Source organism: Sphingobium sp. (assembly GCF_032153725.1).
Taxonomy (GTDB): domain Bacteria; phylum Pseudomonadota; class Alphaproteobacteria; order Sphingomonadales; family Sphingomonadaceae; genus Sphingobium.
Window position 1 is genome coordinate 115,344 of record NZ_JALDYQ010000003.1, and the last position, 50,103, is coordinate 165,446.

A 50,103-nucleotide genomic window follows, 5' to 3' on the forward strand; every position below is an offset into this window, starting at 1 on the left:
CGATCGGGTGCAGGACTATATCGGCGGGCTGAGCCATAGCCTGGGCAGCCATGAAGCGGCGCTGCGGATGCTGTCCGGCACGATCCAGCGGGAGGCGCTGGTAATGACCTATAACGACATTTTCACGATGCTGGCGGTCGGCATCCTTGCCGTGCTGCCGCTGGTCCTGTTCCTGCGCCCCTTGCCGCACGGGCAAGCCATCGCAATGCATTAAGGCTGGTTTCCATGCGTTTCCCACTGACCGCGCCTTCCCTTCCCGCCTTGGCCTTCCCCGCATTGGCCCTTCTTGTGCTGCCCGCCTGCACCGCCGGGCCGGATTATCACGGGCCGGGCGCAGCCAGTGCCGTCACCCCGCCCGCATCCTTCGCCCGCGCGCCGGACGACGCCAGGACAGACGCGCCCGCAGCCGCCGACTGGTGGACCGCACTGGGCGATCCCGTGCTCGACGCGCTGGAAACCCGTGCGCTCGCGGCCAATCCCGGCATCGCGGCCGCTCAGGCACGCGTGCGGCAGGCCCGCGCTTCGCTGCGGGGGGAAAAGGCCAATGCGCTGCCCAGCACCAATGCCTCCGCCATCTATGTTCATGCGACCGTGCCGGGGCTGGACCTTGGCAGTTCCGATGAAGGGGAGGAGTCCGGCGACGGCAGCCAGTCGCTCAACCTCTATAATCTGGGCTTCGACGCCAGCTGGGAAGCCGATCTGTGGGGCGGCAGGCGGCGCGGGGTCGAGGCGGCACGAGCGCAATCGGGCGCCGCGCAGGCCGATGTCGCGGACGCGCAGGTCAGCCTGACCGCCGAAATCGCGAAGGCGTATGTCAATCTGCGCGACCGGCAGCAGCGCATCGCGCTGGCACGGGACAATGCCGCCCGGCAGCGCGAGAGGCTGCGCCTCACCGAACAACGCCAGCATCAGGGCACCGCTTCCGCGCTGGAACTGGAGCAGCAGCGCGACCTGCTCGAGCAGGCCGAAGCCGCCATCCTGCCGCTGAATGCCGATCGCGATGCCTATCTGAACGCGCTGGCGACGCTGGCCGGGGAAGCGCCGGGCACGCTCGACGCGATGCTGGGGTCGCCCGCCGCCGTGCCGCTGCCGCCTGCGCAAGTCCCCGTCGGCGATCCCGCCGCGCTGCTGAAGCGGCGCCCCGATATCCGCGCGGCGGAGCGCCGATACGCCGCCGCCACCGCGACGATCGGCGTCGCGGAAGCAGCCCGTTTCCCCAGCCTCAGCTTCATGGGCCTGATCGGCCTTGGCGGCACCAGTCCCGGCGATCTGGTCGATTTCGACAAGCTGGCCACCATCGCCATGCCGCGCCTCAGCTGGAGCTTTCTCGACTTCGGCCGCAATGCCGCCCGCATCGATCAGGCCGAGGGCGCGCGCGACGAAGCCGCCGCCCAATATCGCCAGGCGGTCCTGAACGCCCTGCGCGACGGCGAGGACGCCCTCGCCCGCTTCGGTGCGCGACGGCTGAGCGTCGCCAGCGCGGCGCGGTCCAGGGCGTCGGCCGACCGCGTAGCCGCGCTGATGCGCCAACGCTTCGCGGCAGGCACCGCGACCCGCATCCAGTTGCTGGACGCGGAAAGGCAGAGCCTGTCGGCGGCGCAGGCGCTGACGCAGGCAACGGCGTCGATGACGGCGGATTACATCGCCCTGCAAAAGGCGCTTGGCCTTGGCTGGCGGTAGGGACTTAACCTTTCCGCAAGGCTTTGGGAGCGAAATGCGGCGATAAGATCGGGGCCGCGCAATGTTGAAAAGAATCCGAACCCAGGATGTCGAACTGGGCATGTTTCTCCACAAGCTGGAAGGATCGTGGTTTTCCCACCCCTTCTGGAAAAGCAGGATATTGCTGGACGACCCTGACCAGTTGGCGACGCTGAAGGCCAGCAAGGTCGAGTGGGTCCAGATCGACATAAGGCGTGGCGCCGACCTGAAGCCAAGGGAAGCGCCACCGCCCGCCCGCGGCCTGCTGGACCCGCGCGACCGTTCCTTCGGCCGCGCTGGCGCCACCATCGCCCGCCGCGCCGTGCCCGCGGCTGCCGCCCGCCCCTTCGACCCGCTGTCGAAGGAGAAGCTGTCGACCAGGGCCGAAATGGTTCATGCCAATCGTCTGGCCCGCAAGTCCGTGCGCACGATGCAGAAGATTTTCGATGATTCCCGCCTGGGCAACGCGATCAGGATCAAGAAGCTGGAGCCGATGATCGATGAGATTTCCAGCTCCATCCAACGCAATCCCCATGCCTTCATGGCGATGACGCGGCTGAAGAACACGAGCGAATATCTCTACCTCCACGCGCTTTCCGTCTGCGCGCTGATGATCGGCCTGGCCCAGCAATTGCGGCTATCCCCCGGGGAGGTGCAGCAGGCGGGGCTTGCCGGATTGCTGATGGATGTCGGCATGGGCCATGTGCCGCAGGAAAGCTGGGACAAGGACAGCCCGCTTACCCCGCAGGAATGGGAGGTGGTGAAGAGCCACACCACGCTGGCGCATGAATTTCTGGCCTTGGGCGGCGAAATGCCCGAATCGGTGCTGGATGTCTGCCTGCATCATCATGAACGGCTCGACGGCAGCGGCTATCCCCATGGGCTGAAGGGGGAGGAGATCGGCCTGTTCGCCCGCATGGCGGCGATCTGCGACACCTATGACGCGATGACGTCCAACCGCATCCACCGCCATGGCGAGGACCCGTCCCGCGCGCTGCTGATGCTGAATGAAGCGCAGACGCTCTATGATCCGGAGATTTTTCAGGCTTTCCAACGGGCGGTGGGCATTTATCCCATCGGGTCGCTGGTGCGGCTGCGTTCCCATCGGCTGGCGATCGTCGTCGACCAGAATCCCGACGACCTGACCCTGCCCAGGGTCCGCCCCTTCTACTCGCTCAACGACCGCAGCTTCGTGAAGGCGGAGGATATCGACCTGGCCCATTGTTTCGGCGCGGACCAGATCATGACCCGCGAAACGCCCGAGGGGTGGGACATGGCCGAATGGCCCGCGCTGAGCGCCCGGTTGCTCGCGGCAGCTGGCTGAAAGCCGACGGGCTTGCCGAGGGGCGCGGGCGGGTGGATAAGACCCGCATGATCGTGCCGAAGCTGCCCTCGACCGTGGCAGGCGTCGCTGCCCATTATGACGAGCTGGACCTCGCCTATCGGCGGATCTGGGGCGAACATGTGCATCATGGCTATTGGCGGACGGGCGGCGAAAGCCCGGCGGAGGCGGCCGACGCGCTGGCGGAACTGGTGGAGGAACGGCTGGCGCTGAAACCGGGCCAGATGCTGTGCGACATCGGCTGCGGCTATGGCGCCACCGCCGCGCGTATAGCGGCGCGCCATGATGTCGGGATCATCGGCCTCACCCTCTCCGCCGCGCAGGAGAAAGTCGCCAATGCCCGTCCTTCGCCCCGCTTCACCTGCCTGCTGCGCGACTGGCTGCACAATGACCTGCCCGACGCCAGCTTCGACCGGGCCTATGCGATCGAAAGTTCCGAACATATGGTCGACAAGGCCCGCTTCTTCACGCAGGCGGCGCGAGTACTGCGGCCCGGCGGACGGCTGGTGGTCTGCGCCTGGCTGGCGGGGGAGGATGCCCGCCCCTGGGAAATCCGCCATCTGCTGGAACCGATCTGCCGCGAGGGACAGCTTCCCGGCATGGGCAGCCGGACGGATTATGAAGCGCTCGCCGCCAATGCCGGTTTCGCCTTGCGCGACTATGAGGATGCCAGCGCCCGCGTCCGCCGCACCTGGACGATCTGCCTGCGCCGCTTCGCCGGGCGCATGGTGACCGATCCCGCCCTGCGCCGCCTCGCGCTCAGCCGGAAAACGCGGAACCGCAGCTTCATCCTCAGCCTGCCGCGCCTGATCCTGGCGCTCCGTACCGGTGCGATGCGCTATGGGATTTTTGTCTGGGAGAAAGGGGAAGCGTTGTCTTGTCCGACGTGAATCGCCTCACCGCATCCGCGTCCAGCGGCGCGACTGGCAGATGAACAGCACGCACCCCGTCACCTTGAGCGATCCGTCGGGATTCAGCCTCAAGCTTGCCCGATAGCTCCGCCCCGACTTGGGATCATAGGCACGCCCGTCCTTCCAGACTGCGCCATCCCGGCTGAAACCCGATAAAGTGACCAGCCCCAGGATCGGCTGTCCGCGCAGCTTGGGATCGGGATTGTTGATATCGCTCGCCGGCACGCCCGGCCCTTTGTCCAGCACCCGCGCGATCCGCCCGCACATATGCGCGCCGCAGGGGGCGATCTGCACCACGCCCTTCCCGTCGTCGGTCAGCCAGTTGCCTTCGACGCCGGGCGGCGATGTCCCCGCGGCCAGCAGCAGCAACATGGAAAAATATCCCATGACCTCACCTCTTTGCGCTAAAATGGCCAGCAGCAGAATGGAGCGCATCATGGCCGACCTTTCGATCCGATCGCGCCAGGAAGAACAGATGGACGCGCCGGACCTCGACCCCGCCGTCTACGAGCGCGTGCTGCACGATCTGGCGCGGGTCAACCGCTGGACCTTCACCGCCTGGCCGACCATCGCCTTCCTGAACCGCGCCATCGGATCGGCGCGGCATTTCCGCCTGCTCGACGTCGGCTTCGGCGACGGCGACATATTGCGCGCCGTCGCCCGCTGGGCCAGAAAGCGTGGAATCGGGGCCGAACTGATCGGCGTCGACCTCAATGAGAAAAGCCTGCACGCCGCCCGCAGCGCGACTCCGGCCGACCTGCGCATCGACTATCGCGCGGGGGACTATCTCAACCAGCCGGAGCGGTTCGACTTCATCATCTCCAGTCAGGTCACGCATCATATGACCGACGCGCAGCTGATGACCTTTCTGCGCCATATGGAGGCGCATGCCCGGATGGGCTGGCTGATCTGCGACCTGCATCGTCATGGCTTTGCCCATTGGGGCTTTCCCCTGCTCGCCCGGCTGCTGCGCGTCCACCGCATCGTGCGGGAGGACGGCCAACTATCGATCGCCCGCGCCTTCCGCCGAAGAGACTGGGCGGAATTGCTGCCGCAGGCCGGCATCAGTCCGGACCAGGTGCGGATCGTGCGCCGCTTCGCCTTTCGCCTGTGCGTCGAGCGGATACGCGGGTAAGCAACGCCGCCTGCGCGCCAAGCCCCGGCATCCAGCGCAGCAATCGCATCAGTAAGGCCCGGCCGACCGGCCCGGCCGCGCCACGGCGCAGGGCTTCGGCAATGCCGATCGGGCGGCGGCTGCGACGATGCCACTGCGCCTGCCAGCGTTCCGCTGCCTCGGGCCCGCCGCCTGCGAAGGTCTGCGCCGCGCTCATCCCGCTGCCGAGCGCGATGGCGATGCCGTCCCCCGCCAGCGAGGCAATCACCGCGCCCTGATCGCCGATGCGGAAGATGCCGGGCGCGGTCGCCGCGACGCGCCAGCCATAGGGCACGCCGGCAATGGCTTCGAAATGCGCGGGCATTTTGCCGTCCATCCGCGCCGCCAACCGTGGCGCCTCCGCCATGATCTCCGCCATCAGCGCGGCCACGCCGCCCGCCAGCCGTTCTCGCGCGACCGAAAGGCAGAGATTGGCCGATCCGTCCTCCTGCAACAGCAGCCCGGCATAGCCCCGGTCGAACAGGTGCATCTCGATCACCCCTGCCAGCGTGGGGCAGCCCGGCAGCACCGCGCGAAGTCCGGCGCAGGGCGCTTCCCTACGCTGCCCAAGATCGCGCGCCAGTCCCCTCAGCTCATGCTTGCCGGTCGCGAGGAACAGCGCCCCACCCGCCAGTTCCTCCCCATCATCGAAGCGGATCGAGCGGCCTGCCGGATCAGCCGCGCGCACCGCCCGCCCGCGAAGGACCGTCGCGCCCACCGCCCGCGCCCGCCCGATCAGCGCCTCATCCAGCACCCGCCGCGACAGCCCCGCCGCCGCATGAGGCAAGGCCAGTTCGACGCAGCGTTCTCCCGACAGCAGCCGCAACCGTCCGATCGGCCGCGCGCCCAGCGCCAGCGCATCCACGCCCAGATCGCGCAGCGCCGCCAGCGCATCCCAGCCCAGAAAGCCGCCACACACGCTCTCATGCGGCCCGGCATGGCGATCGATCAGATGCGCCGCCACGCCCGCGCGCGCCAGCATGATCGCGGCCGCCGCGCCCGCTGGCCCGCCGCCGACGATCAACGCCGGAACGGGACGCATCAGGCGACCCCTTCGAACCGGAACCCCTCGGCCGCCAGCCCCGGCCCGAAAGCCAGAGCGACGCCGCGCCGCGCCTGGCTCAGCATATCGCCCAGAATGAACATCAGCGTGGAGGAGGACATGTTGCCGAACCGCGCCAGCACGCTGCGCGACGGCGCGAGCGCATCTTCTTCCAGCCCCAATCCATGTTCCACCGCGTCGAGGATGGAGCGCCCGCCCGCATGCACGGCCCAATGGTCGATCTGGCCCGGATCATCGCTGCCCCACATGCGGCGGCGGATCGCCGGATCGTCCAGCGCCGCCTGAATGCGGCCCGGCACTTCGCCGGACAGATGCATGACAAAGCCGCTATCGCCGATATCCCAGCGGATCAGTTCCGCCGAATCCGCCAGATTCACCGAAAAGGGACGGTCGATCGCCACCCCCTGGGCCTCCCCCGTCACCAGCGCCGCCGCCGCGCCATCGGCGAACTGGAGCATCATCAGCAGCCGCCCGATCTGCCGTTCCGGCTGGAAATGGAGCGAGGACAGCTCGACCGTCACCACCAGCACCCGCGCATCGGGCTCCGAACGGACGATATGCCGCGCCGTGCGCAAGGCCGCGACCGCGGCATAGCAGCCCATGAAGCCCACCAGCGTTCGTTCCACGCCCTCCAACCCCAGCCGCCCGGCAATGATCTGGTCGATGCCCGGCGCGACGAAGCCGGTGCAGCTCGCCACCACCAGATGCGTGATGCGGTCGAGCGCCACCTGTTCCTTCAGCCGGGATATCGCCTCCAGCGCCAGCGCCGGGGCATAGTCCGCATAGCGTCGCATCCTGAGGGAAGTCGGCGGCATCTCTCCGGCATAGAAACCGCCCGGATCGACCGGCGACCCGCCCTGAGCCGTCGGCGGCAGCACGCACCAGCGATGGTCGATGCCCGACCGTTCGGCCATGCGCAGGAAAAGCTGCCGTTCGCGCGGGTCATCGAGCTGCCGGCTCGCCCATTGGATGAAGGAAGCATGCATGTCCTGCGCGGGCACGGCGCAGCCGATGGCATTGATGCGGGCACGCGTCATCGGGTCGTTCTGTCTCCTGCCTCTCGCGAAACGTCCGATCGTGGGAAAGGATCAGTTTCAGTGCCTTGGCAAGCGCAAATGGTTCAAGGGGGCATGGAAAAAGGCTGATCCCGGCCATTTGCAGCCCATCACGGGCTGAAGCCCCACACACCCTAAACCACGACATCCTTCGCCACCCGCCCTGCGCCGCCAAAGACCCTCAAATAGCGCGCGATCTCCTCCGGCGCGCCGGTCGCCTTCGCCGGATTGTCGGACAGCTTCACCGCCGGCCGGCCATTGGCCTCCACCACCTTGCACACCAGCGAGATCGGATCGAGCCCGTCCGCCTCGAACGGCGCGCAGCCGCGAAAATCATTGGTCAGGTTCGTTCCCCAGCCAAAGCTCATCCTTACCCGCCCGGCGAAATGGCGATAGGTCGTCTCGATCGTGTCGACATCCATGCCGTCGGAGAAGATCAGCAGCCTGGAACGCGGATCGCGGCCCTTTTCCTGCCACCATCGGATGATCTGTTCGCCCCCGTCGATCGGCGGCGCGCTGTCGGGGCGGAAGCCGGTCCAGTCCGCGACCCAATCCGGCGCATTCTTCAGGAACGCCGTGGTCCCGAACGCGTCCGGCAGCGCGACCAGCAGATTGCCGCCATAATGGTTGCGCCAATCCTCCAGCACGCGATAGGGCACGGCGGCAAGCGCATCATCCCCTTCGGCCAGCGCCGCCAGCACCATGGGCAGTTCATGCGCATTGGTGCCGATCGCCTCCAGATCCGCATCCATCGCCAGCAGCACGTTGGATGAGCCGATGAAACGCTCGCCCAGCCCCTCCTTCAACGCCTCCACGCACCAGCGCTGCCAAAGGAAGCCATGGCGCCGCCGCGTGCCGAAGTCGGAAATGACGAGGTCGGGCAATTGCGCCAGCCGCTCCACCTTCTCCCACAGCTTCGCCTTGGCGCGGGCATAGAGCACGTCCAGCTCGAACCGCCCACGCTCCTTCATCGCCGCGCGGGAACGCAGTTCATTGATGATCGTCAGCGCCGGGATTTCCCACATGCTGCTATGCGTCCAGGCGCCGTGGAAGCGCAATTCATATTGGCCGTCGACCTTGCGCAGTTCATAATCGGGCAGCTGGAAATCGGCGAGCCAGGCGATGAAATCGGGCGCGAACATCTGCGCCTTGCCGTAGAAGCTGTTGCCTGCCAGCCAGATCAGTTCTTTCTTGCCGAAGCGGACGGAGCGGGCATGATCGAGTTGCGCGCGCAGTTCATCTTCATCGATGACATCGGCCAGCCGTACCGATCCGGTCCGATTGATCAGCTTGAAGGTCGCCTGCACGTCCGGATAGAGATGCCGGATCATCTGCAACATCAACAGCTTGTAGAAATCCGTGTCGAGCAGGCTGCGCACGATCGGATCGAGCCGCCAGTTGTGATTGTAGGTGCGCGTGGCGATATCGGTATGGACCATGGAAATCCCGTTCAGCCTGTGACCAGCGTCAGCTTATGCGCGGCGGGCGCGACTGTCAGCAGTCGTCCCCAGTCGAAATGGATATGGTCCTGCTCCATGCCGTCCGCAAAGATGGTGCCGCCCTCGTTCATGCGCGAGACGACCGCCAGGGCAGGCCCGGCCAGCTTGCCGCCGCGCAGGCTGGTGCCGGTGGCGATGCTGGGGAAAGGTTCCCGCACGAACCAGCCGACCGCCTGCTCCTCCGGCGTCAGCGCAACGCGCAGTCCGGTCGCCTCCATGATCGAGCGCGCCCAGCCGGTCGCCCCGGTGCCCGACGCGACGATAAGGCCGCTGGAGCTATGCTCCTCCTCCACGCCCTCGACGGTCAGGCGATAGCGCGCCGACTGGTGGCTGCGATGGCCGACGAAGATCTCGTTGAGCGCCAGCAGCCGCTCGCCCCCGTCCAGCACCGCCTGGACCATGGTACGATGCTCGACGGCGCCGTCGCCATGGGCAGCGGCGCGGAGCAGGCGGCCGATTCGATCGGGCGCGATCCGCACCAGCACGCCGTCATAGCGGTCCGGCGCTGGATTGACGCCCAGCACCGGCTGGCCCTCCAGATATTTGGCGACATTGGCGACAAGGCCATCTTGCCCGACCGCGACGATCACATCCTCCGGCCCGAACAGGAACCGGTCGAAATCGGCACGCCGCACCAACGCCTGCCGCCAATCCGCCGGCACCGATGCGCGGGCGGTCTTCAACGCCTCGGCAAAGCCGATGTGCATCGCCTCGACCGCATCGATCCGTTGCCCCCGGCTTTGCAAAAAAAAGCGCGCCTGCTCGCGCGTCGCATGGCGCGCGAGCAGCAGTTCATAGTCGGTTTCGCGCGTGACGAAGACGGCGCGGGGCGGGTTGGTGGGCATGGCGGTTCACCCCTGCGCCAGCGGCAGCACGCCGCCCCGCAACTCGCGCATCAATCCGGCGAGCAGGTCGGGCGTCACATTGACATGCTCGATCGTCTCAAGCTTGCCCGCCAGATCGCGCGCCGCCAGGCCCATCAGCACGGCGGGCGCCAGATCGCGATACACCGCCATATGGGCCAGCTCCGCTTCGGCCTTCGCGCTTTCGATCGCCCGGATGCGCGCAGCCTCCGCCTCTGCCTCGATCCGTTGCGCTTCCGCTTCGCCGGTGGCGCGGTTGCTGGCATTTTCCGCCTCCTGCGCGATCAGCAGCGTTTCGCGCCGGGCCAGCTCGGTCTTGTTGGCAAGTTCGTTTTCGGCGATTGCCCGCTCCTTCTCCACCGCCAGCGCGCGGCGTTCGAAGGTCGCTTCGTCCGCCTTCTGCTGCAACGCCTCGAAGGTCGGGGTCTGCAAGGCGCGTTCCAGTTCGCTGCTGGGCGCCAGATTGGCGAGCCGCACCGCGACCACGGCAATGCCGATCTCGGTCAGGCCGGGCGCGTTCGCCAGCGCCGTCTCGATCCGTACGCGCAAAGGCTCGATCCCGGCGTCGAGCAGGGCACGCACCGGCGCCTCCGCCAGATATTCCAGCGCCGCCTGATTGACGAGGCCGGTCAGCCGCGTCTCTATCCGCTCCAGCGGCTCGGCCTGCGGACGGCCCGTATTCAGGGCAAGGCTGAAATCGATGCGGCTCGCCAGCAATTCCGGGTCGACCACATGCCATGTCAGCATGCCCTGCACCGCGACCTGCTGGAAATCCTGACTGCGGCCCTTGACGAACAGGGTCGTTTCCCGATCATCCATGGGCAATTCGGCGATGCTGGCGGTTTCCGGACGGAACCAGAAGACAAGGCCCCGGCCGCTCTGCCGGACGCGGCCATTGCGATAGCGGATGACATGGCTGCTGGCGTCGCTGCGCAACTGCGCCAGGAAACCAAGGTTGCGGATCTGGGCCATGATGAACCTCCCTTCATGCGGTTCGGGGTTTGAAACGGAAAAGCTCGGCGGGGCGGAAGGACGAACCCGTCTCCCGCTCGCCCGTCGCCTCCAGCCAACCCTTGTCGAGCATGCGGCGGCGAAAGGCGGGCTTGTTGAGCGGAACGCCCAGGATCGCCTCATGCACATCCTGCAAGGCGCGCAGGGTGAAGCGATCGGGCAACAATGCGAAACCGACGGGCGAATAGTCGATCTTGCCGCGCAGCCGCAGCATGGCGAGGCCCAGTATATCGCCGTGATCGAAGGCGAGCGGCAACGGCCCATCCTCACCCATCGCGGCGACCGGCCCGCCGGTTTCGCCCGGCCAGTCAACCGCAATGCGCGTCAGCGTCAGGCCGCGATCCGCCTTCAGCGCGGCGGCAAAGCGATCGGCGGGCAACAGCGCGAAATAAGCGACCGAGATCACCCGCATGCGCGGATCGCGGTCGACGGCGCCGAAGCTGTAAAGCTGCTCGACATAGGCGTCGCCCATATGGGCTTTCTGGCCCAGGATACGGCGGGCCGCGTCATCCAGCGCCTCGTCGATCCGGACGAAGCCGCCCGGCAGCGCCCAGCGTCCGGCATGGGGATGCTCGTCCCTGCGCACCAGCAGCGCGGCGGGCGCGCCGTCGATCACCGACATCAGCACCAGATCGACCGCGACCGATGGCCGCTCATAGGCGGAAGGATCATAATCCTTGAGAAACAGGGCTTCGTCCTGAGTCATTGCCGCACCTTATATTCAAGATGCGCTTTACTTATGTTCGATTCGAATATATGTCAATCCCGGCTGGAAAGAGGAGGCGTGCAATGACCGGCTTCGTGATTGTCGTGGATATGCAGCGGGACTTTGTGATGCCCACCGGCGCCCTGCCCGTGCCGGATGCGGCGGCGTTGGTCGTACCGATGGAGCGCTGGCTCGCGGCACTCGACCCGCGCGAGGTGACGGGCGTGCTGATGACCTTCGACACGCATGTGCCCGATGTCTACGCCGGATCGCCCGAAGCGAAGCAATTCCCCGTCCATTGCGTGCGAGGCACGCCGGGCTGGGAGGGTGTGCTGCGTTTTGAGGCGCCCGTTCCGGTTTACACGCTGGAAAAGGGCGTTTTCGATATGTGGGCGGAACCGGGGTTGATGGTCCACGGGGCCGATGGACAGTCCTTCGACCGCGACGCCTTTTTCGAAGGGCTGGCGAAGAGCGCCGTGGATCGGGTGACGGTGGCAGGCGTCGCCACCGATTATTGCGTGCGCTGGGCGATAGAGGGGCTGCTGGCGCGCGGCTTCCGGGTGGAACTGCCAGCTTCGCTGACGCGCGGGATCGCCAAGGCAGCGGAAGAAGTGGCAGCGGAGATTGGCGGCGACCTGCTGTTGTTGAACTGACGCAAAATCCCCAATTTAAACGCAAACACTATGCCTTATCCTTCCCCCATGTCTCGAATTCAAACGCGCCTTTGCCTTAATTGAGCCCGGCAGACGATTCAGGTCCCGCATCCCGCGCGACATCTTCGCTGTGGGAGTTTTTGCATGCAGGACATCTTCTGGATCGGCCTGATCCTTCTCCTGTTGGCGGGCAGCCTCGGCTATGCCGCGCTCTGCGACCGGGCGTGAAGGGGAAGGCATATGACCATCGACCTGTGGCTCGCCGCGCTGACGGCTCTTGGCCTTCTCTTTTATCTGGTCGCGGTCCTCGCGCGGCCTGAACGCTTCTAGGAGGGGCATCCCATGACCTTTCAGGGATGGCTGCTGATTGCGGCTTTCACCGGCCTGCTGATCGCCCTTGCCAAGCCGGTCGGCCTTTGGCTGTTCGCGCTCTATGAAGGGCGTCGCACCCCGCTTCATGCCGTACTCGGTCCGGTCGAGCGCGGCTTCTATCGCCTCTCCGGCATCGATCCGGCGCAGGAGCAGGGCTGGCGCCGCTACGCCGTGCATATGCTGATCTTCAACGCGGCGCTGCTGCTGCTCACCTATGCCCTGTTGCGGATGCAGGACCTGCTGCCGCTCAACCCGCGGGGGTTCGGCGCCATCAGCGAACCCCTGGCCTTCAACACCGCGATCAGCTTCGCCACCAATAGCAATTGGCAGAGCTATGCCGGGGAATCGACGATGTCGAACCTCAGCCAGATGCTGGCGCTGACGATCCATAATTTCCTCTCCGCTGCGACGGGCATCGCATTGGCCTTCGCGCTGTTTCGCGGCTTTGGCAGGCGGGGCGCCGCCACGATCGGCAATTTCTGGGCCGATATCGTGCGCGTGACGCTCTATCTTCTGTTGCCGCTCTGTGTCGTCATCGCGTTCTTCGATATCGCGAGCGGCGTACCACAGACTCTGGCCGGATCAGTCGACGTCACCACATTGGAAGGCGTCAAGCAGACGCTCGCCCTCGGCCCCGTCGCCAGTCAGGAAGCGATCAAGATACTGGGCACCAATGGTGGCGGCTTCTTCAACGCCAACAGCGCCCATCCGTTCGAGAACCCGACCGCGCTCACCAATTTCGTGCAGATGCTGTTGATCTTCGCCATCGGCGCGGGCCTGACCTACGCCTTCGGCAAGGCAGTGGGGAATGTCCGTCAGGGCCGGGCGATCCTGGCCGCGATGATGATCCTATTCCTCGCCGGCGCCGCCATCGCTTACTGGCAGGAAGCCGCGGGCAATCCCATCCTCCATCATCTGGGCGTGCCCGGCGGCAATATGGAGGGCAAGGAAGTCCGCTTCGGCATCGCCGCGTCGGCGCTCTTCTCGATCGTCACCACGGCGGCGAGCTGCGGCGCGGTCAACGCCATGCATGACAGCTTCACCGCAATCGGCGGCCTCATACCATTGTTCAACATGCAGCTGGGCGAAGTGGTGATCGGCGGCGTGGGCGCGGGCATATACGGCTTCCTGCTGTTCGCCATCCTCGCCGTGTTCGTCGCGGGGCTGATGGTGGGCCGCACGCCCGAATATGTGGGCAAGAAGATCGAGAGCCGTGAGGTGAAGCTGGCAGTTCTGGCGATCGCCGTGCTGCCGCTGGTGATATTGGGCTTCACGGCGCTGGCGAGCGTGCTGCCGGCCGGGCTTGCGGGTCCGCTCAACAAGGGACCGCATGGATTCAGCGAAATCCTGTACGCCTTCACCAGTGCCGTTGCGAACAATGGATCGGCCTTTGCGGGGCTGAACGCCAACACGCCCTTCTACAACGGATTGCTGGGCGTCGCGATGTGGATCGGGCGGTTCTTCATCATCATTCCGATGCTGGCCATTGCGGGCAGCCTCGCCGCGAAGAAATACACCCCCGAAACGGCGGGCAGCTTCCCCACCACCGGGCCGCTCTGGACGGGGCTGCTGGTCGGCATCGTGCTGATCGTCGGCGGCCTCACCTTCCTGCCCGGCATCGCCCTTGGTCCCATTGCCGATCATCTCGCGATGATCCGTGGCCAGCTTTTCTGATCGGAACATCGTCATGGCACGCACCGCGTCAAAATCGCTCTTCACCGCCGGGCTGATCGGTCCGGCCTGTCGAGACGCCGTCCGCAAACTCAATCCGAAGGAGCTGATCCGCAATCCGGTGATGTTCACGACCGCCGTGGTGGCGGTGCTGCTGACGATCCTGCTGGCCGTCGGGCAGGATCGCCTCGCCATTGGTTTCAAGGCGCAACTGGTGGTCTGGCTCTGGCTGACGGTGCTGGCCGGCACCTTTGCCGAGGCGCTGGCCGAAGGGCGCGGCAAGGCGCAGGCCGCCTCGCTCCGCGCCGCCAAGGCAGACCTCACCGCCAAACGGATGAAGGGCGACGCGCTGGAAACCGTCCCTGCCAGCGCCCTCAAGATGGGCGATGTCGTGCTGGTCGAAACCGGCGACCTGATCCCCTCCGACGGTGAAGTCGTCCTGGGCGTCGCATCTGTCAACGAAGCCGCGATCACCGGCGAATCCGCACCCGTGATCCGCGAGGCGGGCGGCGACCGTAGCGCCGTGACCGCGGGCACCCGCGTCATTTCCGACCAGATCCGGGTGCGCGTGACGGCCCATCCGGGGCAGGGCTTCCTCGACCGCATGATCGCGCTTGTCGAAGGCGCGGAACGGCAAAAGACGCCCAATGAGATCGCCCTGACCCTGCTGCTGGTCGGCCTCACCATCATCTTCCTGATCGCGGTGGCGACCATTCCGGGCTTTGCCAGCTATGCGGGCGGCAGCGTGCCGGTGGCGATCCTCGCCGCGCTGCTGATCACGCTGATCCCGACCACCATAGCGGCGCTGCTGTCGGCGATCGGCATTGCGGGCATGGATCGGCTGGTACGCTTCAACGTCCTGGCCAAATCGGGCCGCGCGGTCGAGGCGGCGGGCGATATAGACACGCTGCTGCTCGACAAAACGGGCACCATCACCGTGGGCGATCGGCAGGCGACCGAATTCCGTCCGGTGGGCGGCGCGTCGCAGGCAGAACTGGCCGAAGCGGCGTTGCTTGCCAGCCTGGCCGATGAGACGCCGGAGGGACGCTCGATCGCGTCACTGGCGCGGGAAAAGTTCGGCCAGACCGCAACCGCCCTGCCAGCCGGTGCAGAGGTGATCCCCTTCACCGCCCAGACCCGCATTTCCGGCGTGCGATGGAATGGCAGCATCATCCAGAAGGGCGCGGTGGACAGCATATTGCGCGCCAATCCCGACCTTGGCACGGAAGCGCCCGTACAGGAATTGCGCCGCATCACGGACGAGATCGCCCGCGCAGGCGGCACGCCGCTGGCGGTGGCGAAGGACGGCAGGCTGCTGGGCGCGATCTTCCTCAAGGATATCGTGAAAGCCGGCATTCGCGAGCGTTTCGGGGAGTTGCGGCAAATGGGCATCCGCACGGTGATGATCACCGGCGACAATCCCCTGACCGCCGCCTCCATCGCCGCCGAGGCCGGGGTGGACGATTTCCTGGCCCAGGCGACGCCCGAGGACAAGCTGGCCCTGATCCGCAAGGAACAGCAGGGCGGACGTCTGGTCGCCATGTGTGGCGACGGCACCAATGACGCGCCCGCTCTGGCACAGGCGGATGTGGGGGTGGCGATGAACACCGGTACGCAGGCAGCGCGCGAGGCGGGCAATATGGTCGATCTGGACAGCGATCCGACCAAGCTGATCGAGATTGTGGGTCTGGGAAAGCAACTGCTCATGACGCGCGGCGCGCTCACCACTTTCTCGGTGGCGAACGACGTCGCCAAATATTTCGCGATCATCCCGGCCATGTTCGTGGGGTTCTACCCGGGGCTGGCGGTGCTCAACATCATGGGACTCGCCAGTCCGCAAAGTGCGATCCTCTCCGCGATCATCTTCAACGCACTGGTCATTCCGTGCCTTGTGCCGCTGGCATTGAGGGGCGTGACCTATCGTCCGATCGGCGCGGGGCCGCTGCTGGCAAGGAACCTTGCCGTTTACGGGCTGGGCGGTCTGGTCGCGCCTTTTGCGGGGATCAAGCTGATCGACCTTGCCGTGAACGGGCTGGGCCTCGCCTGACGCCACGAAAACGGAGAAAGAAGCATGTTCACCGACCTCAAATCCTCGCTTCGCCCGGCGCTTGCGATGACGCTGCTCTTCGCGCTGCTGCTGGGCATCGCCTATCCACTGGCGCTCACCGGCATCGGCCAGACCCTCTTCCCGCACCAGGCCAATGGCAGCCGGATCGAACAGAATGGCAAAACCATCGGCTCGGCCCTTATCGGCCAGAGCTTCATCAGCCCTCGCTACTTCCATTCCCGTCCCTCGGCGGCGGGCAAGGGTTATGACGGCCTCGCTTCCTCCGGCTCGAACCTTGGCCCCGCCAGCAGGGCGCTGGCCGACCGGGTCGCGCGGGACGTCCAGACCCTGCATTCAGCCGGGCGCCCCATTCCGTCCGATCTGGTGACAGCCTCCGCATCGGGACTGGACCCCCATATCAGCCCCGATGCAGCCTTTTATCAGGTCGACCGGATCGCCAGAGCGCGCGGCCTGCCCTCCCATCAGGTCCGCGGGCTGGTCGAACAGAGCATCGAGCAACCGATCCTCGGTTTCCTGGGAGAAGCGCGCGTCAATGTCCTCGAAATCAATCGACGGCTGGACCGGATCGGCGCTAATCAGCATCCATGAACCACCCCGACCGCCGCGATCCCGAAGCCTTTCTGCGTCAGGCGGCGCAGGAAGGCCGCGGCCGTCTGAAAATCTTCCTCGGCGCGGCGCCGGGGGTCGGCAAGACCTATGAAATGCTGATCGACGGGATGCAACGCCTGAAAGCCGGCGTCGACGTGGTGGTGGGCGTGGTCGAAACCCATGGCCGCCGCGAAACCGAAGCATTGCTGTCCGGTCACGACGTCATCCCCCGTCAGGAGGTCGACCATCAGGGCCACCGCCTCGCGGAAATGGATATCGACGCCATATTGGCTCGCCACCCCCAGCTCGTGCTGGTCGACGAACTGGCCCATACGAACGCAACGGGCAGCCGCCATCCCAAACGCTATCAGGATATAGAGGAACTGCTGGAAGCAGGGATCGACGTCTATTCGACGGTCAACATCCAGCATGTCGAAAGCCTGAACGACATCGTCGCCTCCTTCACCCGCGTCCGGGTGCGCGAGACGGTGCCGGACTCCATCCTTGAAATGGCGGAGATCGAGGTGGTCGACATTCCACCCGACGAACTGATCGAGCGGTTGAAGGACGGCAAGGTTTATATTCCCGCCGAGGCCAGCCGGGCGCTCAATCATTTCTTCTCCAAATCCAACCTGACCGCGCTGCGGTAAATGGCGCTGCGCCGCGCGGCGCAGGCGGTCGATGCGCAGATGCTGGACTATGTCCGCGCCCATGCGCTGGCGGGCAGCTTCGCGGCGGGCGAGCGCATCGTCGTGGCGATCAGCGAACTGCCCAGCGCCCAGGGCCTGGTCCGCGCCGCCAAGCGGTTGGCCGATGCGCTGAAGGCTCCCTGGACGGCTGTGCATATCGAAACGCGGCGCAGCCTTCAGTTCACGGCGGAGGAGCGGGCGCATCTGGCCGACACCATGGCGCTCGCGTCGCGGCTGGGCGCCACCACCGCCACCATCCCCGCGCCCGGCGTGGTCGAGGGGCTGCGTCAATATGCGGCCGACGCCCGCGCCACCCAGATCGTGATCGGCAAGGCCGCCCGCAGCTGGTGGTTCGAACTGCGCCATGGATCGGTGGTTGACCGGCTGGTCAGGGACTCCGACGGCTTTGGGGGGGATGTCGCGATCCACGTGCTGCCGGGAGATGACGGCGCGCGCGTCCATGGCGCCGCTGCCGCGCATGCGGGACCCTGGGGCAAGCCCGCCGATTATATCTGGTCGACGCTGATGATCGCATTGATGACCGCGATCGGGCGCCTGGCCGTCGAAACCATCGCGCTGGGCAATATCGCGCTGCTCTATCTGGTGCCGGTGATGTTCGCCGCCGCCTCCTTCGGCCTGCGGGCGGGGCTGTTCGCGGGGCTATTGTCCAGCCTTGCCTATAATTTCTTCTTCCTGCCGCCAACCGGTACGCTGACCGTCGCCAATCCGGAAAACGTCATCAGCATCCTCATCCTGCTGGGCGTCGCCATCGTCACCAGCCAGTTCGCGGCCCGTGTCCGCGCTCAGGCCGACCTTGCCCATGGCAGCGCGCGCCAGAACGCCGCGCTTGCCGGTTTTTCCCGCCAGCTGACCGCCGCTGCCAGTCAGGATGAGCTGATGCACGCCATCTGCGGCGAAGTCGGCCGCCTGTTCGACGTGCGCACCGTCCTGCTGCTCCCTTCGCCCGATGGTCCGCAACTGCGCGCAGCCGTGCCGCCGGAGGACCGGCTGGAGCAGATCGAGAAAGCCGCCGCGCAATGGGCGATGGACAATGAGCAGCCCGCCGGGCGCGGTTCCTCCACCCTCACGGCGTCGGACTGGCTGTTCCACCCGCTGCGCACGACACGGGGTGTGCTGGGCGTGCTGGGGCTGGCGCGGGAGGATGCGGCCGAGCCGTTGCGGTCGGATCAGGTGCCGCTGCTGATGAGCCTGCTCGACCAGGCGTCCATCGCCTTCGACCGCCTGGCGTTGGAGGAGGAGATGCTGGACGCCCGCCAGATCCGCGAGCGCGACCGGCTGCGTTCCGCCCTGCTCTCCTCGGTCAGCCATGATTTGCGCACGCCGCTCACCACCATCATCTCCGCAGTGCATGAACTCAGGCGCCAGCACCCTTCCGACCTTGCCGACACGGTGGAGGCGGAGGCGCAACGGCTGGCCCGCTTCGTCGCCAATCTGCTCGACATGGTGCGGGTGGAGGCCGGCGCGCTGGCCCTGAAGGTCGAACCGATCGACCTGTTCGACGCGGTCGCGGGGGCCGTGCATGACACCCGCCAACCGCTGGCCGGGCATGAAGTGAGGGTCGATATATTGCCCGACATTCCGCTGGTGCGGGCCGATCCGACGCTGCTGCACCATATCCTCATCAACCTGCTGGACAATGCGGGGCGCTATGCCGATCCCGACACGCCCGTCACCATAAGAGGCCGGCGCTTGCCCGATGCGATCACCTTGTCCGTGATCGATGAAGGCCCGGGAATCCCGGCCGGAAGCGAAACCCGCGTCTTCGACACCTTCACCCGCATGGAGGGGTCCGACCGGGCCAAGCATGGCACCGGCCTTGGCCTTGCCATCGTCAAGGGTTTTGCCGAGGCGATGGGCCTTTCGGTATCCGCCGCCAACCATTCCGATCCGCTCGGCGCCTGCTTCATTTTGCGCTTTCCGCAAGCGCTGATCCTATCCCCCCTGCCTGACGAGGACTGACATGAGAGAACTGGGCATGACCACCCGTCACAAGGTTCTGATCATCGATGACGAATTGCAGATCCGCCGCCTGATCCATGCGGCGCTTGCCCGTGCCGACTATGCCACGGTGGAGGCCGGCAATGCGCGCGAGGCGCTGGCGAAACTGCGTGAGGAAAAGCCTGACATCAGCCTGCTCGACCTGGGCCTGCCCGACCGCGACGGGCTGGAGCTGGTGCCGCTGATCAAGCAGCATTCGGACACCTGCCTGATCGTCATATCGGCGCGCGATGCGACCGAGCAGAAGGTGGCGGCGCTTGACCTGGGCGCGGACGACTATCTGACCAAGCCCTTCGATACCGACGAACTGCTTGCCCGGGTGCGGGTCGCGCTGCGCAACCGGATGACCAGGGATGGCGGGGTTTCGGCGGTTCGCGCGGGGGATGTGACGATCGATCTGATGGCGCGGATCGTGACCAGGGGCGGGCAGGAGGTCCATCTGACGCCAAAGGAATATGGCGTGCTGGCGCAGCTCGCGAAATTTCCGGGGCGGGTGATCACGCACCAGCAGATCATGGCACAGGTCTGGCCGCATGAGCATGAACATCATGTCGAATATCTGCGGGTGCTGGTGCGGACTCTGCGGCAGAAGCTGGAGGATGATCCGCAGCAGCCGCGGATCATCGTGAATGAATTGGGGATCGGATATCGGTTGCGGGAAGGGGATGGTGGAGAAGGCGGGTCAAATCTCCACCTGCGATCCTAGCTCCACCACCCGGTTCGTCGGCAGCTTGAAGAAATCCATCGGCGTCACCGCATTGCGCATCATCCAGGCGAACAGCTTTTCCCGCCAGATCGCCATGCCCGGCTTTTCGGACGGGATCAGCGTCTGACGGCTGAGGAAATAGCTGGTCTGGCTGATATTGATCGGTCCCCCGCAGCCGTTCACCGCCTTCATCGCGGCGGGAATGTCGACTTCCTCCATGAAACCATGGCGCAGCACCACGCGGTAGAACCCCGCCCCCAGATCGCTCACCTCCGAACGCCCGGTCAGCGGCAGATTCGGCACTCCCTCCGTCCGCACCGTCAGGATGATGACGCGTTCGTGCAGCACCTTGTTATGCTTCACATTATGCAACAGCGCCGGCGGCACGCCCTCTACCCGGGAGTTCAAGAAGATCGCCGTTCCCGGCACGCGTTTCAGGGAACGGGAAACGGACTGGATGAACAGATCCACATCCATCGCGCCTTCCATCAGATAGAAATTCATGATCTTCCGGCCAGTGGACCAGGTGGTAAGGACGAGGAAGACCACCGCCGCCACCAGCAGCGGGAACCAGCCGCCATCGGAAATCTTGGTCGCGTTGGACAGGAAATAGACGCCGTCGACCGCCAGGAACAGCCCCGTCACCACGCCCCCCAGCATGCGGTTCCAGCGCCACACGCTGAAGGTCAGCACGCCCATCATGCAGGTGGTGATGACCATGGTGCCAGTGACGGCGATGCCATAGGCTGCCGCCAGATTGCTCGACGACTGGAAGCCCAGCACCAGCAGCACGACGAAAAACAGCAACGCCCAGTTGACCAGCGGCACATAGATTTGCCCCGCCGCCGAAGCGCTGGTATGAGCAATCTTGAGCCGGGGCAGGAAACCCAGTTGCACCGCCTGCTGCGTTACCGAAAAAGCGCCGGAAATCACCGCCTGACTGGCTATGACGGTGGCCAGCGTCGCCAATATCACCAGCGGCAGCCGCGCCCAGTCCGGCGCCAGCAGGAAGAAGGGATTTTCTGCGGCCGCAGGCAGGTCGAGCAGCAGCGCGCCCTGCCCCATATAGTTAAGCAACAAACAGGGAAAGGCGGCATAGAGCCATGCGATGCTGATCGCCTTGCGCCCGAAATGCCCCATGTCGGCATAAAGCGCCTCCGCCCCGGTCACTGCCAGCACCACGGAGCCGAGCGCCAGAAAGGCCAGCTTCGCATCGAGCATGAAGAAATGCACCGCCCACATCGGATTGATGATGCCGACGATCGCCGGATGCCGCGCGATGTTAAGGATGCCGAGCGCCGCCAGCACCAGGAAATAGACCGCCATGACCGGCCCGAACAGCGCCCCCACCCGCGCCGTGCCATGCGCCTGGATCAGGAACAGGCCGATCAGGATGACGATGGCGATGGGCAGGACGAAGGGCGCGAAACCGTCATTCACCACCTCCAGCCCCTCGACCGCCGACAGGACGGAAACGGCCGGCGTGATGATCGCGTCGCCATAGAAGAGCGCGGCCGCCAATACGCCCAATATGGCGATGGTCGGCGTCCAGCGCGTTTCCCCCAGCCTGCGGGAAATCAGCGCGAGAAGCGCCATGCTGCCGCCCTCGCCATGATTGTCGGCGCGCATGATGATGAAGACATATTTGACCGTGACGATCAGCGTCATCGTCCAGAAAACCAGCGAGAGAACGCCATGGATATGGGCCGGATCGACCGCCAGCGGATGATGGCCGACGAAGCTTTCCTTCAGCGCATAGAGCGGGGATGTGCCGATATCACCGAACACCACGCCGAGCGCACCCAATGCCAGCAGCGACAGCTTGCCCTGCGGATGGCCGTGGCCCGTCCCATCGTCCGATCGATCCGTCATGCCGCCATTACCCCGTTACCCGACCCGCCCTTCGCACAAAGCCGCATAGGTTTTCCAGCGGAGCTTTATGCGATCGGCATAGGATTCGCATAGGATCGACCGATCCTTCGACCGAATATTATGCAATTTCAATGGAAACAGCGCTCTCCCGCTCTCGATAAGCTATGCGATGATGGATAAATGAACCTCCTCCCCGGAAAGGAGGATGTCGCCATGACGCCCTGGCATGACCATATCACCGCGAAGATCGGCCTGCGCATCGCGGGCCTGATGCTGCTGGGTTCCGCCTGGCCCGAGGAAGGCCTGTTGCACCGGCTGGTCATGGCCCGTCCGGCAGCGGAGATGAGCGTCACGCAATTTCTGCTCGCCGCGCTTCTGTTTCTCAGCGCCACTGCCGGGGTCGCGCTGACGGCCATGGGACCCCGCCTGTGGAAACCGGCCAAGCTGTCCGCCCGCTGGTCCAGTTGCAGCCCGAAACAGGGCGCGGTCTTCCACCAGAAAAATGCCAGCTGCCCCATCAAGGGCAGCTAGCAGGAAGGGTGCTACAGCGGAAGGGAGGATCAGAAGCTGTAGCGGACCCCGAAATTGAATTGACGGCCGCTGTGGGTCAGCACGTTGAGGCGGTTCGTCTCATCCACGAACTGATCGTTCCTTTCATCGGTCAGGTTGATCGCCTCGATGCTGAGTTTCAGCTTTTCGGTGAGGTTGTAGCTGGCCTGGGCATCGACGTTCAGCGTGCTGTTGGTGCCATTATAGGCGTTGCCTTCCGTCCCCGGCACGGCGGTCAGATATTTGGAGCGATAGGCGACCGACCCGCGGACCTGGAACTTTTCCGTCTCGAAATAGAGCGTGGCATTGGCGGCCTGTTTGGAAAGGCCCACCAGCGGCGCGGTGACTGACGTGCCGCCGGTCGCGGAGGTCAGATATTCGATGTTGGATTTGACATAGGTATAGTTGGCCAACACCCCGAAATGCGACAGGAAACCCGGCAGGAAACTGAAGGGCTGCTGGATGTTGATCTCGAAGCCCTTTAATATGCCGCCGTCCGAATTGACCGGCTGGCTGACGATGAAGATGTCGCTGGGCGACGCGGTGGTGCCGGCCAGCAGCGAATCCGGCAGGCCAAGGCTGCTATAAGGCACGCCGACGCTCAGGGTCTGGGCAAAGCTGCCGATATCCTTGCGGAAGGCGGAAATGGCATAGATCGCGCCCTGCATCGGATACCATTCGATCGAGGCATCGAGATTCTTGGACGATGTAGGCTTCAGGTCAGGATTGCCGGAGCTGAAGCTGCGATTGCCGCCCGACACGTTGAGATTGCCGCCCGGCGTCAGAGAGGCGATGCCGGCGCGGGCCAGCGTCTTGGCGGCGGCGAAGCGGACTTGCAGATTGTCGGTGATGTTGCCGACCAGGTTCAGCGAAGGCAGCCAGCGATGATAGCTGCGGTCGGCGCTGACCAGATTGATTGACGACCCCTGGCTGGCATAGCCGGTCGAGAACTGGTCCGTCTTGACATAGCGCAGGCCGATATCGCCGCGAATGGGGACGCCGGCGGTGTCCCGAAGGTTGAACTGCGCCATGCCCCATGCGCCGGTGTCTTCCTCGGTCACGGTGATATAGGAACCGCGCGCCGTGGCGTTTTCAATGCCGCCGGTGGCGTAGAGCGGGTTGCCGTAAATGCCGCCCTGGCTGATGAAGGCGTCGAGGTTCGGCACGATCCAGGCAGTCGGCGTCCCCGACGGCACGTTCAACCCCTTGCCGAAACCGGAGAAGAGCGTCGTCATGCCTGCCAGCTGGGCCTGCGTGAGCGGCGCCACCACGGTTTCGCCCGACAGGCGGCGGCGCTCGGTGGAACCATATTCGAACTTGCGCCAGTCAAGACCCGCCTTCAGCGTCAGGCCGTCGATCGCCTCCCATTCGACATGGCCCTTGGCGGTGGTGAAGGCATTGCTGACGGTCTGGGGCCGGATGCGGACTTCGGACGTGCCGTTGATGAAGCTCCACGAAGCCGGATTGGCGACATCCACGCCCGGCTGGATATTCGGGAAGCGGGTCGAGAAATCATATTGGAAATTGCCGGTGTTGATCGCATCGATCGTCACCGTGGTCTGGATCGGGTTGGTGAATTCCGAACTGGCATAGCCGGCCATGGCCGAAACCTTCAGCCGGTCGGTGAACTGATGATCGACCGAGCCGGTGACCTGATAAAATTCCGTCTTCAGCACATCGTAGCGCGACTGGGAACGCAGATCGACATTGTCGAACCGGCCGCTGATGATGTTGTTGTCTTCATCCACCACGCCGTCGCGGATGATGGTCTGCGGCTTGCCAGTGCCCGAACGGCTGAAGCTGATCGCCTGCAACTGCGCTTCCTTGCGGCTGCCGTCCAGGCGCGAATAAAGACCGTCGAGCGAGATCAGCGTGCGGTCGGTCGGCTTGAACTGGATCGATCCGGCCGCGCCCAGGCGCTGCTGCGAAATATCATAGCTCACAAGGCCGGGGATGCGTGGATGGAACAGCGCCGTGTCCGGGTTCGCATTGTTGATCTGGGCAAGGGTGTAGCCCGGCAGGGTCGAGGCCGCGTTGAAGCCGCCATTGAAGCCGCCATAGGTCCAGCGCGTGATATTGGCGCCCTCTTCCTTGATCTTGCGCTCTTCATAGGCGACCGAGAGCAGCACGCCGAAGCGGCCATCGTCGCTTTGCGTCGCGACCAGGCCCGACAGGCGCGGCGTCGTCTTTTCACGAAGGTCATTATAACTGGCAGCGGCCGAGAGGACTGCCGTGGGCTTGCGATAATCAAGCGGGCGGGAGGTTTGCAGGTCGACCGTGCCGCCCAGCGACCCTTCCTCCACGTCCGCCGTCGCTGTCTTGCGCACCGACAAATTGCTGAACAGGTCGGAAGAGAAGATGTTGAAATCGAAACCGCGTCCCCGGTTCACGCCGCCCGAATTGTCGGTGCCGCCGGTGGTGCCGATCGCTTCCATGCCGTTGATGCGGACGCGGGTATATTCCGGGCCAAGGCCGCGCACGGAGATATTGCGCCCCTCGCCATTGACGCGGCTGATCGCGACGCCGGGAATGCGCTGGAGCGATTCCGCCAGGTTCAGGTCGGGAAATTCGGCAATGTCCTCCGCCTTGATCGCATCGACCGTGGCGGTTTCGTTGCGCTTGACGTTCAGCGCGCTGTTGAGGCTGGCGCGAAAGCCCGTGACGACGATATCGGTGACTTCGGCCGATGGCTGCTGCGGCGCGACCTGCTCCTGAGCGTGAATATGGGGAGCCAGGGCAATCGTCGCGATCGCGCTCGACAGGCTCAACATGGATTTCAGTCGACAGGCGCCGTTCATGGCCTTCTCACTCCCCTAATCGTCATTGCCCGGCCTTGGGACCGGATTGGCACCCTTTCGATAGACCGGGCGGAGTTGCGAATGCCAACCTCAATCTGGCATGAATCGATGCACAGCTTGCACAGATCGCTGACAGACACCGGTAAGCCATCCCCGATTATGCCAAGAACTGGCTGGATCATGCCGCATTTGGACTTGGACCGAAGCCGCCTACGCGTCTAGCGTGTCGGTCCTTGTCTTATTGACCGCCCCGGCAGACGGGCGGCGCCATCAGGAGAGCGTTTCTTGTCCGACGCAGCCGCCATTTCGACCCCGAAAACCTCTGCCAGCCAGCGTCCGACCTATGTGCGGCACAGGATCATCGTGCTGATCTTCCTGATCACCTCGATCAACTATGCGGATCGCGCAACCTTCTCTATCGCGGGCAATGCGGCGGGCGGCGAACTGGGCCTGTCGCCCGTGCAGACGGGGTTCATCCTGTCCGCTTTCGCATGGGCCTATGTGCTGGCGCAGATTCCCGGCGGCGCATTGCTGGACCGGTTCGGTACCAAGAAGATCTATGCCGGCGCCATCGCCATCTGGTCGATCTTCACGGCGATGCAGGGGATGGTTGGGCTGATCGCCGGACTGCCGGTGGTCGCGACCCTGTTCGCGTTGCGCTTTCTGGTGGGCGCGGCGGAGGCGCCCTCCTTCCCCGGCAATGCGCGGCTGGTGGCGGCCTGGTTTCCCGGCGCGGAACGGGGCACGGCTTCGGCCATCTTCAACAGCGCGCAATATTTCTCGCTGGTGGTATTCGCGCCGTTGATGGGTTGGCTGGTGCACAGCTTCGGCTGGCGCGCGGTGTTCTGGGTGATGGGGGCGCTGGGGCTGGCGGCGACGGCGATATTCCTGCGCTTCATCCATAGCCCTGCGCGGCATCCGTCGATCAACGCGGCGGAACTGGCCCATATCGAGGCGGGCGGTGGCCTCATCTCCATGGAGGATGCAAGCGCCCGCGCGGTACGGACACCCACCTTCACCTGGACAAATGTGCGGCAATTGCTGGCGAACCGGATGATGCTGGGCATCTATCTCGGCCAATATTGCATCAATGTACTGACCTATTTCTTCGTGACCTGGTTTCCGATCTATCTGGTGAAGGAGCGCGGCCTCAACATCATGGAGGCGGGCTTTGCCGCCGCTGCCCCGGCGCTTTGCGGTTTTGCGGGCGGGCTTGCGGGCGGCTATTTTTCGGACCTGATCCTCAAACGAACCGGCTCGCTCGACCTGGCACGCAAGGGGCCGCTGGTGGTCGGCATGGCGCTGGCGACGATGATCATCGCCTGCGTCTGGGTCGACGCGGAATGGCTGGCGGTGACGCTGATGGCGGTCGCCTTCTTCGGCAAGGGGATCGCTTCGCTCGGCTGGGCGGTGATGGCCGACGTCGCGCCCAGACAGCTGGCTGGATTGTCCGGCGGCGTATTCAACATGTTTGGCAATATCGCCGGAATCGTAACGCCGATCGTGGTCGGCTATATCGTCGCGGCGACCGGATCGTTCGATCTGGCGCTGGTTTTCGTGGGGGCGCATTGCCTGCTCACGATCTTCGCCTTCACCGTCATCGTGGGTCCGATCCGTCGGCTGGAGTTGGCGTGATGCGGGTGGATCGACGGACTTTCCTGTCCGGGACCATGGGAACCGCGGCAAAGCTGACCCTCCCCGCGCAGGCGCGAACGATTCCGACGGTCCTCGTCGCGGACAGGCCCATGGCGGCGCCCCAATGGGCGAAGATGCAACGCCGATTGCTGGACGCCAATGCAGCGGCCTGCGAGGCTTTTTACGCGAAATATGTCGATCATCGGGATCATCTGAAGGTGTTCGAACGCTGGGGCGCGAATGACGGTCCCGATGACGCGGCGGAGGCGACGAACGATTGGTTCCTGCTCCACGCACTGGGCGGCAGCGACCGGATCAGGACTCTCGCCAGCCGCTTCTGGGAAGGCCATTTGCGGCAATTCACCGCTGCGCGCACCGTCGACGTGCCGATCGCGCGACAGGGCATGTATTATCGGGAATTTCCCGCACAGATGGACTGGCAGCATAATGCCGAGGGGCTGACCAGCTTCAACGTCATGGGATTGTCCATTCCGCGCGACGCAAAGCTGCGGGCGCGAACGCGACGCTATGCGGATTTCTATACCGGGCGCGATCCGGAGGTCCGGAACTATGATCCCCGGCTGCGGATGATGCGCAGCCTGCTCAACGGCAGCCGGGGGCCGATGCTGCGGCAGGCGACGCCGCTGGATTGGGCCGGCGACCCTTTCGATCCCACGCCGTTCCATATGGAGCATGGCGAAAGGACCTACGGCCAGACATTGGATCATTATGCCGAATATGGGGCAGTGATCGGCGACAACCCGCTGAACCTGCAGGCAACGACGCTGGGTCTTAATGCCTATGCGTTGGGCGGCGGTGAGCGGTTCCGGCGCTGGGCGCTCGATTATCTGGACGCCTGGGCCGAGCGGGCAACGAAGAATGGCGATCTGTTTCCCAGCTTCGTGCGACCCGACGGCACCGTCGGCGATGATTGGTGGAAGGGCGTCTATGGCTGGGGCTTTTCTCCCATCGTGCCGATGACCGGCAAGCGGGAGGACCGCAACCGCGTGCCCCGCGCGATCACCGCGTTCATGGGCGCCGTGCTGATGAGTGGCGACCTTGCCTATATCGACCTGTGGCGGCGACAGATGGCGCGGCTGAACAATGCCGCGCGCAGGGTGGACGGGGTCCTGAGCGCTCCGACCATGTATGGCGCGGACGGCTGGTATGGCTGGATGCCGGGCCGCTATCGCACCAATGGCTTTGAGATTTGGTATATGTCGCAGCGGGCCGAGGACCGCGAGGCGGCTGGTGACGATCCATGGATCGCCTTTCTGGAAGGACGCAATGCCGGATATCCGGAACAGGCACTGGGCGCAGACCTGAAGCGCGTGGCCGACCGGGTCGCCGCGCGGGAGAAGGACAGTACCACGGCACGGACCCGGTTGGCGGACTGGCCGATCGACATCAACCCGGCGAGCGTCCGCAGTCTGGTGCAGTTGATGACCGGCGGGCTGCATATCGCGCGGCCGCCCTGGTCGAAGTCATCCCCGGCGCAGGGGGGCGTGCCCTTGCATTGCCGGTTGCGCTATTTCGATCCGGCGGCGCGACGCGCGGGGGTTCCGGCGGATGTCGGCGCTTTGGTGCATCGGCTGGATGATCGGGCGACGGACGTGACGTTGATCAATATCGGACGGGAAGTCCGGACGGTGACGGTGCAGGGCGGCGCCTATGCCGAACACCGGATCGACGCGGCGAGGATGGAAGGGCGGACCCTGCCCCTGGGGGGACGGGATTTCACGCTGCGGCTGGAACCGGGGTGCGGCGTTCGGCTGGAACTGGCGATGACGCGCTTTGCCCACCGGCCTACTCTGGCTTTTCCGTGGGATCGGTGAGCCTGGCAAAGCCGCGATGATTCGGCGGCCGAGTTCATCCATCGTGTCGATATTGTTTCATAATATGGGCAAAATTGTAACGATACTCAAAAAACAACCCTGTTTCCACGCGGTTTGAAACGGTTTTTCACCAAGGCACTGATAAAAGCGTTTCATGATCACATCCGATATGAAACGTCCCGATGGCGCAGCTGAAGATTGGATAATCCCGCAAAACTGGAGCGCTTACACGTCGCAGGAGCATGCGATGTGGGACAGGCTTTTCGATCGGCAGGCCAAAATGCTCCCCAATCGCGTGGTCAAGGAATTCATGGACGGCCTTGACGTCCTGCGCATGACCAAGCCGGGCATTCCCGATTTCGATGAACTGTCGGAACGCTTGATGAAGCTTACCGGCTGGCAGGTCGTTGCCGTGCCGGGCCTCGTTCCCGACCGGCTGTTCTTCGAGCACCTGGCGAACCGGCGCTTCGTCGCTGGCCGCTTCATCCGCACGCCGGAACAGCTTGACTATCTACAGGAGCCGGACATTTTCCATGATGTCTTCGGCCATGTTCCGCTGCTGGCCAATCCGGTTTTCGCCGATTACATGCAGGCCTATGGCGAAGGCGGCCTGCGCGCGGACGGTTTCGGGTCCATCGACAATCTCGCTCGCCTCTATTGGTACACTGTTGAATTCGGGCTGATACGACAGGACGACGCGCTGAAGCTCTATGGCGCGGGGATCGTGTCATCCTATGGAGAATCGATCTTCGCGCTGGACGATCCTTCGCCCAACCGTCTGGGGTTCGATCTCAAGCGGTTGATGCGCACCCAATATCGCATCGACGACTATCAGCAGACCTATTTCGTGATCGACAGTTTCGAAGATCTGCTGCGACAAACGATCGAAACGGACTTCGCTCCGCTGTATCGCGAACTCCAACACGAAACCGATCTGGAAGTCGCCACCGTTCTGCCGGAAGACAGGGTCCATGCCATGGGCACGCAGGCTTATGCCCGTGCAAGGGAAATCGCATGACAAATGCCATCGCAACCACTCGTCCGGAGGGTGATGAGGACATGTTCGCCGCCCTTGTCGCGCAACCGGCCGACGCGCTTCTGGGCCTGATTGCACTTTACCGGGACGACCAGCGAACAGCCAAAATCGATCTGGGCGTCGGCGTATTCCGCACGGATGACGGCCGAACCCCGGTGATGCGGGCAGTCAAGGCTGCCGAAAAGCGGCTGATCCATGAGCAGACCTCCAAATCCTATCTGGGCGCGGAGGGTGACGTCGCTTACACCGATCTGCTGGGCGAGGTCGTGCTGGGCCCGGAAATGGCCCGATCAGACCGGATCACGGGCGTCCAGACCCCCGGCGGCACCGGCGCGCTGCGCCTGGGCGCCGAACTGCTGAAGCGTGCGCGTCCCAACGCCACCGTCTGGATCGGCACCCCCACCTGGCCCAATCACGGGCCGATCTTCATTGAGGCGGGCATGGCGGTCCGGGCGCATCGCTTCTACGATGTGGCGAGCGCGACGATCGATTTCGACGCGATGCTGGAGGATCTGGAACGGGCGGCCGCGGGCGACATCGTCCTCTTCCATGGCTGTTGCCACAACCCGACAGGCGCAGCGCTGTCGATGCAACAGTGGCAGGCCATCGCGGATTTGTGCGCGGAACGGAACCTCCTTCCCTTGATCGACCTTGCCTATCAGGGTCTGGGCGATGACCTGGAGGGAGATGCGGCGGCGACCCGTTTCCTGTTCGCCAAACTGCCTTCGGCCATTCTGGCCTATAGTTGCGACAAGAATTTCGGCCTGTATCGCGAGCGCGTCGGCGCGCTCTGGGTCCAGGCCCCCTCGCCTGCCTCGATCGCGGTCGTTCGCGGCAACATGCTATCGCTGGCGCGCAGTTTATGGTCGATGCCGCCGGACCATGGCGCGGCGATCGTCCGCACCATATTGGGATCGCCGGTGCTTCGCGACGACTGGATGAGCGAGCTTGCCGAGATGCGCGGCCGGATCAACCTGTTGCGCAGCGCGCTGGCGGCGGCACATCCCGACCTTGCCTTCATCGGTGATCAGCGGGGCATGTTCGCCATGCTTCCCATCGGCGCGGACGCCGTCGTGGCGATGCGCCGGAACAGCGGCATCTACATGGCCGGGAACGGCCGCATCAACATCGCAGGCCTGACCGTCCAGAATATTCCCGCTTTTGTCGCTGGCCTCACGCCGCATCTCTGCAACCGGATGCCGATGCATGACGGATAGCGACAGCAGGGTTATCGTGACGCCCGCAGGCGTGAAACTCTGTCGGGCAAGCGAACTGCCGGAGGGCAAGGCGCGCAACTTCGTGCTTCAGATGCGCAGCGGCCGCTTTCACGGTTTCGTCGTGCGAACCGGCGATCAGGCCAGCGGCTATGTCGACCGCTGCCCGCATGTCGGGTTGCCGCTCGCGCAGAGGCTGGATGATTATCTGACGCCCGATGGCGGTCACATAGCCTGTAGCTGGCACGGCGCGCTTTTCGAGAAGCATGATGGCCATTGCGTGGGCGGCCCCTGCACCGGCCAGTCCCTTACCCCATGGAAGGTCGTGGTCGAGAACGGCTGGATAGTGACTGGATAGTCAGTCCTGCCGCCACTGATCAGCCCACAGTCCCGCGCCCTCAACGGCGTGGTTCTTTTCCTGACCAACAACGCCTGAGGCCATCATGACCCTGCCCTTATCAAAAGCACAATTGGACGCAGCCCTAGCAGAATTGGTGGACTGGACTTATGACAAGGAGCGCGGCGCGCTCTATCGTCAGATCAAATTCGGCGACTTCTCGCAAGCGATAGGCTTCATGATGCGCGTCGCTCTGGAGGCGGAACGGGCCGATCACCACCCCGAATGGAGCAATGTCTGCAACAAGGTCGATATTTGGCTCACGACGCATGATGCAGGGGACGTTTCGAGCCGGGACGTCGCGCTTGCCCATTTCATGAATCGCCTTGCGGGCAGCGGTTCATGAACACAGGAAAAGGCGCCCGTGCCGATCGGGCCGATGATCATCAGCCCGATCCCTTCATGAGTTGACCTGAACCAGGGGACTACCGACCTCGACCGGACGCGGCTGCCTGCAAACAGGACGCCTCCGCGCTATCGAAGGTATTCTTCAGAAGGCAGGCGATGGTCATGGGTCCGACCCCGCCCGGCACCGGTGTGATGGCCGATGCCACCTGCGCGACTTCGGCAAATCGGGCGTCCCCGACGATCCGGGGCTTTCCACTGGATTCGTCGATCACCCGGTTGATGCCCACATCAATGACGACCGCGCCCGGCTTGACCCATGAACCGCGGATCAGCCCCGGCGCGCCGGCCGCGACGACCAGAATGTCGGCCTGCACGACCAGTTCGGGTAGATTGCGGGTGTGGATATGCGCAATGCTCACCGTACAGCGCGCCTGCAACAGCAATTGCGCCATCGGCCGGCCGACGATGTGCGAACATCCCACCACGACGGCATGCAGGCCTTCCAGATTGCCGACATGATCGGACAGCAGCATCATGCATCCCATGGGGGTGCAGGGGACCAGCCCCGCCCGCCCCAGCGCAAGCTTGCCCGTATTCACGACATGAAAGCCGTCCACATCCTTCAGCGGACTGATCCGCTCCAGCACGCGAGTGGCGCCGATATGGCCCGGCAATGGAAGTTGTACCAATATTCCATGCACGGATGGATCAATATTCAGCCGGTCGATCAAATCCAGCAATTCCATCTCGTCGACTTCGGACGGAAGTTTGAAGCTCAGCGAGCGCATGCCGACTTCTTCCGTCTGCTCGATCTTGCGTCGTACATAAATTGCGCTGGCAGGATCATTGCCGATCAGAATGGTCGCAAGCGTGGGAACGATTCCATATGCGGCGGCGAGATTGCGGGTGTCCGTGGCGATATCTGCCCTGAGTCTTTCAGCGCGTGCTTTTCCATCGATGATGCTGGCGTTCATGAATGACTCCAGAATATGTTTGGGGTTGCCAGCCCCTACAATGTGAATTAGGCATACACAATACACAACTGTATCGTCAGAGGGCGCGAAGTGTCTATCCAGCATTATTCAGGATGGAATGTCATTCGATCGGGCTTTGGCGGCCCTGAACGATGGCGTCCTGCCTGGCGCAATCCAGAGCCGAAGTCCCGTTATGATGTCGTGATTATCGGCGGCGGCGGTCATGGACTGGCCACTGCCTATTATCTTTCAAGGACTTACGGAATTAAAAATATTGCCGTTCTTGAAAAAGGATGGATTGGCGGCGGCAATACGGGGAGGAATACGACCGTCATTCGTTCCAATTATTATTATCGCGAAAGCGCTGATTTATATGATTTCTCGATAAAACTATATGAAGGCCTGTCGAAAGAGCTGAACTATAATGTGATGTTCAGCCAGCGGGGCATGATCGCGCTTGCGCACAGCAAGCATGATCTGGATTCCATGCAGCGCTGGGTCGGGGCGATGGGCCTGAACGGCGTCGACACGGAAATCATCGGGCGGGAAGAGATTGCCCGGCGGGTCCCCATTCTGGATATGTCGGCGCATGCACGCTATCCCGTTCTGGGCGGTTTCATGCAGAAGCGCGCTGGCACGGCGCGGCATGACGCCGTCGCCTGGGGTTATGCCCGCGCGGCCGATTCCCTGGGCGTCGACATCATCCAGCAATGCGAGGTCACCGGTTTCCGCCGCGACGCCGATGGCAGCATCTCCGGGGTGGAAACCAGTCGCGGCTTCATCGGCAGCCGGAAGGTCGCGCTCGCGGTCGCGGGGCATTCGACCGAACTGGCCAACAAGGCCGGGTTCAGGCTGCCGGTGACGAGCTATGCGCTACAGGCCTTCGTCACCGAACCGCTGAAGCCTGTGCTGGACACCGTCGTCCTCTCCCTGGCGACGGGAGTTTATCTCAGCCAGTCGGACAAGGGCGGGCTGGTGATCGGCGGTTCGCTGGACCTCTACCCTTCCTATGCCCAGCGCGGAAACATCCCGACCGTCCGCTCGGTTCTGGGTGCCGTGGCGGAACAATATCCCTCGCTCGGGCGGGTGCGCTTCCTGCGCCAATGGGCCGGCATCGTCGATATCGTAACCGATTCCAGCCCGATCCTGGGGGCGACGCCCGTGCCCGGACTGCTCATCAATTGCGGCTGGGGCACCGGCGGTTTCAAGGCGATTCCGGCCGGCGGCACGTTGCTCGCCCACCATATCGCCACGGGCGAACCCCATCCCCTCGCCCGCCCCTTCTCGCTTGAACGCTTCTCGACCGGCGCATTGATCGATGAAGCCGCCGGTTCCGGCATCGCTCACTGAGGACAAGACCATGCTGCTGATATCCTGCCCCTGGTGCGGGCCGCGAGAGGAGCTTGAATTCCGCTGCGGCGGCGAAAGCCACATCCAGCGCCCGGGGCCCTGCGAAAGCGTGTCCGACGAGCGTTGGAGCGATTATCTGTTCACGCGCAAGAACCCCAAGGGGCTGCATTATGAACGCTGGCTCCACGCATTTGGCTGCCGCCGCTGGTTCAATGTCGCCCGCCACACGGCGACGCATCGCATAGAAGCGGTCTACGCAATGCATGAGCCGGCACCCATCCATCTCGAACAGGGGAATGTGCTGTGAGCCATGCCCCTTGCAGACTGGCCACCGGCGGCCGGATCGACCGGAAGAAGCCCATCACCTTCAGCTGGGAGGGCAAGACCTATTCAGGCTATGAGGGCGACACGCTGGCCTCCGCCCTGATCGCCAACGGCATCAGGCTCGTGGGGCGCTCATTCAAATATCATCGGCCGCGCGGCATCCTTGCCGCCGGGGTGGAGGAAAGCAACGCGCTGGTTCAACTTGGCGCCGGTGGACGCGACACGCCGAACATGCGCGCTACGGAGGTGAGGCTATATGACGGCCTGACAGCGAAGCCGGTCAATTGCTGGCCCAGCGCCCGTTTCGACGTCAGCAGCGTCAACAATCTGGTGTCCCGGTTCCTGCCGGCCGGCTTTTACTACAAGACGTTCATGTGGCCCGACTGGCATCTCTATGAAGGGATCATCCGGCGCGCGGCAGGCCTTGGCCGCGTCTCCAGCCACGCCGACCCCGACCGCTATGAAAGCCGGTTCGCCCATTGCGACGTCGCCGTGATCGGCGCGGGTGTCGCGGGTCTGGCTGCGGCGCGCGAAGCCGCGCGCAGCGGCGCCCGCGTCCTGCTCATCGAGCAGGATCAGGCGGTCGGCGGCAACCTTCTCTACGACCGGCGGATCATCGACGGGCTGGAAGGCGGCTTCTGGGCGGAAAAGGCCGCCCGGGAAATCGCCGACTGCCCCGATGCCGATATCCTCCTCAATACGGTTGCGGTCGGCTATCATGACCACAACAGCCTGACCCTTGTCGAGCAGGTCGGAAATGAGGCGGAATGCGCGCGCGATCCACGCATGCCGCGCTATCGCACATGGCTGGTCCGGGCGAAGAAGGTGATATTGGCGACCGGCGCGATCGAGCGGCCGCTGGTCTTTCCGGGCAATGACCGGCCGGGCGTCATGCTGGCCGGGGCGGTGCGCCACTATGCCTGGCGGTACGCGGCGCTGCCGGGCGAGAAGACCGTTCTGTTCACCAACAATGACGACGCGTACCGGACGGCCCTGACCCTGCACGATCTCGGCGCCACGGTGGTCGCGGTCGTCGATCTTCGCACGGAGGCACCCGCCGACCTCGCCGGGGAACTGGACTCACGTTCCATTCCCCTGCTGCCGGGCAGCGCGATCATCCAGACCAGAGGATCGAAATCCCTGAAGGCCGTGCAGGTGCGCACCGGCCAGAAGTCCCGCTGGATATCCTGCGACACGCTGGCGATGTCGGGGGGCTATAATCCTACGGTCCATCTCTTCAGCCAGTCGGGCGGGCAACTGCGTTTCGACGACCGGATCGCAAGCTATGTCCCCGATCGCTCCGTGCAGGATGAAATCTCGGTCGGTGCGGCGCGCGGCGCCTTCTCGACCGGCGAGTGCCTGGCGCAGGGATTCGAGGCGGGTGGCGCAAGCAGCGAAGCGATCGGCTTTCCGCGCGCGGCCGGCACCGCTCCGCAATCCGTCGACCGCGCGGAAAGTCCCATCCTCGCCTGCTGGCATATCGCGGGCGCGGGCGGCAAGGCCTTCGTCGATTTCCAGAATGACGTCAGCACCAGCGACATCGCCCTTTCCGCGCATGAAAGCTTTCGGTCGGTCGAGCATCTGAAGCGCTATACGACCCTTGGCATGGCGTCCGACCAGGGCAAGACGTCCAATGTCAACGCGCTGGCCATCATGGCCTCGCTCACCGGCCGCAGCGTCGGGGAAAGCGGCCATACGCGCTATCGCTTCCCCTATACGCCAATCGCGCTCGGCACGCTCGCGGGCCGGTATCGCGGCGAGATTTTCAGGCCATTGCGGCGCCTGCCGGCCCATGGCTGGCATGAAGAGGCCGGTGCGCTGTTCGAGGATTTCGGTGGATGGGCGCGTCCCGCCTGCTATCCCCGCGCGGGAGAGGCGCGCCACGACGCCGAACGACGCGAAGCGCTTGCCGTCCGCAATGGCGTGGGCCTGTTCGATGGCTCCCCCCTCGGCAAGATCGAGGTGAAGGGGCCGGACGCGGCCCGCTTTCTCGACCTCATCTATGCCAACACCATGTCGACGTTGAAGGTTGGCAAAGTCCGCTATGGGCTGATGCTGAACGAGCAGGGCGTCATCATCGACGATGGTGTCGCGACGCGCCTGGCGGACGACCATTTCCTCGTCGGCACGTCGAGCGGCGGCGCGGATCGCATCGCCGCCTGGATGGAGGAGTGGCTCCAGTGCGAATGGCTTGATTTCGACGTCATCGTTGCGCCCGTGACCACCGCATGGGGCGTGATCACGGTCACCGGCCCGCAGGCCAGGGCGCTTCTGGCGAAGACCGGCACGGACATCGACCTGAGCGCCCTCACTCACATGGGCTTTGCCATCGGACGGGTCGCGGACATCGAGGCACGCGTGTTCCGGGTCAGCTACACTGGCGAAGCCTCGTTCGAGATCAACGTCGCCGCCCGCGCGACGGAGGCGTTGTGGCGCATTCTGATGAACCAGGGAGAGGAATTCGGCGTCGCGCCCGTCGGCATCGACGCATGGGATCTGCTCCGCACGGAAAAAGGCTATCTGCACATCGGCGCCGACACGGACGGAACGACCACCGCCCTTGATGTGGGATGGGCGCACATCATGAAGAAGAAGAATGAGTTTGTCGGAAAACGCTCGCTCATGCGGCCCCAAGACCAGCGAACCGACCGCCCGAATTTCGTGGGGCTGGCCGCGGAAGATGGACGGACCCGCCTGCCAATCGGGGCCCATATCGTCGCGGAAGATGCCAGCGGCACGCTCCGCAGCGAAGGCTATGTGACCTCGTCGGTTTTCAGCCCGACACTCGAAACCCCCGTCGCGCTCGGCATGTTGCGCGGCGGCCGCGAACGGCTTGGCGAAAAGGTGCGGCTGCGTTCGGGCGACGCCATGTTCCACGCGGTCGTGGTCGACGCGACATTCTACGACAAGGAAGGAGCAAGGCTCAATGCCTGACGCCATTTGGTCCGGGCGTGCCGATGGGGTGGATGTTGCCCGCCTGCCCGCCCAGCCCCTGCATGTCCTGCGACTGCGCGCGCCCACGCCGGAGGCGATCGCCCATGTGGCCGCGCTGCTCGGCACGCCGCTGCCGACGACGCCGAACAGCGTGCGGCAGGGGCAGGCCCGCGCCCTCTGGCTCGCGCCGGGCGAATGGCTCGTCGTCGGATCGCAGGCAAGCGGCGCAGATGTGACATCGGCCGCAGAGACGCGCGCCGCACACTGGGCGGATATAAGCGACGGCCGAGCCGTCTACGAAATTTCCGGCCCGCGCGCCCGAGATCTTCTGGCCAAGGGATCGACGATCGATTTCCACCCGCGCGCCTTCGCCCGCGATGCCTGCGCCCAGTCCGCCTTCGCCCAGCTATTCTCGATCGTCGAGCGGACGGGCAAGGACAGTTTTCGCCTCTATGTCGACGTCAGCCTCGCCCATCATATGGAGCTGTGGCTTGGCGACGCGCTGGAAGAATTCCAGATAAGGAACCCTGACTGATGAAACCCCAATTTGTCCTGACCATATGCTGCCCGGACGTTCGCGGCGTCGTGGCGGCCACCACCACTTTCCTGGCGGAGGCGCGCTGTTCGATCGTCGAAGCGCATCAGCATCAGGATGGCGGCACCTTCTTCATGCGCCTCGCCTTCGATGGCGATGGCGGCGACGACGTCACTGCGACGGGCCTGAGCGAACGGTTCAGGGCGACGGCCGAGCGATTTGAAATGGACGCGAGCTTCGTCGACCGGTCCGTCAAGCCGCGGGTGCTGCTCATGGTATCGAAATTCGGCCATTGCCTGTTCGACCTGCTCAACCGCTGGCGCAACGGCCAGCTGGACGTCGAAGTGGTGGGCGTGGTGTCGAACCATGATGCCATGCGTTCCTTCGTCGAATGGAACGGGCTTCCTTATCATCATTTCCCGGTCACCAGCGACAGCAAGGCCGAACAGGAACAGAAGATCATCGATCTGGTCGATGAAGCCGGCGTCGATCTGGTCGTGCTGGCCCGCTACATGCAAATCCTCTCGCCGCGCCTGTGCGAGGCGCTGTCGGGCCGCTGCATCAACATCCACCACAGCTTCCTGCCCAGCTTCAAGGGCGCCAAGCCTTATCATCAGGCGCATGCCCGCGGCGTGAAAGTCATCGGCGCAACCGCCCATTATGTGACCACCGACCTCGACGAGGGACCGATCATCGAACAGGATACGCGCCGGGTCAGCCATGCGCGCAGCGCCGACGATCTGGTCATCATCGGTCAGGAGGTCGAATGTTCGGTCCTGGGCCGCGCCGTGAGTTGGCATATCGACCAAAGGGTGCTGATGAACGGTCATCAGACGATCGTCTTCGAATAAGATGGGCGTCCCATGCTGAAAGCTTCGACCATGATGAAAGGCCGGGAGTGATGAACGCAAAGGCGGAAGCAGAGGGCGGCATCGTCCCTGTCGTGGGGCATGTTTCCGGGGAACGCCCGCCCATCGGGACGGTTCTTGCCGCCTGCGTCGGCGCGGGCATCGCCCATCTCGGGACCTCCACCATGCCATTCCAGGTCGGTGCGCTGATGGATGGCCTTGGCCTCAGCGCAAGCGCAGCAGGCATGTTCGGCTTTTTCGAGGTTGGCGCGCTTGCCATATCGATGCTTCTCATCTCACCCTTCATCAGCCGCCTTAATCCGGCGCTGATCGCTTTCGGCGGCGGCGGCATCGGGACTATCGCCCATCTCCTGCTTTATCATGCCCCCGGCACCCTGCCGATCCTGTGCCTGATCGCCGCATTGGCGGGCGCAGGCTATGGATTGGTGTTCGCCGCGATGGTTTCGGGCGTGGCCGCCTGCCGAAACGCCGACCGCATCTATGCCATCGCCAATGGCGGCGCGCTGGTCGTGATCGTCGCCCTGATGGCCGCCCTGCCCGCTGCCTCCGCGCGCTTCGGCCCGATGGGACCGTTCATCGGCATCGCCATCGTCATCCTGATCACCGCACCCGCCTATCTGGGCTTCAGCAACTGCCCCCGCAGCAAACAGGACCCATCGGCGCTACCATTCCAAAAGGTCGGCGTGGTGCCCCTGCTGGCGATATGGGCAGCCTTCTCACTGGGGACCGGCGCTGTATGGAGCTTTGCCGAACGCATCGGCAACCACCTGCAACTCGCGCCCGAAACAGTGGGCGTGATATTGTCCGCCAGCACCTTGTGCGGCATGGCAGGAACCATGGTGGGGGCCGCCCTTTCGGGGAAGATTGGCCGGCTGACTGCCCTGCTGATCGGGCTGACGGCAACCGCAGCGGGCTGCCTGCTGCTCGGGTTCGCGTTCAACGCGGTCAGCTATGCCCTGGGCGTGCTTTGCTACTGGGTCTTTTACATGTTCCTCTATTCCTATCTGCTCGGATCGGCGGCGGCGATCGATCCAAGCGGCCGGATCGGAACGGCAGGCGGCGGCTGCGAGCGCCTGGGTTTCGCCCTGGGCGCGCCGCTTGGCGGCATCCTTGTTGACCATCTGTCGTATCAGGCGGTGGGCATGCTGGGTGCGATCGGATGCCTGGGCCTGCTGCCCATCTGCATCGCGCCCCTGCGCAGGGCCTTCGCGCAGGACACGCATCCAGTGCCATGAGCTGGAGCATGATCCGACCGGGTTGAGTCGGATCATGCTCTATTATCTTTTGTTTTCCGCAACGCCTCGAACTCCAGCGGATTGCGGCGACAATCCCTGGGCAGACACTCCATCTGCGCCGGAAGGCCACCGTGAAGCTGTTCTGATATTCATAGCCCAGCTCAGCGGACACCTGCGCGATGGGCCGGTCGCATTTCCTAACAGGTCCTTGGCCGCAATCATGTTCGGTTCGGGCGGCATGGGATCGAAACGCGCGACGTCCATAGATGGTCGCGCTAGCTGCCCGCGCCGCCTTGGCATCAATCGTCAAACTAGACGCACCGCAGCCATGGGCCAGCGTATGAAGGACAAGATTTTCATGCGATCAGCCTTCACCGATCGCGGGCCGGTCCGGGCACATGAATTGTATCCGTTGTCCAGGGACGGTCTTCAGCTTATACCTCTTGCCAATGGGCCGCTTTACGGAGAATTAGGGTCTGGAATGACTGACAAAATCCAGGAAGCAGCCCGGCCCAAGCGGTCATGGAAGCGAACGCCGCCGCCCGAACAGACCCCGTCAACTCAGGACTGGATCGATATCGCCCGGCAGATGCTCATCGACGAGGGCATCTGGGCAGTGAAGATCGATCGGCTCGCAAAGGCCGCCGGAGTGACGCGAGGCGGCTTTTACTGGCGCTTCAAAAGCCGCGACGAACTGCTCGATGCACTGATCGAGGATTGGCGCGAGCATAACACGACGCCGATGCTGCGCGTTCTTCAAAACGATGGGACGCCAAGCGACCGGCTGCGCGCGCTGGCCAATCTCTATATAGAAGGCCATGACTTCAGCGAGGCGTATGACAGCGCCGTACGCGCGTGGAGTACGTTATCGCCCGCTGTCGCGGACATTGTGCGATCCATCGACGAGGTTCGTCTCAAGGCGTTGCAACAGCTCTTCAGCGACGCGGGATTTGGTGAGGACGAAGCCATGATCCGCGCGCGCATCACCTATTTCCATCAGGTAGGTTATTATGCGATCAAGCTGCGGGAAAGCACGCAGGAGCGCAGCCACCTTGTGGAAGGCTATGTCAGGGTCTTGCTGGGCGATCGCTGAGGCCCGGCGAGTGCGCCGCCTTGACATCCATGTCATGTTGCAGCCTTAACGCCCCGGCCGCGTAGGGAGGCGCCGTCGCGCCTACCCGACATCAACGGCCAGAAAGACGTTTGCAACGCTCCACGGTCGCATGGGAACGGTTTTCGATCTGACTGCATCGGATCGCCGCTCTCATTCCCTTGCTCGACGCGATGCTCAGTCGGCGACCGATTCCGTTTGCCTGAAATCGCTCCAGGCCATTCTCTTAAAAAATCGGTCCGATTGCTCCAATCGCCCCCGCGAACGGGTGTTGCGTGTCCGGACAAGAGCAACGCCGCCGATCCGTTGGCCGATGACCGGCTCTCCCGTCCGTCCGGCGTCGGGAGCGGGGGCGGGACCGTGTTGCGAAGAATACATAAACGTATTGACAGGGGATACATAACTGTATTGTTTCGGCCCGACGGGGATCGGAATCTCGATCCGATCACGCAGCATATTCCGCGCGCGTGATTGGATCGCGACGTGGATTTTCACAGAACGCGACGCCATCTGCGGAACAGCCCGCATTTGGATAGGAACGCGCGATAATCACTCATTTAAGGGGAAATATAATGCGTCGTTTATCAATGCTCTCCTATTGTGCATCAACGCTTGCGTTCGCCTCGTCCATCGCTTTCGCTCAGGACGCACCCCAGAGCGCTGAAAACGACCTGAACGACAATAATGAGATTCTGGTTACAGCCAGTCGCCGCGGCGCCCTGGCGGCGCAGGATGTGCCGATCGCCATCACGCCGATCAGTCCGAACGACCTCAACAAACGCGGCCTTGGCAGCCTCCAGGACTTTTCCCGATCCGTTCCGGCATTGAACATCGTCCAGCAGACGCCGGGCGTGAACAAGATTGATATGCGGGGCCTCACCACCGGAACCACCTCCACAAGCAACATCCAGGACCGCCCGCTCGTGGCTGTCTATCTCGATGACGTACCAATGTCCCTGCAAGGCTATAGCCCGGATATTCGCGTGTTCGACCTTGAGCGCATCGAGGTCATCCGTGGTCCGCAGGGAACGCTTTACGGATCTGGCTCAATGGCGGGTACGATCCGCTATATCACCGCCAAGCCGCGGACCGACGGGATAATCGGATCGGTCGAAGGCAATACATCCTTCACGGAAAATGGCGGCCTCAACTACAGCCTGCGGGGAATCCTCAATCTCCCGGTCAGCGACACGATCGCTATCCGGCTTGGCGGCTATCAGGGACGCAATGACGGTTTCATCGACAATGTTGGCCTGGGCAAGAAAAACGTCAACAGCGATGAAAGCACCCAGTTTCGCGGTGCCATCCGCTGGACACCAAATGATGCACTGACCATAGACGGCAGCATCACTTATGCCAGGCTGGACGTTGGCGGATACAACACCACATACAGGGAGCTTGGAAAATATAAATTCTCTTCCATCATCCCCGAGCATTTCAAAGACGATCTGCTGATTTACAACGCCACGCTCGAATATGACCTTGGTGGCGCCTCTATCATATCGTCGTCCTCCTATCTTGACCGTTCGATCAACCAGAAAGTGACGTTCGAACATACCGGCCCGCAATTCGGTTTGCCAGGCAAGATTCCGGCGGCCGGCGACATAACACATGAACTGAAAGACTTTTCTCAGGAAGTGCGGCTATTTTCGACGGGAGATCGCACCTTCAACTGGACGATGGGGGCCTATTATCAGCGCGGGAAGCGGGGCTACACCCAGGACAATCCCAGCCCCGGTTTCGACGCAGCGATGAGCGCCGTCCGGGGCACCAGCTTCAGCTCGCTCAGCTATGGCGCGTTCAAGGCTGATACGCTGTTTTCCGGCACGCAGGACGTTGTGGAGCGACAGGTCGCCCTGTTCGGCGAAGGGACGCTGAAATTCGGTCCGGCTGAGCTGACCGGCGGGCTGCGCTATTTCAACTGGAGGCAGACATTCGACCTCTATTTCGGCGGAATCGCCGGTGCGCTGGGCGTCGGACGCCCGATCGTGGTCAACAACGGCAAGGCAAAGGTCGACGGCTTCAATCCCAGGTTCGTCGCGTCGGTCAAGCCGAGCAATGACATGATGGTCTATGTCGAAGCCGCACGCGGCTTTCGCTATGGCGGCGTCAATCAGCCCGTTGCGACGACCATCTGCGCCGCCGATCTCGCCGCCGCCGGGCGGACAGAGGCGCCCTTGACCTTCGGGCCCGACAATTTGTGGAGCTACACTGTCGGTTCGAAAAATGAATTTCTCGACCGGCGCGTCAGCGTCAATGTGGCGGGCTTCTATGTCGACTGGAAGGATGTGCAGAGTACGCGCAATCTGGCCTGCCGCTACCGGTACACGGAAAATGCCGGCAAGGTGCGCAGCATGGGCCTGGAGCTGGAAAGCCGCTTCCGTCTGACGGACGCGTTCACCCTGTCGGTCAATGGATCTGTCGTCAAGGCGGAGGCGAACGGTCCGCTGGGAAATATCGGCGCCCTTGATGGCAATCGGGTTCCGTTTTTCCCCAAATACACGCTTGCCGTCTCGGGCGAATATGTCGTTGCCGTGGCCGATGGCGATCTTGCGATCTCAGCCGATTTCCAGGCACGCGGGAACAGCTATACCGAGTTTAATCCTGCGAACCCACGTCGTCGGGAGATTCCGGCGTCGCAGATCGTCAACGCTGCAATCAATTACACCAAGAATGATTGGGAACTGGGCCTGTTCGTCCAGAATCTGACGAGCGACAAAGCCGTCAGCCTGGTTACGGTGCAGGCTGCGACCCAGCCCGGCGACCGTTATTATGTCGGCAGGCCGCGGACAATCGGCGTGCGGCTCAAACGGTCCTTCTAACCGGCAGGGCAAGGGATGGCCGCAGGGGGAAACCGCCCACTGCGGCACCATCTGTGAAGCGCCAGGATGTCACATCGCCCGGACTTAGACCTTGCGATTGATGAAAGTCAGGAACACTTTGAGCAGCTGCGTTGGATGCGTGTTTTCTATGCCATGGGCAACGGTGAGCGGCGTATGGATATGATCGCCCTCGCGTACCGGCACGATCTGTCCGTCTATCTCCATCTGGCCCGACCCGGAGATGATAAAATAATATTCGTCGAACGCGCCCTCTCCATTGTGGTCATCCAGGAAATGAACGTGAACACCTTCACTGGCTCCGGGGGGCAGAGTGTAGGTGATGAAGCGGGCTGGTTCCGGCGCATTGCCAAACGGGTAACGACGGATTTCCACCGATGCTTTGCCCCCGTGCATTTCCTTGACGACGCTCCGCCCGGTCGCTTCCGATTCCACCGCGTAGGTGGCCGGCGATGCCATCATGCTGGTAGAGGCATCCGCTTCTTCAAGGCTCCGCATCGCAAAACATGCCGCCGCGCCACCTGCCATTATCTGCCGTCGGGACAGTTGCCCGCCGCTTCGTGCGGAAAATTCATCGCCCATAGCATCTGCAATCCTGAAAGTTGGAATTCGCCAAATATCCCGACACCAAAGATTGTTGTCAATACAGAAATTCAGTTCTCGAAGAATGAATCACATATAAGCGCAACAAGATAAAACAAATATATGTTTTTATTAATAATCAGTTTGGAGACATAGTATGATTAGTAATAAAACTACTTTGATTTTGATCTCCGCAATAGCCCTGTTTTCGGATGTATCCGAAGCCAAGCCTGTTGGCATTCGACCCAATCCCCCTGTAAGCAGCAATATTTCCGACAATCCCCTCGATCTGCTCAAGGTGCGCGATATTGCGACGATCGAGCAGGGCGTACCGGTGATGATGCGCGACGGGACCCGGTTATTGGCAACGATAGTGCGTCCAAAAAGCGCGGCGGGAACGCAGAAGCTGCCGACGATCCTGGTGCAAACGCCCTATCTGATTGCAAAGGAAGTCCGCGGCCAAGCACTCATCCTGGGGCGCCTGGTGCGCAGCGGCTACGCGCTGGTGGTCATCAACGATCGTGGAACGCATTGGTCCGAGGGCGAATATCACTGGATGAAGAATGTCCGTGCCGACGGCGCGGACTCGATCAAATGGATTACCCGGCAACCCTGGTCAGATGGGGGCGTCGGCACATTTGGCTGTTCCTCAAGCGGCGAAGTCGCGCTGCCTCTTGCCACCGAGCAGGTGCCCGGGTTGAAGGCAACGGTCGCAATGGCGGCTGCGACAGCATATGGTGTCATCCCCGGATTCGAGGACCAGGGTGTTTTCTACACCGGGGGCGTGCCCGTCCTGTCATGGGCCATGTGGTATCGAAAGCATGGCCAGATCAACCATCCCAAGCTCCCGCCGGACATATCGCAGCAGGAGCGCGAGGCCTTGATCAGCACCTTTCCTTCGCTCGCTGTTTCGTCCGGCCCTCCCGACCTGGACTGGACGAACCATCTTCCGAGCCAGGACATGATGTCAGCCGCGGGCGCCCCGCTCACCGAATTCGACAGGTTGATCCGGATGAAGCCCAACGATCCTGCCTGGAAGGACTATGACTTCATCAATGCCGGCGACAGGATGAAGTCGCCGGTCCTGCACGTCAGCAGTTGGTACGACGCGGTGGAAAGCCTCGCCACGATCAAGGGCTACGAATATGTGAGCGCAAATTCGCCTGATCAGTATCTTGTCATGGGTGGCACCTCTCATTGCGACATCGGCACGGAAACGGCCGAGACGATGGTGGGCCAGCGACCGATAGGCGACGCACGTTTCGACATAGCCACGACCGTCGTGAAATGGTTCGATCACTGGATGAAGAAGGATGGCAAGGGCGGATTGGACATGCCAAAAGTCCAATATTATCCGTTGGAAAGCAGCAACTGGACGAAAGATGTGGCATGGCCGCCCCGATCGAGCCCTACCCGCTTCTACCTTGACAGCCGCCGTGGCGCCAACGGACTGGGCGGCGACGGACGCCTGATGCTTTCACCACCGCAAAGCGGCAGGGACAGGTTCAAGAGCGATCCGCTAAATCCGGTTCCCTCCCTGGGAGGAGGCTGCTGTGACGACAATGTTGGCCGCGACCAGCGCGAAATCGAGAAACGAGACGATGTCCTTGTCTATACGACCGAACCGTTCGATCGCACGGTCAAGATCGCAGGCGATGCCAGTGTCACGCTCTACCTGTCGAGTTCTGTGTGGGACACGGACCTGGCAATCAAACTCGTCGATGTCTATCCCGATGGTCGGGCGTTCAACATCCTGGATACGATGAAGCGGCTGCGATACCGCAACGGCATCGATCGGGAAGAAATGCTGGTGCCCGGCAAGCTGTACAAGATCGAGATCAACAGCATGACCCTGGCTTCGCATTTCGCGCCAGGTCATCGTATTCGGCTGGAAATCGCAGGCAGCAACTTCCCCCTGTACGAACGCAACCTCCATAGCGGGGGCAATAATCATGACGAAACGAAAGCCATGGTGGCGCACAACATTGTTTATCATGATGCGGCGCACCCCTCCGCGCTGACATTGCCTGTCATCGATTGAACCGATGTGAGGGCGCGCGCACCCCCGCAAACGCCCCTCAGCAGCGCCTTGTTTGACGATGATGAAGGCCATTTGCACGCCTCGCTCATGACAATACATAAATGTATTGACGTCCACGCCCCAACGATACATTTATGTATTGGACTAAAAGAGTCGAGGCGGGAGGGCAATAATATGGGTGGTCTTTTAGGATCGATCGGTAGCGCGGCATTCATCGCGGCGCTGGCAATCGCGTCGCAGAGCAGGGCGCAGGAAGCGGCGAACGGCGCGTCGATTGCGCAAAGTGCTCAAGATGCTTCGAGTGACCCGCAAAGTGAAATTATCGTCACCGCGACCCGCGGGAATGCTGCCAGCATTCAGGATGTCCCCATTGCCGTTTCGGCTCTTAACCCCGACTTTTTGTCGACCAGAGGTCAAGGGGGGCTGCAGGATATTTCGCGAACGCTGCCTTCCATCAACGTGCAGGAAACAGCTCCGGGCCTGAACCGGATCGATATGCGAGGCCTGACCACCGGCACCACCGCAACCAGCAATATTCAGGATCGTCCGCTGGTCGCCGTCTATCTCGACGATATACCTATCTCGGTTCAGAATTCCAATCCAGACCTCAGGGTCTTCGATCTTGAACGGGTCGAAGTGATACGTGGGCCGCAGGGTACGCTATATGGAGCCGGCTCCATGTCCGGGACGATCCGGTATATCACGAAAAAGCCGACCACGGATGAGGTTTCCGGATCGGTCGAGGGGGTTGGGTCGATTACCCGGAGCGGTGGAGAAAATTACAGCGTCCGAGCGATCGCGAACCTGCCCGTCAGTGAAACGATCGCCATTCGGCTAGGGGCCTATCAAGGGCACAATTCAGGCTTCATCGACAATCTCGCGCTGGATAGGAAGGACGTCAACGACGACCGCACGACGCAGTTGCGGGCTGCGGTGCGCTGGCAGCCGACAGATGCTCTGACGATCGATGGCAGCGTGACCTTTGCCGAGCAGACGGCTGATGGCTTCAATCGCGGCTATCCGGCGCTGGGCCGTTACGTTTACAGTCAGCTATCGTCGGATCGCTATTACGACAATCTCAAAATATATAATCTTTCAGGGGAGTATGATTTTGGTCCTGTCAAGCTGGTATCATCATCATCCTATCTCGACAGAAAGAATGAGCAGGTAACGAGCACAGACGATGTTGGCGGACTTTTCGGTCTTGGCAATATCCCGGCAAAGGCCATAGTGCAAAATAGGTTCAAGGACTTCACACAAGAAACTCGACTTGTTTCAGACAATGCCGGCGTCTTCACCTGGACATTGGGTGCCTTTTACCAGAAGGCGAAGCGCAAATATCTGCAGAATTATCCATCACCGGGATTCGACGCGGCCTTCAGCGGGGTGATTGGCGCACCCTTCAGCTCGCTGGACTATCTGGCCTTCAGCACGGACAACATCTTTTCCGGCCTGCAGGACATTGATGAGCGTCAGGTGGCTGCCTTTGGCGAAGGCACGCTGCATCTGGGCCCTGTCGATCTGACCGGCGGCCTGCGATATTTCAACCACAAGCAGAGCTTTTCCCTTCTATTCGCCGGGATCGCCGGTGCACAGGGCGTTGGCCAGCCGCTGACTTTCGATGGCGTTGCCAAAGCCAACGGCTTTAATCCTCGCGGGGTGTTGTCGCTGAAGGCATCGGACGATCTTCTGATCTATGCCGAGGCCGCGCGCGGCTTTCGTTACGGCGGTGTCAATCAGCCGGTGCCTGTCTCCCTGTGCGGTAGTGCCTTGGCGCAGGTGGGCCGTACCGAGGCGCCCGGCGAATTCGGTCCTGACAAGCTTTGGAGCTATGCGATCGGCGAAAAAGCGACACTCCTCGACAAGCGCATGACCTTCAATGTCGCCGCCTTCTACGTCGACTGGAAGGACGTGCAGACAACCCGCAATCTCAGCTGTGGCTATCGTTTCACGGAGAATGAGGGCCGAGTGCGCAGCGTCGGTGTAGAGGTTGAAAGCCGGGTCCGTGTCAGCAGCGCGCTGACCTTCTACGCGAACGGTTCTATCACCAGAGCGGAGGCAAATGGGGATATCCCCACTATCGGGGCCCAGGATGGCGACCGTGTACCCTATTTCCCGTCATACACCGCTGCGGCAGGCGTGGAGTTGGCGCTGCCGGTGGAAACGGGAGAATTTCTGGTGACCGCGGATTTCCAGGCGCGGGGCAGCAGCCACACCGAATTCAGCCCGCTTTCACCCGCGCGGCGCCGGATACCGGCATCCGAGATCGTGAACCTTGCTGCCAAATATACGCTGAGCAGTTGGGAGTTTGGTGTGTTCGGAACCAACATCTTCAACAGCCAGAACATATCCTTCGTCATGGCGGGCGACGCGCTTATACAGGATGAGTCGGTCCTATATGGCCGGCCACGCACGCTGGGCGTTCGGGTCAAAAGGTCTTTCTGATGAATGAACCGCTGTCCGCCATTGCCTGGACAGCGGCCAGTAATTGCTTTGCGCCGGATCAGACCGGGCTGCGGCAGGAATATGGGAGTGAGCTTTGATGAGTGGGCACCTCTTGGGAAAATCGCTTTGCAACAAGACCATACATTCATGTCACGAACATAATCACTGGGACAATGCGTGCCCGCCTGCCGCGATTATCTCCCCCGGCGAAACCGTGGAGTTCTACCAACTGGACGCCTCGTCCGGACAGATTACCCGCGATACGAAGCCAGATGATCTGCTGAATCTGGATTTCAGTCTGATGAATCCGATCGCAGGCCCGATCTATGTCGATGGCGCAGAACCGGGCGATGCGTTGAAGGTCAGCTTGCTGGATTTTGGTCCCAGCGGCTGGGGTTGGACGGGCGTAGTCCCCAATTTCGGGCTGCTTTCTGACGATTTCCTGGAACCTGCGTTGAATATCTGGTCCTACGATGTGGGCTTTGGCGCACCAGCCATGTTCGGCAAGGATGCACGCATTCCGATGAAGCCGTTTTGCGGGACCATCGGCGTCGCGCCCGCGGCACCCGGACTGCACAGCACTATCCCGCCGACAGCGACGGGCGGCAACATGGACATTCGGGATCTGGCATTGGGCGTGGATTTATATCTACCCGTGGAAGTGGCAGGCGGGCTTTTTTCGATAGGGGACCCGCATGCTGCCCAGGGCGATGGAGAGGTCTGCGGCAGCGCGATCGAGACGCCGATGGCGGTCGCGGTGAAAATCGACCTGGTCAAGCAGGCCGGGCTACGCTTCCCTCGGTTTACGACGCATGGGCCAGTGACCAATCATCTCGATGCAAAAGGATATGAAGTTACCGTCGGAATCGGCCCGGATCTGATGGAAGCCAGCCGGAACGCCGTGCGCGGCATGATAGACCTGCTCTCCAGGGAGCACCATCTCCCGGCCGAACGCGCCTATATGCTGTGCAGCGTTGCAGGGGATCTGAGAATCAGCGAAATTGTCGACATTCCAAATTGGACTGTTTCTTTTTATATGCCACGCATGATCTTCAACTAGCTGTCTGGTTGCGACACATCATTGGGATATGGTAAAGAGTGCCATCGCGGAT

The 50,103-nt window shown here is 63.1% G+C and carries 40 protein-coding genes and 1 pseudogene (1 of these 41 cut by a window edge); 30 read left to right on the top strand and 11 right to left on the bottom strand.

Going from position 1 to position 50,103, the window contains the following annotated elements; genetic code table 11:
* The 4 genes from RUH75_RS02260 to RUH75_RS02275 all read left to right on the top strand — a co-directional run.
* Positions 1–214: the final stretch of a DHA2 family efflux MFS transporter permease subunit gene (locus tag RUH75_RS02260; RefSeq protein ID WP_313801762.1), read on the top strand. The gene continues 1,340 nt to the left of window position 1, outside the view; the window shows 214 of its 1,554 coding nt (coding positions 1,341–1,554); its start codon lies off the left edge, out of view; it ends in the stop codon at positions 212–214.
* 11 nt (positions 215–225) lie between these two features.
* The gene (locus RUH75_RS02265; protein WP_313801764.1) at positions 226–1,680 is read left to right on the top strand and encodes an efflux transporter outer membrane subunit; all 1,455 of its coding nucleotides are present in this window, start codon (positions 226–228) and stop codon (positions 1,678–1,680) included.
* 61 nt (positions 1,681–1,741) lie between these two features.
* Entirely contained in the window at positions 1,742–3,022 is a 1,281-nt protein-coding gene (locus RUH75_RS02270) for an HD-GYP domain-containing protein (protein WP_313801766.1), read from the top strand.
* Positions 2,980–3,930: a class I SAM-dependent methyltransferase gene (locus RUH75_RS02275; RefSeq protein ID WP_313801768.1), complete on the top strand. Its 951-nt coding sequence runs from the start codon at positions 2,980–2,982 to the stop codon at positions 3,928–3,930. The genes RUH75_RS02270 and RUH75_RS02275 overlap by 43 nt, the downstream gene beginning before the upstream one ends.
* A 6-nt stretch (positions 3,931–3,936) precedes the next feature.
* Here RUH75_RS02275 and RUH75_RS02280 read toward each other — a convergent pair whose 3' ends face one another.
* A complete protein-coding gene (locus tag RUH75_RS02280; RefSeq protein WP_313801770.1) occupies positions 3,937–4,338 on the bottom strand; it encodes a DUF2147 domain-containing protein in 402 nt (133 codons plus the stop codon).
* 49 nt (positions 4,339–4,387) lie between these two features.
* On the opposite strand from RUH75_RS02280, the gene RUH75_RS02285 reads away from it, so the two are divergent.
* The gene (locus tag RUH75_RS02285) at positions 4,388–5,086 is read left to right on the top strand and encodes a methyltransferase domain-containing protein (protein WP_313801843.1); all 699 of its coding nucleotides are present in this window, start codon (positions 4,388–4,390) and stop codon (positions 5,084–5,086) included.
* On the opposite strand, the gene RUH75_RS02290 is transcribed toward RUH75_RS02285, so the two are convergent.
* The 6 genes from RUH75_RS02290 to RUH75_RS02315 form a co-directional block, all read right to left on the bottom strand.
* Positions 5,016–6,146 carry an FAD-dependent monooxygenase gene (locus RUH75_RS02290; protein ID WP_313801772.1) on the bottom strand — a complete coding sequence of 377 codons (1,131 nt, stop codon included), beginning with the start codon at positions 6,144–6,146 and terminating at the stop codon, positions 5,016–5,018. The genes RUH75_RS02285 and RUH75_RS02290 overlap by 71 nt on opposite strands.
* Complete coding sequence (locus RUH75_RS02295; protein ID WP_313801775.1) at positions 6,146–7,204, bottom strand: type III polyketide synthase; 1,059 nt, start codon at positions 7,202–7,204, stop codon at positions 6,146–6,148. Before RUH75_RS02295 ends, RUH75_RS02290 begins: the two co-directional genes overlap by 1 nt.
* 152 nt (positions 7,205–7,356) lie before the next feature.
* Positions 7,357–8,661, bottom strand: a complete 1,305-nt coding sequence (gene pncB, locus RUH75_RS02300; protein WP_313801777.1) for a nicotinate phosphoribosyltransferase — start codon at positions 8,659–8,661, stop codon at positions 7,357–7,359.
* An 11-nt stretch (positions 8,662–8,672) separates the two neighbouring features.
* Positions 8,673–9,566, bottom strand: coding sequence for a hypothetical protein (locus RUH75_RS02305; RefSeq protein WP_313801779.1), 894 nt, complete (start codon positions 9,564–9,566; stop codon positions 8,673–8,675).
* 6 nt (positions 9,567–9,572) lie between these two features.
* Positions 9,573–10,556: an SPFH domain-containing protein gene (locus RUH75_RS02310; RefSeq protein WP_313801781.1), complete on the bottom strand. Its 984-nt coding sequence runs from the start codon at positions 10,554–10,556 to the stop codon at positions 9,573–9,575.
* Positions 10,557–10,569: 13 nt separating this feature from the next.
* Entirely contained in the window at positions 10,570–11,301 is a 732-nt protein-coding gene (locus tag RUH75_RS02315) for an NUDIX hydrolase (protein ID WP_313801783.1), read from the bottom strand.
* 83 nt (positions 11,302–11,384) lie between these two features.
* Between RUH75_RS02315 and RUH75_RS02320 the strand changes: the two genes are divergently transcribed.
* The 7 genes and pseudogenes from RUH75_RS02320 to RUH75_RS02350 all read left to right on the top strand — a co-directional run bounded on the left by RUH75_RS02320 (position 11,385) and on the right by RUH75_RS02350 (position 20,067).
* Positions 11,385–11,954 carry an isochorismatase family protein gene (locus tag RUH75_RS02320; RefSeq protein ID WP_313801785.1) on the top strand — a complete coding sequence of 190 codons (570 nt, stop codon included), beginning with the start codon at positions 11,385–11,387 and terminating at the stop codon, positions 11,952–11,954.
* A gap of 240 nt (positions 11,955–12,194) precedes the next feature.
* Positions 12,195–12,284 (top strand): potassium-transporting ATPase subunit F, encoded by a 90-nt coding sequence (locus tag RUH75_RS02325; protein WP_313801787.1) that lies wholly within the window; start codon positions 12,195–12,197, stop codon positions 12,282–12,284.
* 12 nt (positions 12,285–12,296) lie between these two features.
* On the top strand, positions 12,297–14,000 hold the full coding sequence (gene kdpA / locus RUH75_RS02330) for a potassium-transporting ATPase subunit KdpA (protein ID WP_313801789.1): 1,704 nt from the start codon (positions 12,297–12,299) through the stop codon (positions 13,998–14,000).
* Positions 14,001–14,013: 13 nt separating this feature from the next.
* Complete coding sequence (gene kdpB / locus RUH75_RS02335; protein WP_313801845.1) at positions 14,014–16,044, top strand: potassium-transporting ATPase subunit KdpB; 2,031 nt, start codon at positions 14,014–14,016, stop codon at positions 16,042–16,044.
* A 24-nt stretch (positions 16,045–16,068) separates the two neighbouring features.
* A complete protein-coding gene (gene kdpC, locus RUH75_RS02340) occupies positions 16,069–16,653 on the top strand; it encodes a potassium-transporting ATPase subunit KdpC (protein ID WP_313801791.1) in 585 nt (194 codons plus the stop codon).
* Positions 16,650–19,322: pseudogene (locus RUH75_RS02345) on the top strand (DUF4118 domain-containing protein). The gene kdpC and the pseudogene RUH75_RS02345 overlap by 4 nt, the downstream one beginning before the upstream one ends.
* A gap of 16 nt (positions 19,323–19,338) precedes the next feature.
* Positions 19,339–20,067 (top strand): response regulator transcription factor, encoded by a 729-nt coding sequence (locus RUH75_RS02350; protein ID WP_313801793.1) that lies wholly within the window; start codon positions 19,339–19,341, stop codon positions 20,065–20,067.
* Here the strand turns inward: RUH75_RS02350 and RUH75_RS02355 are convergent.
* Positions 20,044–21,939 carry a potassium transporter Kup gene (locus RUH75_RS02355; protein ID WP_313801795.1) on the bottom strand — a complete coding sequence of 632 codons (1,896 nt, stop codon included), beginning with the start codon at positions 21,937–21,939 and terminating at the stop codon, positions 20,044–20,046. The two genes, RUH75_RS02350 and RUH75_RS02355, sit on opposite strands and share 24 nt — an antisense overlap.
* A 213-nt stretch (positions 21,940–22,152) precedes the next feature.
* Here RUH75_RS02355 and RUH75_RS02360 point away from each other — a divergent pair, with 213 nt between their 5' ends.
* Positions 22,153–22,470, top strand: coding sequence for a hypothetical protein (locus tag RUH75_RS02360; protein WP_313801797.1), 318 nt, complete (start codon positions 22,153–22,155; stop codon positions 22,468–22,470).
* 29 nt (positions 22,471–22,499) lie between these two features.
* Here the strand turns inward: RUH75_RS02360 and RUH75_RS02365 are convergent, their stop codons facing one another.
* On the bottom strand, positions 22,500–25,286 hold the full coding sequence (locus tag RUH75_RS02365) for a TonB-dependent receptor (RefSeq protein WP_313801799.1): 2,787 nt from the start codon (positions 25,284–25,286) through the stop codon (positions 22,500–22,502).
* 285 nt (positions 25,287–25,571) lie between these two features.
* On the opposite strand from RUH75_RS02365, the gene RUH75_RS02370 reads away from it, so the two are divergent.
* The 6 genes from RUH75_RS02370 (at position 25,572) to RUH75_RS02395 (ending at position 31,749) form a co-directional block, all read left to right on the top strand.
* The gene (locus RUH75_RS02370; RefSeq protein ID WP_313801801.1) at positions 25,572–26,921 is read left to right on the top strand and encodes an MFS transporter; all 1,350 of its coding nucleotides are present in this window, start codon (positions 25,572–25,574) and stop codon (positions 26,919–26,921) included.
* Positions 26,921–28,756: a hypothetical protein gene (locus RUH75_RS02375; RefSeq protein WP_313801848.1), complete on the top strand. Its 1,836-nt coding sequence runs from the start codon at positions 26,921–26,923 to the stop codon at positions 28,754–28,756. The genes RUH75_RS02370 and RUH75_RS02375 overlap by 1 nt, the downstream gene beginning before the upstream one ends.
* 154 nt (positions 28,757–28,910) lie before the next feature.
* Positions 28,911–29,774 (top strand): phenylalanine 4-monooxygenase, encoded by an 864-nt coding sequence (gene phhA / locus RUH75_RS02380; protein ID WP_313801803.1) that lies wholly within the window; start codon positions 28,911–28,913, stop codon positions 29,772–29,774.
* Complete coding sequence (locus RUH75_RS02385) at positions 29,771–31,009, top strand: amino acid aminotransferase (protein ID WP_313801805.1); 1,239 nt, start codon at positions 29,771–29,773, stop codon at positions 31,007–31,009. The genes phhA and RUH75_RS02385 overlap by 4 nt, the downstream gene beginning before the upstream one ends.
* Positions 30,999–31,364: a Rieske (2Fe-2S) protein gene (locus tag RUH75_RS02390; RefSeq protein WP_313801807.1), complete on the top strand. Its 366-nt coding sequence runs from the start codon at positions 30,999–31,001 to the stop codon at positions 31,362–31,364. The genes RUH75_RS02385 and RUH75_RS02390 overlap by 11 nt, the downstream gene beginning before the upstream one ends.
* Before the next feature lie 85 nt (positions 31,365–31,449).
* Positions 31,450–31,749, top strand: a complete 300-nt coding sequence (locus RUH75_RS02395; RefSeq protein WP_313801809.1) for a 4a-hydroxytetrahydrobiopterin dehydratase — start codon at positions 31,450–31,452, stop codon at positions 31,747–31,749.
* Positions 31,750–31,828: 79 nt separating this feature from the next.
* Here the strand turns inward: RUH75_RS02395 and folD are convergent, their stop codons facing one another.
* Positions 31,829–32,725, bottom strand: coding sequence for a bifunctional methylenetetrahydrofolate dehydrogenase/methenyltetrahydrofolate cyclohydrolase FolD (folD, locus tag RUH75_RS02400; RefSeq protein WP_313801811.1), 897 nt, complete (start codon positions 32,723–32,725; stop codon positions 31,829–31,831).
* 96 nt (positions 32,726–32,821) lie between these two features.
* Between folD and RUH75_RS02405 the strand changes: the two genes are divergently transcribed.
* The 8 genes from RUH75_RS02405 (at position 32,822) to RUH75_RS02440 (ending at position 43,905) form a co-directional block, all read left to right on the top strand.
* On the top strand, positions 32,822–34,075 hold the full coding sequence (locus tag RUH75_RS02405; protein ID WP_409592307.1) for a sarcosine oxidase subunit beta family protein: 1,254 nt from the start codon (positions 32,822–32,824) through the stop codon (positions 34,073–34,075).
* Positions 34,044–34,382, top strand: a complete 339-nt coding sequence (locus RUH75_RS02410; RefSeq protein ID WP_313801815.1) for a sarcosine oxidase subunit delta — start codon at positions 34,044–34,046, stop codon at positions 34,380–34,382. Before RUH75_RS02405 ends, RUH75_RS02410 begins: the two co-directional genes overlap by 32 nt.
* Entirely contained in the window at positions 34,379–37,333 is a 2,955-nt protein-coding gene (locus tag RUH75_RS02415) for a sarcosine oxidase subunit alpha family protein (RefSeq protein WP_313801817.1), read from the top strand. Before RUH75_RS02410 ends, RUH75_RS02415 begins: the two co-directional genes overlap by 4 nt.
* On the top strand, positions 37,326–37,868 hold the full coding sequence (locus tag RUH75_RS02420; protein ID WP_313801819.1) for a sarcosine oxidase subunit gamma: 543 nt from the start codon (positions 37,326–37,328) through the stop codon (positions 37,866–37,868). Before RUH75_RS02415 ends, RUH75_RS02420 begins: the two co-directional genes overlap by 8 nt.
* Positions 37,868–38,719 carry a formyltetrahydrofolate deformylase gene (gene purU / locus RUH75_RS02425; protein ID WP_313801821.1) on the top strand — a complete coding sequence of 284 codons (852 nt, stop codon included), beginning with the start codon at positions 37,868–37,870 and terminating at the stop codon, positions 38,717–38,719. Before RUH75_RS02420 ends, purU begins: the two co-directional genes overlap by 1 nt.
* Before the next feature lie 50 nt (positions 38,720–38,769).
* Entirely contained in the window at positions 38,770–39,972 is a 1,203-nt protein-coding gene (locus RUH75_RS02430) for an MFS transporter (RefSeq protein ID WP_313801823.1), read from the top strand.
* A gap of 34 nt (positions 39,973–40,006) precedes the next feature.
* Entirely contained in the window at positions 40,007–41,065 is a 1,059-nt protein-coding gene (locus RUH75_RS02435; protein WP_313801825.1) for a TetR/AcrR family transcriptional regulator, read from the top strand.
* 590 nt (positions 41,066–41,655) lie between these two features.
* The gene (locus RUH75_RS02440; protein WP_313801827.1) at positions 41,656–43,905 is read left to right on the top strand and encodes a TonB-dependent receptor domain-containing protein; all 2,250 of its coding nucleotides are present in this window, start codon (positions 41,656–41,658) and stop codon (positions 43,903–43,905) included.
* Between the two features lie 84 nt (positions 43,906–43,989).
* On the opposite strand, the gene RUH75_RS02445 is transcribed toward RUH75_RS02440, so the two are convergent.
* Positions 43,990–44,505 carry a cupin domain-containing protein gene (locus tag RUH75_RS02445; protein WP_313801829.1) on the bottom strand — a complete coding sequence of 172 codons (516 nt, stop codon included), beginning with the start codon at positions 44,503–44,505 and terminating at the stop codon, positions 43,990–43,992.
* Positions 44,506–44,683: 178 nt separating this feature from the next.
* Between RUH75_RS02445 and RUH75_RS02450 the strand changes: the two genes are divergently transcribed.
* The 3 genes from RUH75_RS02450 (at position 44,684) to RUH75_RS02460 (ending at position 50,051) form a co-directional block, all read left to right on the top strand.
* On the top strand, positions 44,684–46,546 hold the full coding sequence (locus RUH75_RS02450; RefSeq protein ID WP_313801831.1) for a CocE/NonD family hydrolase: 1,863 nt from the start codon (positions 44,684–44,686) through the stop codon (positions 46,544–46,546).
* 174 nt (positions 46,547–46,720) lie between these two features.
* A complete protein-coding gene (locus tag RUH75_RS02455) occupies positions 46,721–48,991 on the top strand; it encodes a TonB-dependent receptor plug domain-containing protein (RefSeq protein ID WP_313801833.1) in 2,271 nt (756 codons plus the stop codon).
* A 97-nt stretch (positions 48,992–49,088) separates the two neighbouring features.
* A complete protein-coding gene (locus tag RUH75_RS02460) occupies positions 49,089–50,051 on the top strand; it encodes an acetamidase/formamidase family protein (protein WP_313801835.1) in 963 nt (320 codons plus the stop codon).
* The last annotated feature ends 52 nt before the right edge of the window (positions 50,052–50,103 follow it).

Excerpts from the sequence above, each read along its gene's own strand:
- RUH75_RS02280 (WP_313801770.1), bottom strand. The coding sequence starts at position 4,338 with ATGGGATATTTTTCCATGTTGCTGCTGCTGGCCGCGGGGACATCGCCG.
- RUH75_RS02410 (WP_313801815.1), top strand. The coding sequence starts at position 34,044 with ATGAAGCCGCCGGTTCCGGCATCGCTCACTGAGGACAAGACCATGCTG.
- pncB (WP_313801777.1), bottom strand. The coding sequence starts at position 8,661 with ATGGTCCATACCGATATCGCCACGCGCACCTACAATCACAACTGGCGG.
- RUH75_RS02385 (WP_313801805.1), top strand. The coding sequence starts at position 29,771 with ATGACAAATGCCATCGCAACCACTCGTCCGGAGGGTGATGAGGACATG.
- RUH75_RS02435 (WP_313801825.1), top strand. The coding sequence starts at position 40,007 with ATGCTCTATTATCTTTTGTTTTCCGCAACGCCTCGAACTCCAGCGGAT.
- kdpB (WP_313801845.1), top strand. The coding sequence starts at position 14,014 with ATGGCACGCACCGCGTCAAAATCGCTCTTCACCGCCGGGCTGATCGGT.
- RUH75_RS02460 (WP_313801835.1), top strand. The coding sequence starts at position 49,089 with ATGAGTGGGCACCTCTTGGGAAAATCGCTTTGCAACAAGACCATACAT.
- phhA (WP_313801803.1), top strand. The coding sequence starts at position 28,911 with ATGATCACATCCGATATGAAACGTCCCGATGGCGCAGCTGAAGATTGG.
- folD (WP_313801811.1), bottom strand. The coding sequence starts at position 32,725 with ATGAACGCCAGCATCATCGATGGAAAAGCACGCGCTGAAAGACTCAGG.
- RUH75_RS02430 (WP_313801823.1), top strand. The coding sequence starts at position 38,770 with ATGAACGCAAAGGCGGAAGCAGAGGGCGGCATCGTCCCTGTCGTGGGG.
- RUH75_RS02390 (WP_313801807.1), top strand. The coding sequence starts at position 30,999 with ATGACGGATAGCGACAGCAGGGTTATCGTGACGCCCGCAGGCGTGAAA.
- RUH75_RS02290 (WP_313801772.1), bottom strand. The coding sequence starts at position 6,146 with ATGCGTCCCGTTCCGGCGTTGATCGTCGGCGGCGGGCCAGCGGGCGCG.
- RUH75_RS02455 (WP_313801833.1), top strand. The coding sequence starts at position 46,721 with ATGGGTGGTCTTTTAGGATCGATCGGTAGCGCGGCATTCATCGCGGCG.
- RUH75_RS02355 (WP_313801795.1), bottom strand. The coding sequence starts at position 21,939 with ATGACGGATCGATCGGACGATGGGACGGGCCACGGCCATCCGCAGGGC.
- RUH75_RS02445 (WP_313801829.1), bottom strand. The coding sequence starts at position 44,505 with ATGGGCGATGAATTTTCCGCACGAAGCGGCGGGCAACTGTCCCGACGG.
- RUH75_RS02420 (WP_313801819.1), top strand. The coding sequence starts at position 37,326 with ATGCCTGACGCCATTTGGTCCGGGCGTGCCGATGGGGTGGATGTTGCC.
- kdpC (WP_313801791.1), top strand. The coding sequence starts at position 16,069 with ATGTTCACCGACCTCAAATCCTCGCTTCGCCCGGCGCTTGCGATGACG.
- RUH75_RS02270 (WP_313801766.1), top strand. The coding sequence starts at position 1,742 with ATGTTGAAAAGAATCCGAACCCAGGATGTCGAACTGGGCATGTTTCTC.
- RUH75_RS02310 (WP_313801781.1), bottom strand. The coding sequence starts at position 10,556 with ATGGCCCAGATCCGCAACCTTGGTTTCCTGGCGCAGTTGCGCAGCGAC.
- RUH75_RS02440 (WP_313801827.1), top strand. The coding sequence starts at position 41,656 with ATGCGTCGTTTATCAATGCTCTCCTATTGTGCATCAACGCTTGCGTTC.
- RUH75_RS02365 (WP_313801799.1), bottom strand. The coding sequence starts at position 25,286 with ATGAACGGCGCCTGTCGACTGAAATCCATGTTGAGCCTGTCGAGCGCG.
- RUH75_RS02360 (WP_313801797.1), top strand. The coding sequence starts at position 22,153 with ATGACGCCCTGGCATGACCATATCACCGCGAAGATCGGCCTGCGCATC.
- RUH75_RS02350 (WP_313801793.1), top strand. The coding sequence starts at position 19,339 with ATGACCACCCGTCACAAGGTTCTGATCATCGATGACGAATTGCAGATC.
- RUH75_RS02275 (WP_313801768.1), top strand. The coding sequence starts at position 2,980 with ATGGCCCGCGCTGAGCGCCCGGTTGCTCGCGGCAGCTGGCTGAAAGCC.
- RUH75_RS02325 (WP_313801787.1), top strand. The coding sequence starts at position 12,195 with ATGACCATCGACCTGTGGCTCGCCGCGCTGACGGCTCTTGGCCTTCTC.
- RUH75_RS02315 (WP_313801783.1), bottom strand. The coding sequence starts at position 11,301 with ATGACTCAGGACGAAGCCCTGTTTCTCAAGGATTATGATCCTTCCGCC.
- RUH75_RS02375 (WP_313801848.1), top strand. The coding sequence starts at position 26,921 with ATGCGGGTGGATCGACGGACTTTCCTGTCCGGGACCATGGGAACCGCG.
- RUH75_RS02295 (WP_313801775.1), bottom strand. The coding sequence starts at position 7,204 with ATGACGCGTGCCCGCATCAATGCCATCGGCTGCGCCGTGCCCGCGCAG.
- kdpA (WP_313801789.1), top strand. The coding sequence starts at position 12,297 with ATGACCTTTCAGGGATGGCTGCTGATTGCGGCTTTCACCGGCCTGCTG.
- RUH75_RS02305 (WP_313801779.1), bottom strand. The coding sequence starts at position 9,566 with ATGCCCACCAACCCGCCCCGCGCCGTCTTCGTCACGCGCGAAACCGAC.
- RUH75_RS02320 (WP_313801785.1), top strand. The coding sequence starts at position 11,385 with ATGACCGGCTTCGTGATTGTCGTGGATATGCAGCGGGACTTTGTGATG.
- RUH75_RS02395 (WP_313801809.1), top strand. The coding sequence starts at position 31,450 with ATGACCCTGCCCTTATCAAAAGCACAATTGGACGCAGCCCTAGCAGAA.
- RUH75_RS02285 (WP_313801843.1), top strand. The coding sequence starts at position 4,388 with ATGGCCGACCTTTCGATCCGATCGCGCCAGGAAGAACAGATGGACGCG.
- RUH75_RS02265 (WP_313801764.1), top strand. The coding sequence starts at position 226 with ATGCGTTTCCCACTGACCGCGCCTTCCCTTCCCGCCTTGGCCTTCCCC.
- purU (WP_313801821.1), top strand. The coding sequence starts at position 37,868 with ATGAAACCCCAATTTGTCCTGACCATATGCTGCCCGGACGTTCGCGGC.